The 57,671-nt window shown below is 61.6% G+C and carries 50 protein-coding genes (1 of these 50 running past the window's edge); 24 read left to right on the forward strand and 26 right to left on the reverse strand.

Features of this window, described 5'->3' with window-relative positions; all coding sequences use genetic code 11:
- Positions 1–175: 175 nt before the first annotated feature.
- Positions 176–889 (reverse strand): tellurite resistance TerB family protein, encoded by a 714-nt coding sequence (locus HX786_RS11120; RefSeq protein WP_003209547.1) that lies wholly within the window; start codon positions 887–889, stop codon positions 176–178.
- Between the two features lie 168 nt (positions 890–1,057).
- Between HX786_RS11120 and HX786_RS11125 the strand changes: the two genes are divergently transcribed.
- From HX786_RS11125 to HX786_RS11165, 9 genes are all read left to right on the forward strand, one after another.
- Entirely contained in the window at positions 1,058–1,969 is a 912-nt protein-coding gene (locus HX786_RS11125) for a LysR family transcriptional regulator (protein ID WP_003209548.1), read from the forward strand.
- A 133-nt stretch (positions 1,970–2,102) separates the two neighbouring features.
- Complete coding sequence (locus HX786_RS11130) at positions 2,103–3,560, forward strand: gamma-aminobutyraldehyde dehydrogenase (protein WP_178912058.1); 1,458 nt, start codon at positions 2,103–2,105, stop codon at positions 3,558–3,560.
- A 72-nt stretch (positions 3,561–3,632) separates the two neighbouring features.
- The gene (gene ydcS / locus HX786_RS11135) at positions 3,633–4,784 is read left to right on the forward strand and encodes a putative ABC transporter substrate-binding protein YdcS (RefSeq protein ID WP_178912059.1); all 1,152 of its coding nucleotides are present in this window, start codon (positions 3,633–3,635) and stop codon (positions 4,782–4,784) included.
- A gap of 180 nt (positions 4,785–4,964) precedes the next feature.
- Positions 4,965–5,999, forward strand: coding sequence for an ABC transporter ATP-binding protein (locus HX786_RS11140; RefSeq protein WP_003209551.1), 1,035 nt, complete (start codon positions 4,965–4,967; stop codon positions 5,997–5,999).
- Position 6,000: 1 nt separating this feature from the next.
- Positions 6,001–6,930 carry an ABC transporter permease gene (locus HX786_RS11145; RefSeq protein ID WP_003209552.1) on the forward strand — a complete coding sequence of 310 codons (930 nt, stop codon included), beginning with the start codon at positions 6,001–6,003 and terminating at the stop codon, positions 6,928–6,930.
- A complete protein-coding gene (locus tag HX786_RS11150) occupies positions 6,920–7,729 on the forward strand; it encodes an ABC transporter permease (RefSeq protein WP_003209553.1) in 810 nt (269 codons plus the stop codon). The genes HX786_RS11145 and HX786_RS11150 overlap by 11 nt, the downstream gene beginning before the upstream one ends.
- Positions 7,730–7,845: 116 nt before the next feature.
- The gene (locus HX786_RS11155; RefSeq protein WP_003209554.1) at positions 7,846–9,270 is read left to right on the forward strand and encodes a gamma-aminobutyraldehyde dehydrogenase; all 1,425 of its coding nucleotides are present in this window, start codon (positions 7,846–7,848) and stop codon (positions 9,268–9,270) included.
- A 174-nt stretch (positions 9,271–9,444) separates the two neighbouring features.
- On the forward strand, positions 9,445–11,307 hold the full coding sequence (locus tag HX786_RS11160) for an NAD(P)/FAD-dependent oxidoreductase (RefSeq protein WP_087695108.1): 1,863 nt from the start codon (positions 9,445–9,447) through the stop codon (positions 11,305–11,307).
- A gap of 361 nt (positions 11,308–11,668) precedes the next feature.
- Positions 11,669–13,294, forward strand: coding sequence for a glucan biosynthesis protein D (locus tag HX786_RS11165; RefSeq protein WP_178912060.1), 1,626 nt, complete (start codon positions 11,669–11,671; stop codon positions 13,292–13,294).
- A gap of 45 nt (positions 13,295–13,339) precedes the next feature.
- Here the strand turns inward: HX786_RS11165 and HX786_RS11170 are convergent, their stop codons facing one another.
- The 6 genes from HX786_RS11170 to HX786_RS11195 form a co-directional block, all read right to left on the reverse strand.
- Positions 13,340–13,525: a hypothetical protein gene (locus HX786_RS11170; RefSeq protein WP_003209560.1), complete on the reverse strand. Its 186-nt coding sequence runs from the start codon at positions 13,523–13,525 to the stop codon at positions 13,340–13,342.
- A 197-nt stretch (positions 13,526–13,722) separates the two neighbouring features.
- The gene (locus HX786_RS11175; protein WP_087695111.1) at positions 13,723–14,259 is read right to left on the reverse strand and encodes a GNAT family N-acetyltransferase; all 537 of its coding nucleotides are present in this window, start codon (positions 14,257–14,259) and stop codon (positions 13,723–13,725) included.
- A complete protein-coding gene (locus tag HX786_RS11180; RefSeq protein ID WP_177123194.1) occupies positions 14,243–14,743 on the reverse strand; it encodes an ATP-binding protein in 501 nt (166 codons plus the stop codon). The genes HX786_RS11175 and HX786_RS11180 overlap by 17 nt, the downstream gene beginning before the upstream one ends.
- Positions 14,744–14,935: 192 nt before the next feature.
- Entirely contained in the window at positions 14,936–16,042 is a 1,107-nt protein-coding gene (locus HX786_RS11185; protein ID WP_003209564.1) for an NADH:flavin oxidoreductase/NADH oxidase, read from the reverse strand.
- Between the two features lie 151 nt (positions 16,043–16,193).
- On the reverse strand, positions 16,194–17,903 hold the full coding sequence (gene recJ / locus HX786_RS11190) for a single-stranded-DNA-specific exonuclease RecJ (protein ID WP_008438230.1): 1,710 nt from the start codon (positions 17,901–17,903) through the stop codon (positions 16,194–16,196).
- Positions 17,904–18,088: 185 nt separating this feature from the next.
- Entirely contained in the window at positions 18,089–18,631 is a 543-nt protein-coding gene (locus HX786_RS11195; protein WP_003209567.1) for a YaeQ family protein, read from the reverse strand.
- 145 nt (positions 18,632–18,776) lie between these two features.
- Between HX786_RS11195 and HX786_RS11200 the strand changes: the two genes are divergently transcribed.
- The gene (locus HX786_RS11200) at positions 18,777–19,976 is read left to right on the forward strand and encodes a CaiB/BaiF CoA-transferase family protein (RefSeq protein WP_003209568.1); all 1,200 of its coding nucleotides are present in this window, start codon (positions 18,777–18,779) and stop codon (positions 19,974–19,976) included.
- Complete coding sequence (locus tag HX786_RS11205; protein ID WP_003209569.1) at positions 19,976–20,854, forward strand: TIGR02285 family protein; 879 nt, start codon at positions 19,976–19,978, stop codon at positions 20,852–20,854. The genes HX786_RS11200 and HX786_RS11205 overlap by 1 nt, the downstream gene beginning before the upstream one ends.
- A gap of 171 nt (positions 20,855–21,025) precedes the next feature.
- Here the strand turns inward: HX786_RS11205 and HX786_RS11210 are convergent, their stop codons facing one another.
- The gene (locus HX786_RS11210; RefSeq protein WP_003209570.1) at positions 21,026–21,310 is read right to left on the reverse strand and encodes a DUF3509 domain-containing protein; all 285 of its coding nucleotides are present in this window, start codon (positions 21,308–21,310) and stop codon (positions 21,026–21,028) included.
- 302 nt (positions 21,311–21,612) lie between these two features.
- Here HX786_RS11210 and HX786_RS11215 point away from each other — a divergent pair, with 302 nt between their 5' ends.
- Both HX786_RS11215 and HX786_RS11220 read left to right on the forward strand, forming a co-directional pair.
- A complete protein-coding gene (locus HX786_RS11215) occupies positions 21,613–21,813 on the forward strand; it encodes a hypothetical protein (RefSeq protein ID WP_003209572.1) in 201 nt (66 codons plus the stop codon).
- Positions 21,814–21,963: 150 nt separating this feature from the next.
- The gene (locus tag HX786_RS11220) at positions 21,964–22,617 is read left to right on the forward strand and encodes a response regulator transcription factor (protein ID WP_003209573.1); all 654 of its coding nucleotides are present in this window, start codon (positions 21,964–21,966) and stop codon (positions 22,615–22,617) included.
- On the opposite strand, the gene HX786_RS11225 is transcribed toward HX786_RS11220, so the two are convergent.
- The 11 genes from HX786_RS11225 to ffh form a co-directional block, all read right to left on the reverse strand.
- Positions 22,586–23,830 carry an EAL domain-containing protein gene (locus HX786_RS11225; RefSeq protein WP_102605533.1) on the reverse strand — a complete coding sequence of 415 codons (1,245 nt, stop codon included), beginning with the start codon at positions 23,828–23,830 and terminating at the stop codon, positions 22,586–22,588. The two genes, HX786_RS11220 and HX786_RS11225, sit on opposite strands and share 32 nt — an antisense overlap.
- A 73-nt stretch (positions 23,831–23,903) precedes the next feature.
- Positions 23,904–27,485: a transporter substrate-binding domain-containing protein gene (locus tag HX786_RS11230; RefSeq protein WP_178912061.1), complete on the reverse strand. Its 3,582-nt coding sequence runs from the start codon at positions 27,483–27,485 to the stop codon at positions 23,904–23,906.
- A 109-nt stretch (positions 27,486–27,594) separates the two neighbouring features.
- Positions 27,595–29,004: a threonine synthase gene (gene thrC, locus HX786_RS11235; RefSeq protein ID WP_003209579.1), complete on the reverse strand. Its 1,410-nt coding sequence runs from the start codon at positions 29,002–29,004 to the stop codon at positions 27,595–27,597.
- 67 nt (positions 29,005–29,071) lie between these two features.
- The gene (locus tag HX786_RS11240) at positions 29,072–30,376 is read right to left on the reverse strand and encodes a homoserine dehydrogenase (RefSeq protein WP_003209580.1); all 1,305 of its coding nucleotides are present in this window, start codon (positions 30,374–30,376) and stop codon (positions 29,072–29,074) included.
- A gap of 126 nt (positions 30,377–30,502) precedes the next feature.
- A complete protein-coding gene (gene dsbC / locus HX786_RS11245) occupies positions 30,503–31,234 on the reverse strand; it encodes a bifunctional protein-disulfide isomerase/oxidoreductase DsbC (RefSeq protein ID WP_087695116.1) in 732 nt (243 codons plus the stop codon).
- 154 nt (positions 31,235–31,388) lie between these two features.
- Positions 31,389–32,285, reverse strand: coding sequence for a site-specific tyrosine recombinase XerD (gene xerD, locus HX786_RS11250; protein WP_177020419.1), 897 nt, complete (start codon positions 32,283–32,285; stop codon positions 31,389–31,391).
- A gap of 362 nt (positions 32,286–32,647) precedes the next feature.
- Entirely contained in the window at positions 32,648–32,998 is a 351-nt protein-coding gene (rplS, locus tag HX786_RS11255; RefSeq protein WP_003175895.1) for a 50S ribosomal protein L19, read from the reverse strand.
- A 45-nt stretch (positions 32,999–33,043) separates the two neighbouring features.
- The gene (gene trmD / locus HX786_RS11260; protein WP_256735282.1) at positions 33,044–33,754 is read right to left on the reverse strand and encodes a tRNA (guanosine(37)-N1)-methyltransferase TrmD; all 711 of its coding nucleotides are present in this window, start codon (positions 33,752–33,754) and stop codon (positions 33,044–33,046) included.
- 43 nt (positions 33,755–33,797) lie between these two features.
- Positions 33,798–34,334 (reverse strand): ribosome maturation factor RimM, encoded by a 537-nt coding sequence (gene rimM, locus HX786_RS11265; protein ID WP_003175898.1) that lies wholly within the window; start codon positions 34,332–34,334, stop codon positions 33,798–33,800.
- A 5-nt stretch (positions 34,335–34,339) separates the two neighbouring features.
- Complete coding sequence (rpsP, locus tag HX786_RS11270; protein WP_003209587.1) at positions 34,340–34,591, reverse strand: 30S ribosomal protein S16; 252 nt, start codon at positions 34,589–34,591, stop codon at positions 34,340–34,342.
- 250 nt (positions 34,592–34,841) lie between these two features.
- Positions 34,842–36,218, reverse strand: a complete 1,377-nt coding sequence (ffh, locus tag HX786_RS11275; RefSeq protein ID WP_003209589.1) for a signal recognition particle protein — start codon at positions 36,216–36,218, stop codon at positions 34,842–34,844.
- Between the two features lie 234 nt (positions 36,219–36,452).
- Between ffh and HX786_RS11280 the strand changes: the two genes are divergently transcribed.
- The 3 genes from HX786_RS11280 (at position 36,453) to HX786_RS11290 (ending at position 40,048) form a co-directional block, all read left to right on the forward strand.
- Entirely contained in the window at positions 36,453–37,265 is an 813-nt protein-coding gene (locus HX786_RS11280) for an inner membrane protein YpjD (protein ID WP_010176828.1), read from the forward strand.
- Between the two features lie 12 nt (positions 37,266–37,277).
- Positions 37,278–38,516: a transporter associated domain-containing protein gene (locus HX786_RS11285; RefSeq protein ID WP_178912063.1), complete on the forward strand. Its 1,239-nt coding sequence runs from the start codon at positions 37,278–37,280 to the stop codon at positions 38,514–38,516.
- A gap of 221 nt (positions 38,517–38,737) precedes the next feature.
- Positions 38,738–40,048 (forward strand): MFS transporter, encoded by a 1,311-nt coding sequence (locus HX786_RS11290; RefSeq protein ID WP_003209595.1) that lies wholly within the window; start codon positions 38,738–38,740, stop codon positions 40,046–40,048.
- 126 nt (positions 40,049–40,174) lie between these two features.
- Here the strand turns inward: HX786_RS11290 and purT are convergent, their stop codons facing one another.
- From purT to HX786_RS11315, 5 genes are all read right to left on the reverse strand, one after another.
- The gene (purT, locus tag HX786_RS11295) at positions 40,175–41,356 is read right to left on the reverse strand and encodes a formate-dependent phosphoribosylglycinamide formyltransferase (RefSeq protein ID WP_023659130.1); all 1,182 of its coding nucleotides are present in this window, start codon (positions 41,354–41,356) and stop codon (positions 40,175–40,177) included.
- Positions 41,357–41,425: 69 nt separating this feature from the next.
- Positions 41,426–41,893: a hypothetical protein gene (locus tag HX786_RS11300; protein ID WP_003209599.1), complete on the reverse strand. Its 468-nt coding sequence runs from the start codon at positions 41,891–41,893 to the stop codon at positions 41,426–41,428.
- Between the two features lie 164 nt (positions 41,894–42,057).
- Positions 42,058–42,273, reverse strand: a complete 216-nt coding sequence (locus tag HX786_RS11305; RefSeq protein ID WP_003209601.1) for a DUF1289 domain-containing protein — start codon at positions 42,271–42,273, stop codon at positions 42,058–42,060.
- Entirely contained in the window at positions 42,270–42,794 is a 525-nt protein-coding gene (locus tag HX786_RS11310; RefSeq protein WP_008438249.1) for a gamma carbonic anhydrase family protein, read from the reverse strand. The genes HX786_RS11305 and HX786_RS11310 overlap by 4 nt, the downstream gene beginning before the upstream one ends.
- Positions 42,795–42,833: 39 nt before the next feature.
- The gene (locus HX786_RS11315) at positions 42,834–43,436 is read right to left on the reverse strand and encodes a CoA pyrophosphatase (RefSeq protein WP_076017515.1); all 603 of its coding nucleotides are present in this window, start codon (positions 43,434–43,436) and stop codon (positions 42,834–42,836) included.
- Between the two features lie 146 nt (positions 43,437–43,582).
- Between HX786_RS11315 and HX786_RS11320 the strand changes: the two genes are divergently transcribed.
- The 7 genes from HX786_RS11320 (at position 43,583) to nagE (ending at position 52,096) form a co-directional block, all read left to right on the forward strand.
- The gene (locus HX786_RS11320) at positions 43,583–44,131 is read left to right on the forward strand and encodes an NUDIX hydrolase (protein WP_003209606.1); all 549 of its coding nucleotides are present in this window, start codon (positions 43,583–43,585) and stop codon (positions 44,129–44,131) included.
- A 42-nt stretch (positions 44,132–44,173) separates the two neighbouring features.
- A complete protein-coding gene (locus HX786_RS11325; RefSeq protein WP_003209608.1) occupies positions 44,174–44,677 on the forward strand; it encodes a murein L,D-transpeptidase family protein in 504 nt (167 codons plus the stop codon).
- A 263-nt stretch (positions 44,678–44,940) separates the two neighbouring features.
- Complete coding sequence (locus HX786_RS11330) at positions 44,941–45,699, forward strand: GntR family transcriptional regulator (protein ID WP_003209609.1); 759 nt, start codon at positions 44,941–44,943, stop codon at positions 45,697–45,699.
- A 10-nt stretch (positions 45,700–45,709) separates the two neighbouring features.
- Positions 45,710–46,816 carry an N-acetylglucosamine-6-phosphate deacetylase gene (nagA, locus tag HX786_RS11335; protein ID WP_178912064.1) on the forward strand — a complete coding sequence of 369 codons (1,107 nt, stop codon included), beginning with the start codon at positions 45,710–45,712 and terminating at the stop codon, positions 46,814–46,816.
- Positions 46,797–47,819 (forward strand): SIS domain-containing protein, encoded by a 1,023-nt coding sequence (locus tag HX786_RS11340; RefSeq protein ID WP_023659131.1) that lies wholly within the window; start codon positions 46,797–46,799, stop codon positions 47,817–47,819. Before nagA ends, HX786_RS11340 begins: the two co-directional genes overlap by 20 nt.
- Positions 47,820–47,855: 36 nt before the next feature.
- Positions 47,856–50,363, forward strand: coding sequence for a phosphoenolpyruvate--protein phosphotransferase (gene ptsP / locus HX786_RS11345; protein ID WP_178912065.1), 2,508 nt, complete (start codon positions 47,856–47,858; stop codon positions 50,361–50,363).
- Between the two features lie 74 nt (positions 50,364–50,437).
- On the forward strand, positions 50,438–52,096 hold the full coding sequence (gene nagE / locus HX786_RS11350) for an N-acetylglucosamine-specific PTS transporter subunit IIBC (RefSeq protein WP_218168906.1): 1,659 nt from the start codon (positions 50,438–50,440) through the stop codon (positions 52,094–52,096).
- Positions 52,097–52,275: 179 nt separating this feature from the next.
- Here nagE and HX786_RS11355 read toward each other — a convergent pair whose 3' ends face one another.
- Positions 52,276–52,587, reverse strand: a complete 312-nt coding sequence (locus HX786_RS11355) for an NGG1p interacting factor NIF3 (RefSeq protein ID WP_177027904.1) — start codon at positions 52,585–52,587, stop codon at positions 52,276–52,278.
- A 4-nt stretch (positions 52,588–52,591) separates the two neighbouring features.
- Positions 52,592–56,488 carry a phosphoribosylformylglycinamidine synthase gene (gene purL / locus HX786_RS11360; RefSeq protein ID WP_008438262.1) on the reverse strand — a complete coding sequence of 1,299 codons (3,897 nt, stop codon included), beginning with the start codon at positions 56,486–56,488 and terminating at the stop codon, positions 52,592–52,594.
- Between the two features lie 287 nt (positions 56,489–56,775).
- Here purL and mltF point away from each other — a divergent pair, with 287 nt between their 5' ends.
- Positions 56,776–57,671: the 5' portion of a membrane-bound lytic murein transglycosylase MltF gene (mltF, locus tag HX786_RS11365; RefSeq protein ID WP_008438264.1), read on the forward strand. It continues 565 nt past the right edge of the window; only the first 896 of its 1,461 coding nucleotides appear in the window; its start codon is at positions 56,776–56,778; the stop codon falls past the right edge of the window.

Below are 57,671 nucleotides of genomic sequence, written 5' to 3' on the forward strand. Positions count from 1 at the left end.
CACGGTCCACTGTAGGAGCTGGCTTGCCGGCGATAGCATCACCTCGGTGTGTCTGGAAGACCGAGGTGCCTGCATCGCCGGCAAGCCAGCTCCTACAGAAAAGCGTCTCTGCTTTCGTTCTGGTCTTTGCTTTTACCATAAGTAGCCGTTACCGCAGAAACGGATATGTACACAATCAAACCACCTCAGCCTGCCGCACCTGCTTCTCCAGTTCAGCCTTCAACCCTGGCTCCAACTTAAGCTGCCGCGCCAACTCATCGAGGTAAGCCTTCTCCATGAAGTTCTCCTCATCCACCAACATCACACTGGCGATATACATCTCGGCAGCCAACTCCGGAGTACTGGCAGCCCGAGCCACATCTGCCGGATCCAGCGGCTTGTTCAGCTCGGCATGTAACCACTGCTGCAACTCACGATCGTTATCCAGCTTCACAAACTCCCCTTCGATCAACGCCCGCTCACGCTCATCCACATGCCCGTCAGCCTTGGCCGCAGCCACCAGCGCCTTCAAAATCCCCTGGCTGTGCTGCTCGACCTGGGCCGGCGGCAGCCGATCAATGGTCTGCGGCTCCCCTTGAGGCGCACTGGCCTGCTGCGCCTGCCAATTACCGTAGGCCTTGTAGGCGATCACCCCCAAAGCAGCCAACCCGCCATAGGTCAGCGCCTTGCCGCCAAACTTGCGGGCTTTCTTGTTGCCCAGCAACAGACCCATGGCGCCGGCCGCCAGGGCCCCACCACCGGCACCGCCAAGCAAGCTACCCAACCCGCCGCCTCCCAGCAGTCCGCCAAGGGCACCCTTGTCATCTGACTTGCGCTGCCCGCCAGCCTTGTTCTGCAACATGTCCTGGCCGGATTTGAGCAGTTGATCGAGCAATCCACGGGTATTCATTCACAACCTCCAGAAACTCAAGTTCACAGGACCAATAGGCCCCCAGCGTAAAACTAAGTGCCAAAAACCCCCGATCTAGAGTGCTTCCAGATGTAACGCGCTTACCCCTCAATTAAAACGATATACACTCGAACAAATCTATAAAAACACCCCACTGGTAATTCCAGCATGATGACCTTGCGTCAGATCCGTCACTTCATCGCCGTGGCCGAGACCGGTTCGATCTCCGCCGCTGCCCAGACCGCCTTCATCTCCCAGTCCACCCTGACCCTGGCGATCCAGCAACTGGAACAGGAAATCGGCGTCAACCTGTTCAACCGCCACGCCAAGGGCATGACCCTGACCCACCAGGGCCACCAGTTCCTGCGCCAGGCGCACCTCATCCTCGCCACCGTCGACAACGCCAAGCGCAGCCTGCAACAGAGCACCGACCAGGTGGCCGGGCAGTTGATCATCGGCGTGACCAGCCTGGTCGCCGGCTACTACCTGGCGGACTTGCTTACCCGCTTCCAGCGCGCCTACCCCAATGTCGAAATCCGCGTGATGGAGGACGAACGCCCCTACATCGAACACCTGCTGGTCAGCGGTGAAATCGACGTCGGCGTGCTGATCCTCTCCAACCTCGAAGACCGCCACGCCCTGCAAACCGAAGTGCTCACCCACTCGCCCCACCGTTTATGGCTGCCCGCCCAGCACCCGCTGCTGGAACACGACAGCATCAACCTCGCCGACGTTGCCCGCGAGCCGCTGATTCAACTGAACGTCGACGAAATGGGCCACAACGCCCAACGCATGTGGACCGGCGCCGGGCTGCAACCTCGCGTCACCTTGCGCACCGCCTCGACGGAAGCCGTGCGAAGCCTGGTCGCCGCCGGCCTGGGCGTGTCGATCCAGCCGGACATGACCTACCGCCCCTGGTCCCTGGAAGGCGACATCATCGAGGCCCGGCCGATTGCCGACCTCAGCCAGACCCTCGACGTGGGCCTGGCCTGGCGCCGGGGCACGGCGCGCCCAGCACTGGTGGACCCATTCCTGACGGTGGCCCGCGAACAGCCCCACCCACGCAAGCCATCTATTTAATCGAATGCTGCTTTCAGTATTTAGTATTTGTTGACCTCGCGCCTGACCTCTAGTCTCTGCTCATCCCATAAGAGAAGGTCAGGCGCCTCGCACGAGAACAGCCATGACCACACAAGAAAAGAGATCGCGAAAAATGTCTGGCGCGCCCACACCGCTGCTCACTGCGTTGCTGATCGACGGCGAACTGGTCCCGGGCCAGGGGTTTGTCGAGCCGATCATCAACCCGGCCACCGGTGAAATCCTCACCCATATCGCCGAAGCCAGTACCGAGCAGGTCGAAGCCGCAATCCTCGCCGCCCACCGAGCCTTTGCCGGTTGGTCGCGGACCACGCCCCAGCAGCGCTCGAACATCCTCCTGGGCATCGCCGAGACAATCGAAAAACAAGCCGACTACCTCGCCCGCCTGGAATCGCTGAATTGCGGCAAGCCGCTGCACCTGGCACGTCAGGACGATTTGAGCGCGACCGTCGATGTGTTCCGTTTCTTCGCCGGCTCCGTGCGCTGCCAGACCGGGCAACTGAGCGGTGAATACCTGCCGGGCTACACCAGCATGGTGCGTCGCGATCCTATTGGCGTGGTGGCCTCCATTGCGCCGTGGAATTACCCGCTGATGATGGCCGCCTGGAAAATCGCCCCGGCCCTGGCGGCCGGTAATACCCTGGTGTTCAAGCCGTCGGAACATACCCCGCTGTCGATCCTGGCCCTGGCGCCCGTACTGAGCCAGTTGTTGCCGCGCGGGGTGATCAACATCCTGTGTGGCGGCGGCGAAGGGGTCGGCAGCCATTTGGTCAGCCACCCGAAGGTGCGCATGGTCTCGTTGACCGGCGATATCGTCACCGGGCAGAAGATCCTCCAGGCCGCCTCCAAGACACTCAAGCGCACGCACCTGGAGCTGGGCGGCAAGGCCCCGGTGATCGTGTGCAACGACGCCGACCTGCAAGCCGTGGTCGAAGGCGTGCGCGCCTACGGTTACTACAACGCCGGCCAGGACTGCACCGCCGCGTGCCGCATCTACGCCCAGGCCGGCATCCACGACAAATTGGTGGCCGAGCTCGGCGCCGCCGTCAGCAGCCTGCGGTTTGCCGGCAAGCGCGATGCCGACAACGAACTCGGCCCGCTGATCAGCACCCGCCAGCGCGACCGCGTCGCCAGTTTTGTCGAACGCGCCCTCGGCCAGCCGCATATCGAACGCATCACCGGCGCCGCCGTGCATTCCGGTGCTGGCTTCTTCTACCAGCCAACCTTGCTGGCCGGTTGTAAACAGAATGATGAAATCGTGCAGCGCGAAGTGTTCGGCCCGGTGGTCACCGTGACCCGCTTCGACGAGCTGGAACAGGCGGTGGACTGGGCCAACGACTCGGAATACGGCCTGGCCTCCTCCGTGTGGACCCAGAATCTGGACAAGGCGATGCAAGTGGCGTCGCGCCTGCAATACGGCTGCACCTGGATCAACAGTCATTTCATGCTGGTCAGCGAAATGCCCCACGGCGGCTTGAAGCGCTCGGGGTATGGCAAAGATCTGTCCAGCGATTCGCTACAGGACTACAGCGTGGTGCGGCACATCATGGCGCGCCACGGCCAGCATCTTTAAAACAACAACTACGCTCACGCACCACCTGCTGCAAAAACTGCCCCGACCATAATTAAAGAAGAGGGAACCCCCATGTCTGCGCACAAGACCGCTCTGCTCAGTGCCCTGACCACCGCGCTGCTGGCCAGTGTCAGCATCCAGGCCGCCGAACCGCTGAAGGCGGTGGGTGCCGGTGAAGGCCAGTTGGATATCGTCGCCTGGCCCGGCTATATCGAACGTGGCGAAAGCGACAAGAACTACGACTGGGTCACCGGTTTCGAGAAAGAGACCGGCTGCAAGGTCAACGTCAAGACCGCCGCCACCTCCGACGAGATGGTGAGCTTGATGGCCAAGGGCGGCTACGACCTGGTCACCGCGTCGGGCGATGCCTCGCTGCGGTTGATCGTCGGCAAGCGCGTACAGCCGATCAACACCTCGCTGATTCCCAACTGGAAGAACATCGACCCACGCCTGAAAGATGCGCCGTGGTACGTGGTCGGCCAGCAAACGTACGGCACGCCGTACCAGTGGGGCCCGAACGTGTTGATGTACAACACCAACATGTTCAAGACCGCGCCCACCAGCTGGAACGTAGTGTTCGATGCGCAGAACCTGCCGGACGGCAAGCCGAACAAAGGCCGCGTGCAGGCCTATGACGGCCCGATCTACATCGCCGATGCGGCGCTGTACCTCAAGGCCACCAAGCCGGAACTGGGCATCCAGAGCCCGTACGAGCTGACCGAAACCCAGTACAAGGCCGTGCTCGACCTGTTGCGCGCCCAGCAGCCGTTGATCCACCGCTACTGGCATGACACCACCGTGCAAATGAGCGACTTCAAGAACGAAGGCGTGGTGGCCTCCAGCGCATGGCCGTATCAGGTCAACGGCCTGGTGAACGAGAAACAGCCGATTGCCTCGACCATTCCGAAGGAAGGCGCCACCGGCTGGGCGGATACCACCATGCTGCACACCGATGCCAAGCACCCGAACTGCGCCTACAAGTGGATGGACTGGTCGCTGCAGCCGAAGGTCCAGGGTGATGTGGCCTCGTGGTTCGGTTCGTTGCCGGCGGTTCCCGCGGCGTGCAAGGAAAGCGAACTGCTGGGCGCCGAGGGTTGCAAGACCAACGGTTTCGACCAGTTCGAGAAGATCGCCTTCTGGAAAACCCCGCAGGCTGAAGGCGGCAAGTTCGTGCCATACAGCCGCTGGACCCAGGATTACATCGCGATCATGGGCGGGCGCTAAGCACTCCCTAGTTGATCGTTCCCACGCTCCGCGTGGGAATGCCTCCTGTGACGCTCCGCGTCACGACTTTAAGGGCGGACGCAGAGCGTCCAGCGCTGCATTCCCACGCAGAGCGTGGGAACGATCACATCTACCTCCGATTTAATTTTTACAAGACGCGCCTTTTTGGAGCACCGCACCATGACGCTTGCAGTCCAATTCACCCACGTTTCCCGTCAGTTCGGCGAAGTGAAAGCCGTTGACCGGGTTTCCATCGATATCCAGGACGGCGAGTTCTTTTCCATGCTCGGCCCTTCCGGCTCGGGCAAAACCACGTGCCTGCGCCTGATCGCCGGGTTCGAGCAACCCAGTGCCGGCTCCATCCGCATCCACGGTGAGGAAGCCGCCGGCTTGCCGCCGTATCAGCGCGACGTGAACACTGTGTTCCAGGATTACGCGCTGTTCCCCCACATGAACGTGCGGGACAACGTGGCCTACGGCCTGAAAGTCAAAGGCGTGGGCAAGACCGAACGCCTCAACCGCGCCGAAGAAGCCCTGGGTATGGTCGCCCTCGGCGGTTACGGCGACCGCAAGCCGGTGCAACTCTCCGGCGGCCAGCGTCAACGTGTGGCCCTGGCCCGCGCACTGGTCAATCGTCCGCGCGTATTGCTGCTGGATGAGCCCCTCGGCGCTCTCGACCTGAAGCTGCGCGAACAGATGCAAAGCGAGCTGAAGAAACTGCAACGCCAACTTGGCATCACCTTCATCTTCGTCACCCACGACCAGACCGAAGCACTGTCGATGTCCGACCGTGTGGCCGTATTCAACAAGGGCCGCATCGAACAGGTCGACACCCCGCGCAACCTGTACATGAAGCCCGCCACCACCTTCGTCGCGGAATTCGTCGGCACCTCCAACGTGATTCGCGGCGAATTGGCGCAACGCTTGAGCGGTAACCCGCAGCCGTTCTCGATCCGCCCGGAACACGTGCGTTTCGCCGAAGGCCCGCTGGGCAGCGGCGAGGTGGAAGTCAGCGGCCTGCTGCATGACATCCAGTACCAGGGCAGCGCCACCCGCTACGAACTGAAACTGGAAAACGGCCAGGCCCTGAACATCAGCCAGGCCAACAACCAATGGCTGGACACCACCGCCGGGCATCAAGTCGGCCAGTCCATCACCGCGCGCTGGGCGCGGGAAGCCATGACGCCGTTGACCGACATCGCAGGCGAGGTGTGACATGAGCCTGGCCCTGTCCCAACCCCCGATGCGCAGGTTTTCCAACCTGCTGTACAAGAAGCCCAACCTGTACCTGTCGCTGCTGCTGGTGCCGCCGCTGATCTGGTTCGGCGCGATCTATTTGGGGTCGCTGCTGACCTTGCTGTGGCAAGGCTTCTATACGTTCGATGACTTCACCATGGCGGTCACCCCGGACCTGACCCTGGCCAACTTCGCCGCGCTGTTCCAGCCGTCGAACTTCGACATCATCGTGCGCACCTTGAGCATGGCGGTGGTGGTGTCCATCGCCAGTGCCATCGTCGCGTTCCCGATCGCCTACTACATGGCGCGCTACACCACCGGCAAGACCAAGGCGTTTTTCTACATCGCGGTGATGATGCCGATGTGGGCCAGCTACATCGTCAAGGCCTACGCCTGGACCCTGCTGCTGGCCAAGGGCGGCGTGGCGCAGTGGTTCGTGCAGCACCTGGGCCTGGAGCCGGCGCTGCAATTCATCATGGGCATTCCCGGCGTGGGCGGCAGCACCTTGAGCACCTCGCACCTGGGGCGGTTCATGGTGTTTGTGTACATCTGGCTGCCGTTCATGATTCTGCCGATCCAGGCCTCGCTGGAGCGTTTGCCGCCATCGTTGCTGCAGGCCTCGGCAGACCTCGGCGCCAAGCCGCGCCAGACCTTCATGCAGGTAATTCTGCCGCTGTCGGTGCCGGGGATTGCGGCGGGTTCGATCTTTACGTTCTCGCTGACCCTGGGCGACTTTATCGTGCCGCAACTGGTGGGCCCGCCGGGTTACTTCGTCGGCGGCATGGTGTACGCGCAACAAGGCGCTATCGGCAACATGCCCATGGCCGCGGCGTTCACCCTGGTGCCGATTGTGCTGATCGCGGTTTACCTGTCCATCGTCAAACGTCTGGGGGCCTTCGATGCACTCTGAAAAAGCCTCACTCAGTCTAAAAATCGCGGCCTGGGGGGGGTTGGTTTTCCTGCACTTCCCGATCCTGATCATCTTCCTCTACGCCTTCAACACCGAAGAGGCGGCGTTCAGCTTTCCACCCCAGGGCTTCACCCTGAAGTGGTTCAGCGTGGCCTTCTCGCGGCCGGACGTATTGGAAGCAATCAAGCTGTCGCTGCAAATCGCGGCCATCGCCACGCTGATTGCGATGGTGCTCGGCACCCTGGCCTCGGCGGCGTTGTATCGCCGGGAGTTCTTCGGCAAGCAAGGCATCTCGCTGATGCTGATCCTGCCGATTGCACTGCCGGGGATCATCACCGGTATCGCGTTGCTGGCGACCTTCAAGACCCTGGGGATTGAGCCGGGGATGTTCACCATCATCGTCGGCCACGCGACCTTCTGCGTGGTGATCGTCTACAACAACGTGATCGCCCGTTTGCGCCGCACTTCCCACAGCCTGATCGAAGCCTCGATGGACCTCGGCGCCGACGGCTGGCAGACCTTCCGCTACATCATCATGCCCAACCTCGGCTCGGCGTTGCTGGCCGGCGGCATGCTGGCGTTCGCGCTGTCGTTCGACGAAATCATCGTCACCACCTTCACCGCCGGCCACGAGCGCACCTTGCCGCTGTGGCTGCTCAACCAGTTGAGCCGGCCACGGGATGTGCCGGTGACCAACGTGGTGGCGATGCTGGTGATGATCGTGACGATGTTCCCGATCCTGGGTGCCTATTACCTGACCCGCGGCGGCGAAAGCGTGGCCGGTAGTGGCGGTAAATAACTGACAACACATTGCCACTGAAGGAATGAGATTCAAATGTGGGAGCGGGCTTGCTCGCTCCCATACTTGAACCGGTTTCGGCAGGGGAAACGATGCAGCTTTAAGAGGACTGAACCATGCAAACCAAACTGCTGATAAACGGCCATCTGGTCGAAGGCGAAGGCCCGGCGCAGCCGGTGTTCAACCCGGCGTTGGGTCGGGTACTGGTGGAAATCAAGGAAGCCAGCGAAGCCCAGGTCGACGCCGCCGTGCGTGCTGCCGACAGCGCTTTTGAAGGCTGGTCGCAAACGCCACCGAAGGATCGCTCGCTGCTGCTGCTCAAACTCGCCGACGCCATCGAAGCCCACGGCGCAGAGCTGGCCAAGCTTGAGTCGGACAACTGCGGCAAACCCTACAGCGCCGCGCTGAATGATGAGATCCCGGCGGTGGCCGATGTGTTCCGCTTCTTCGCCGGCGCCAGCCGCTGCATGAGCGGTTCGGCCGGCGGCGAGTACCTGCCGGGCCACACCTCGATGATCCGCCGTGACCCGGTGGGCGTAATTGCCTCCATCGCGCCGTGGAACTACCCGCTGATGATGGTCGCCTGGAAAATCGCCCCGGCCCTGGCCGCCGGTAATACCGTGGTGCTCAAGCCTTCGGAACAAACTCCGCTGACCGCGCTGCGCCTGGTGGAACTGGCCGCTGAAATTTTCCCGGCCGGTGTACTCAACCTGGTGTTTGGCCGTGGGCCAACCGTGGGCAGCCCGCTGGTGAATCACCCGAAAGTGCGCATGGTGTCGCTGACGGGTTCGATTGCCACCGGGGCCAATATCATTTCCAGCACTGCCGACAGCGTCAAACGCATGCACATGGAATTGGGCGGCAAGGCGCCGGTGATCATCTTCAACGACGCCGATATCGACGCGGCGGTGGAAGGCATTCGCACCTTCGGCTTCTACAACGCCGGGCAGGATTGCACCGCTGCGTGCCGGATTTATGCACAGGCCGATATCTACGACGCGTTCGTCGAGAAGCTCGGCGCGGCGGTTGCCAGCATCAAATACGGTTTGCAGGATGACCCGGCCACCGAGCTGGGCCCGCTGATCACCGCACAGCACCGTGACCGTGTGGCCGGGTTTGTGGAGCGTGCCGTGGCGCAATCCCATATCCGCCTGATCACGGGTGGCAAGGCGGTGGAAGGCAACGGGTTCTTCTTTGAGCCGACCGTATTGGCCGACGCGCAGCAGGACGATGAAATCGTGCGCCGCGAAGTGTTCGGGCCAGTAGTGTCGGTAACCAAATTCAACGACGAGGCCCAGGTATTGGCCTGGGCCAACGATTCGGACTACGGCCTGGCCTCTTCCGTGTGGACCGCCGACGTCGGCCGCGCCCATCGCCTGGCTGCACGGTTGCAGTACGGCTGCACCTGGGTGAATACCCACTTCATGCTGGTCAGCGAAATGCCCCATGGCGGTCAGAAACTGTCCGGCTACGGCAAGGACATGTCCATGTACGGCCTGGAGGACTACACCACCGTTCGCCATGTGATGTTCAAGCACTGACCCTTTACCCCTGTCGAAGCGAGCTCACTGTGGCGAGGGAGCTTGCTCCCGCTGTAGTGCGAGGTGCTCCCAGGTTTTTTGGGGCCGCTACGCAGCCCAGCGGGAGCAAGCTCCCTCGCCACAACAGCCGGCTCCTGCAGGGATCTCATAACAATAAATAATTCGCAGGTTCCCATGGACATCACCCGCCGCGACTTCCTCAACGGCGTCGCTATCACGATTGCCGCCGGTATGACCCCGCTGCAAATCCTCCAGGCCGCTCCCGATGGCCGCTACTACCCGCCCGCCCTCACAGGCTTGCGCGGCAGCCATGTCGGCTCATTCGAAGTTGCCCACCAGATGGGCTGGGAAAAGAAGGCCTTCGACACCGATAAACTGCCGATCACCGAAGACTACGACCTGGTGGTGGTCGGCGGTGGCTTGAGCGGTTTGTCGGCGGCGTGGTTCTACCGTGAGAAGCACCCGAAGGCGAAGATCCTGATCCTGGAGAACCACGACGACTTCGGCGGCCATGCCAAGCGCAATGAGTTCCAGGCCGGTGGCCGGCTGATCATCGGCTACGGCGGCAGCGAAGCGTTCCAGTCACCGAATCATCTTTACAGCAAGGAAGTAAACGGGCTGTTGAAAAAACTCGGGGTGAACATCAAGCGCTTCGAGACCGCCTTCGACCGCCAGTTCTACCCGGGCCTGGGTTTGTCCCGTGGGGTGTTCTTCGACAAGGAAAACTTTGGCGAAGACAAACTGGTGACCGGCGACCCGACGCCGATGGTCGCCGACGACATCGCCCCGGACCAGTTGCATGCGCGCTCCATCAGCGACTTCATCAATGATTTCCCGCTGCCGGAAACCGACCGTCAGGCGCTGATTGCCTTGCACGTCGCGCCCAAGGATTACCTGCCGGGCAAGACTGCCGAGGAAAAGGCCGAGTACCTCGCGGCCACCAGCTACCGCGATTTCCTGCTCAAGAACGTAGGACTCTCGGAAGGCGCGGTGAAGTACTTCCAAAGCCGCACCAACGACTTCATGGCCTTGAGTATCGACGCGGTGGCGTCGGCTGATGCCTACAGTGTGGGTTTCCCTGGCTTCGGCGGAATGAACCTGGCACCGATCAGCGAAGAAGCCGCCGCAGAAATGGAAGAACCCTACATCTACCACTTCCCCGACGGCAACGCCTCGCTGGCACGCTTGCTGGTGCGCAGCCTGATTCCGGCAGTGGCACCGGGGCACACCATGGATGACATCGTGCTGGCGCCGTTTGACTACGCCAGGCTTGATCAGCCCAGGACACCGGTGCGGGTGCGTTTGAACAGTACTGCGGTCAGTGTGCGTAACGTCGGTGACGGTGTGCACATCGGCTACAGCCGTGGCGGCCAACTCGCACAGGTCCGCGGCAAACGCTGCATCCTGGCCTGCTACAACATGATGATCCCGTACCTGCTGCGCGATCTGCCGGCAGAACAAGCCCAGGCCCTGAGCCAGAACGTGAAGTACCCGCTGGTCTACACCAAAGTGGTGGTGCGCAACTGGACGTCGTTCCAGAAGCTGGGGGTGCACGAGATTTATGCAGCGACCCAGCCTTACAGCCGGATCAAGCTGGATTACCCGGTGAGCATGGGCGGCTACGAGCACCCGCGCGACCCGACGCAGCCGATTGGTTTGCACATGGTGTACGTGCCCACCAGCCCCAACAGCGGCATGAACGGCCGCGACCAGGCCCGCGCCGGGCGGGGCAAGTTGTACGGGCAGACGTTTGAACAACTGGAAGCGCAACTGCGCGACCAACTGCAGCGCATGCTCGGCCCGGGTGGCTTCAACCACCAGACCGACATTCTGGCGATCACTGTCAACCGTTGGTCACACGGCTATGCGACCTTCTCCAACAGCTTGTTTGACGATGCCGATGAAAGCGAAAAACTGAAGGACCTAGCGCGCCAGCCGGTGGGACATGTGAGCATCGCCAACTCGGATGCGGCGTGGAGTGCGTATGCCCATGCGGCGATTGATGAGGCATATCGAGCGGTAGGCGAAGTGGGCTGATCCCGGCATTCCTGAAGGAAGAGATTATTGTGGCGAGAGAGCTTGCTCCCGCTGGGCTGCGCAGCAGCCCCAAACCAGGCGATCGAGATATCCCTGAAGGATCTCCATCGCCTGAGCTGGGGTCGCTTCGCGACCCAACGGGAGCAAGCTCCCTCGCCACACGGTTTCCACAGAAACGTCTTGTTTCATATGCAGCGCCATCAACCCGCCATCAATCATTTTTCCTTGCGCACCGAACCGCTTAAGCTATTTGGTATCTGTTTAATGTCCGTTGCGTTTGGCCGAAGGCATGTCCGAACCGTTTTCCTTGATCCAGCACGTGCCAGGAACGGCGCGGGATTGTTCACGACAGGTTGTATTTATGCACCGCAGGAATTTGCTCAAAGCGTCCATGGCCATCGCGGCTTACACCGGTCTGTCGGCCAGTGGCCTGCTGGCCGCCCAGGCCTGGGCGGGCAACCGCGCCGCTGATGGCGAGGCCCAGGCCTTCGATTTCGAGGCCCTGAAGATCCAGGCCAAGCAGTTGGCAAGCAATCGCTACCAGGACACCAAGCAGGTATTGCCGCCGACCCTGGCGACCATGACCCCGCAGAATTTCAACGCCATCGGCTACGACAGCAAGCATTCGCTGTGGAAAGAATTGAACGGCCAGCTGGACGTGCAGTTCTTCCACGTCGGCATGGGCTTCAAGACGCCGGTGCGCATGTACAGCGTCGACCCGAAAACCCGCCAGGCCCGCGAGGTGCACTTCCGCCCTTCGCTGTTCAACTATGAAAAAACCACGGTAGACACCAAGCAGTTGACCGGCGACCTGGGTTTCTCCGGCTTCAAGCTGTTCAAGGCCCCGGAACTGGACCGCCACGACGTGCTGTCCTTCCTCGGCGCCAGCTACTTCCGTGCGGTGGATTCCACCGGCCAGTACGGCCTTTCCGCACGCGGCCTGGCCATCGACACCTACGCGAAAAAGCGCGAGGAATTCCCGGACTTCACCAAGTTCTGGTTCGAAACCCCGGACAAGGACAGCACCCGCTTCGTGGTCTACGCCCTGCTGGATTCGCCGAGCGCCACTGGTGCCTATCGCTTCGATATCGACTGCCAGGCCAACCAGGTGGTAATGGCCATCGACGCCCATATCAATGCGCGTACCGCCATCGAGCAACTGGGCATCGCACCGATGACCAGCATGTTCAGTTGCGGCACCGTTGAGCGGCGGATGTGCGACACCATTCACCCGCAAATCCACGACTCGGATCGCCTGGCCATGTGGCGCGGCAATGGCGAGTGGATCTGCCGCCCGCTGAACAACCCGGCTACCCTGCAATTCAACGCGTTTGCCGACACCGACCCGAAAGGCTTCGGCCTGGTGCAGACCGATCATGAGTTCGCCAGCTATCAGGACACGGTGGACTGGTACAGCAAACGCCCAAGCCTGTGGGTAGAACCTACTACTGCGTGGGGTGAAGGCTCTATCGATCTGCTGGAAATTCCTACAACCGGCGAGACCCTGGACAACATCGTGGCCTTCTGGACCCCGAAGAAGCCCGTCGCTGCCGGCGAATCCCTGAACTACGGCTACAAGCTCTACTGGAGCGCCCTGCCGCCGGTCAGCACGCCACTGGCGCAGGTCAATGCCACCCGTTCGGGCATGGGCGGTTTCACCGAAGGTTGGGCGCCGGGCGAGCACTACCCCGAAGTCTGGGCGCGGCGCTTTGCCGTGGACTTCAACGGCGGCGGGCTGGATCGTTTGCCTGAAGGCACCGGGATCGAGCCGGTGGTGACCTGCTCCCATGGTGAGGTCAAAGACTTCAGCGTGTTGGTACTGGATGCCATCAAGGGCTATCGAATTCTGTTTGACTGGTACCCGACCAGCGACAGCGTCGAGCCGGTTGAACTGCGGCTGTTCATCCGCACCCAGGACCGCACCTTGAGCGAAACCTGGCTGTACCAATACTTCCCACCTGCACCAGACAAGCGCAAGTACACCTGATACCGAACGTTCCCACGCTCGCGTGGGAACGCCCCTTCGGGATCTTCAGAACCGCGAAATACTCTTCATCGCCCCAATCAAGTACCGCATCGCCACCTGATCACTCTCGGTCAGGGCGCGGTACTGTTCCAGCAATTGCTCTTCGTCCGAACTCAGGCGTCGGCTGCGCAGCGACATCCTGCGGGCCAGAAAAGACGACAACACCCCCGCTACACCATAAGACTTGGCCATGGACTGTCTCCTCGTATCAATCAACTGCTCCTGGTTGCCCATAACCCCATCCCGCGATGCGACCTGCGAGGATCAACAAGCTGATTTCCTGGGCCAGAAATCATGCTTACCTTAAGCGTAGAAACTATCTTGCCGGGCGTGGGACTTTTTTAGAGTAATCACTTAAAAAAACGCTTGCAGGGCAATGACCTACAGCGTTATCCCACAAGCGGCCGGTACAGGTGGATGTCGTGCGGCTCCTGTTGAAACAGCTCGGGATCCGGCTGCTTGAGCAACCGGCAGCCGAGCCGCAGATAGAACTCCACCGTATTGCGCGATTCCGTGGCCGATACGTACAACGCCTCGGCCCCGGCTGCGCGGGCGTGTTCACAGGCCAGGGCAAACAGCTGGCCACCCAGGCCCAGGCCACGGGCCCCATGGCTCACATGCAGGAATTTGAGCTGGCGCATACGCAGGCCCTGGTTGAGGATAACCCGGTTGTCCACTACCACGGCCGCCAGCAGCTTTGCATCGTCAAACACACCGTGCAGCCACCCGCCGCGCTTCAGGCACGCCTGCAAGGCCACGGCATCCTGCTCCGCTTCGCCTTCGGGCCAGCCGCGCATGTCGTGGTGCTCGGGGTACAGCAGCAACTCCCCGTGCTCCACGCGATAGCACGCCTCGATCCGTTCGGTACGGTCAATCAGCGCCAGCAACGGCAGGTCCTTTTCGGTCAGGTCACACTTGATCAACATGCTGTGCTTCCAAGGGTTGATGGTGAACAAGGTTGAAGCCTTCCGCAGGTGTCGGTGCTTCGAAATAGCCGGTGATCAAGTCGAACTGGGCGTCACTGGTTTCGAACGCGTGGGTACCCTCCGCGTTGCGCGCACGCAGGCGTGCCTTGCAGACCTCGTCCGGCACATCCAGGTAGTGCAATTGATGGTCAGCGCCTGCGCCTTCGAACAATGAGCGCATCCAGCGGCGGCTGGCCAGGGTGTTGGCGGGAAAATCCAGCACCACCGAGACGCCGGCCTTGAGCAACGAGATGATATGGGCCGTCAACGCATCGCGCAGGTGGCCGGTGCAGCGCACGTAGTCGCCCAGAGCCTGGATCTGTCCGGGATAAAGGCGTGACAGCCACTCATCCTCGCTGATCAATACCGTCTGTGGGGCTTGCGACAACTGCTGGGTCAGGGTCGATTTACCGGATGCGATTTTGCCGCAGATCAGGTGCAACATGAGCTTCTCCTTGTGTCGCAGGGCTTGGCCGGTGATCGGCGGGCAATAAAAAACCCGCCGGATCAAGGGCGGGTTTTTCATGCTTTTCCAGCACGCGTCAGCCCACCCTCTCCTGGAGGGTGGGAATAATCGAGGCGTTCAGTAATAGAGTCATAGTTTCGACATTAGCTTCAGGCGTTTTCCTACGCAAGGTTAATCCCGCAAGTCCGACTCATGAATCGGCTGGTCGCGATGCGTAGCCCGCTGATACTGCGCCGGCCAGGTGGCTTTGCGCCCGCCCAGGTCATCGTCGGCATGCAGTGGCCAGTACGGGTCACGCAACAGTTCACGGGCGAGGAAAATGATATCGGCCTGACAGGTACGCAAGATGTGCTCGGCCTGGGCGGGCTCGGTAATCATGCCCACGGTGCCAGTGGCGATTCCCGACTCTTTGCGCACACGCTCGGCAAAGCGGGTCTGGTAGCCGGGCCCGGTAGGAATTTCCGCATTGGCCGCGGTGCCACCCGAGGAGACGTCGATCAGGTCGACGCCCAGGTCTTTCAGGCGGCGCGCCAGTTCGACGGTTTCATCCGGGTTCCAGCCGTCCTCGACCCAATCGGTGGCCGAGACCCGCACAAACAGCGGCAGCTCCTGCGGCCAGGCCTCACGCACCGCCGTGGTCACTTGCAGCACCAGGCGGATGCGGTTTTCGAACGAGCCGCCGTACTGGTCCTGACGCTGGTTGCTCAGGGGCGAAAGAAATTGATGCAACAGGTAGCCATGGGCGGCATGGATTTCCGCCACTTTGAAACCGGCGGTCAACGCGCGCTTGGCGGCAGCGACGAAGTCAGCGATCACTTGCTGGATCTGCCCTTCATCGAGTTGCTTGGGTGAAGTGTGCTGCGGATCGAAGGCAATCGGCGAGGGGCCCACCGGCACCCAGCCACCGTCTTCCGGCTTGACGCTGCCGTGCTTGCCGATCCATGGCCGGTGCGTGCTGGCTTTGCGCCCGGCGTGGGCCAGTTGAATGCCCGCCACCGCGCCCTGGGCATTGATAAAGCGCGTGATGCGTTGCAGCGGTTCGATCTGTTCGTCGTTCCACAGGCCCAGGTCCTGGGCGGTGATGCGGCCATCGGCAGTCACGGCGGTGGCTTCGGTAAAGATCAGCCCGGCGCCACCGACGGCACGGCTGCCGAGGTGCACCAGGTGCCAGTCATTGGCCAGGCCATCGACGCTGGAATACTGGCACATTGGTGACACGGCGATGCGGTTGAGCAGGGTCAGTTGGCGCAGGGTATAGGGTTCAAGCAGCAGACTCATGGGGCACCTCTTTTATGCAGTGGGCAGGCTCCAGGGTTCTGTTTGAAAGGTCGACGAAAAACCCGTCCCCGGCGGGCTGAAATAAGACAAGGTCACAAGACCGATCACACAGTGCTTAGAGACTAGTCGACAACAGAGGATTGCACAGGGTTCAGCGCGGCTCGATATGCGCGATCATCAGTTGCACGGTTTCCTGGCCACGGAACTCGTTCACGTCGAGCTTGTAGGCCAGTTCCACCCAGCGAATGGTGGGGTTGGGCCAGATCTCGCGGTCGATGCCGAAAGCAATGCCATCGAGCTTCACCGATCCACACTCGCTCTTGAGCACCACCTTCAGATGGCGCTCGCCGACGACGCGCTGCTCCACCAGTTGGAACACCCCGTGAAACAACGGCTCTGGGAAATGCTGGCCCCACGGCCCGGCGTTGCGCAGGGCGCGGGCCAGTTCCAGGTGAAACTCTTCAACCGCGAGGGTGCCGTCGGACAGCAGCCGGCCCGTCAGGTCTTCTTCGCGCAGTTGCCGACGCACTTCGGCGTCAAAGGCCTCGGCGAACAGTGGGAAGTTGGCCTCGGGCAAGGTAAGACCTGCCGCCATGGCGTGGCCGCCGTACTTGGCGATCAGCGTTGGGTGCTGGCTGGCCACCACGGCCAGCGCGTCACGAATATGAAAACCCGGCACGGAGCGCCCGGAGCCCTTGAGCAGGCCGTCACCGGCGTCGGCAAAGGCGATGGTCGGGCGGAAGTAACGCTCTTTCATGCGCGAGGCAAGGATGCCGATCACGCCCTGGTGCCATTCCGGGTCGAACAGGCACAAGCCATACGGCATCGACTCCACCGGCAAGTCCTTGAGCTGGGCCAGGGCCTCGCGCTGCATGCCTTGTTCGATGGACTTGCGGTCCTGGTTCATGCCGTCCAGTTGCGCGGCCATTTCCCGGGCGGCGGCGAAATCCGAGGTGAGCAGGCACTCGATGCCCAGGCTCATGTCATCCAGGCGCCCGGCGGCGTTCAGGCGCGGGCCCAGGATAAAACCAAGGTCGGTGGAGGTAATGCGGGCGTGATCGCGCTTGGCTACTTCGAGGATCGCCTTGATCCCCGGCCGGGCACGACCGGCACGAATGCGTTCCAGGCCCTGGTAGACCAGGATGCGATTGTTGGCGTCCAGCGGGACCACGTCGGCCACGCTGCCCAAGGCCACCAGGTCCAGCAGTTCGCCGATATTCGGCTGCGGCTTGTTCTCGTACCAACCCAAACTGCGCAAGCGCGCACGCAGGGCCATCAGCACGTAGAAGATCACGCCCACACCGGCCAGGGCCTTGCTGGGGAATTCACAGCCCGGCTGGTTCGGGTTGACGATGGCGTCGGCTGCGGGCAGTTCGTCGCCCGGCAAGTGGTGGTCGGTAACCAGCACCTTGAGCCCCGCCGCTTTCGCGGCCGCCACGCCTTCGACGCTGGAGATACCATTGTCCACGGTGATCAGCAGCTGTGGCTGGCGCTGCAGGGCCACGGCGACGATTTCCGGGGTCAGGCCGTAGCCGTATTCGAAACGGTTGGGCACCAGGTAGTCGACATGGGCGGCGCCCAACAAGCGCAGGCCCAGGGTGCCCACGGTGCTGGCGGTGGCGCCGTCGGCGTCGAAGTCACCCACGATCAGGATCCGCTGGCGCTGCTCCAGGGCCGTCACCAGCAAGTCCACCGCAGCATCGATGCCCTTGAGCTGCTGATACGGGATCAGCCGCGCCAGGCTTTTATCCAGCTCGGCTTCCGATTGCACCCCGCGTGCGGCGTAGAGACGGGTCAACAACGGTGGCAATTCACCGAGGAATGGCAGGACGGCGGGCAACGGGCGAGGATCGATACGCATGGGGTGACGGAAACTTCTCTTTAATGTTGAAATTAGCGGTGATCCCTTGTAGGAGCTGTCGAGCCCCAGCGAGGCTGCGATGGGATCACCTCGGTGTAGCTGTCAGACCGCAGCGCCTGCATCGCAGCCTCGCTGAAGCTCGACAGCTCCCACACTCGACCAGCGTCCAATCAGTTATCGACGTTTCAGCCGCGCTCGCCAGCCAGCCATTCCAGCTGGACTTCGTGCTGCCCACGGTCATCGGTCACGAAGATCGTGCCTTCGCTGATCATCACGTCCCACTTGATCACCCGGGGCATGTCCTTGGCCAGGACTTCCAGGATTTCCTGGGGGACGGCGGCGATGCTCACGTTTTTCAGGTTCTTCGCCACCGGCACCACTTTGCCTTCCCAGACGCGCAAGCTGCCGTAGGCCAGCAAGGTCGTGCGTTCGGTACGGCGGGAACACCAGGTCAGGCGGTCCGCGTCCGGCTGGCCGACTTCGATCCAGTGCAGGACGCGATCATCCAGGCTTTTTTCCCACAGCGCCGGCTCGTCTACATCTGACAGGCCACGACCGAAAGACAGCTGCTCGTTGTAGAAAAGCGCGTAGGCCAGCAAACGCACGGTCATGCGCTCTTCGGTTTCCGAAGGGTGGCGGGCGATGGTCTGCTTGACACTCTCGTACACCGAACGGTCAAGGTCGGTGAGGTTGAGTTCAAACTTGTAGGTCGTGGACGGCTGGGCCATGAACGGACTTCTAGAGACAGGGAAAGGCGGCAAGTCTAACCGATGGCGAGGTGATTCAACGAATACTGCGCTGCATCATCCTTATCACTGCGCCACTCGCCTATGTTAAAAGGCTCACATCCCTGCCCTGCCCGAAAGGTTCCTCATGTCGTTTACCGCCAAACCACTTGCCGGCCTGAAAGTCATCGAACTCGGCACCTTGATCGCCGGCCCGTTTGCGTCGCGCATCTGCGCCGAGTTCGGCGCCGAGGTGATCAAGGTCGAATCCCCGGATGGCGGCGACCCGCTGCGCAAGTGGCGCAAGCTGTATGAAGGCACCTCGCTGTGGTGGTTTGTGCAGGCGCGCAACAAGAAATCCCTGACCCTGAACCTGAAACACCCGGACGGCCTGGCGATCCTCAAGCAACTGTTGGCGGATGCCGACATTTTGATTGAGAACTTTCGCCCTGGCGTGCTGGAAAAGCTCGGCCTGAGCTGGGAAACCTTGCACGCCCTGAACCCGAAACTGGTGATGGTGCGCCTCTCGGGCTTTGGCCAGACCGGGCCGATGAAGGACCAGCCTGGGTTTGGCGCGGTGGGCGAATCCATGGGGGGCCTGCGTTACATCACCGGTTTCGAGGACCGCCCGCCGGTGCGCACCGGGATTTCCATCGGGGACTCGATCGCGGCGTTGTGGGCCGTGATCGGGGCGCTGATGGCCCTGCGTCATCGTGAAGTGAATGGCGGGCTCGGCCAGGTGGTGGATGTGGCGCTGTATGAGGCGATCTTCGCGATGATGGAGAGCATGATCCCGGAGTTCGACGTGTTCGGCTTTATCCGCGAGCGCACCGGCAACATCATGCCCGGCATCACGCCCTCCTCGATCCACACCAGCAAAGATGGCAAGCATGTGCAGATCGGCGCCAATGGCGACGCGATCTTCAAGCGCTTCATGTCGGCCATTGGTCGCGACGACCTGGCCAACGACCCGGCGCTGGCCAGCAACGATGGCCGCGACAGCCGGCGCGATGAGTTGTACGGGGTGATTGATCGCTGGGTCAACTCGCTGCCGCTTGAGCAAGTGGTGGAACAGCTGAACAAGGCCGAAGTGCCCGCCAGCCGCATCTACAGCGCGCAAGACATGCTGGGAGACCCGCAGTTTCTCGCCCGCGAGATGTTCCTCAAGGCGCAGCTCCCGGGCGGCAAGGACTTCAAAATGCCCGGCATCGTGCCCAAACTGTCGGACACACCGGGCAGTTGTGAATGGGTCGGACCGCAGTTGGGCGAGCACAACAGCGTGGTGCTCGCTGAATTGGGCTACGACGCGGCCGCCGTTGCCCGCCTGCGTGAGAACGGCGCGATCTGATGGGCCGGCGCTTCATCATTCGACTCTGCCTCCTGGGTTCACTGCTCGGGACTTGGCCACTGTCGAGCCAGGCCCAGGAAACCTTGATCTGGCTGTTGCGTGACCTGCCGCCAGTGACGATTTTCGAAGGCCCGCAAAAAGGCCAGGGCGCCCTCGACCAACTGCTGCCGATACTCGCCGAACACATGCCGGAGTATCGACATCAGATCCTCCACGTGAACCGCGCGCGCGGCATGCAGATGCTCCGCGACCCCGGCACGCTTACCTGCGACCCGTCCCTGCTGTGGACGGCGGAGCGCGCTAAAACCATCGTGTTTTCCGCCCAGGCCTTCGCGGCCGTGAGCAACGGGGTGACGATCCGCCAGGGTCAGCGGGCGCTGCTGGCGCCGTTTGTGGTGGATGGACGGTTCGACCTGGAGGCATTTTTGAATGCACGGGATGCGCGCCTTGGCATCATCGCCGAACGCAGCTACGGCGCCATCATCGATGAAGCGCTGAAGCACACCAGTGCTCACAAACTGGCGCCACATTACGGCAATGACGCCCTCGGCAGCCTGCTGCAGATGCAACGAAAGGGTCGGCTGGAAGCGGTGCTGGGTTACTGGACAGAAGTGCGCTACCAGGCGCTGCAACAAGGCATTGATCCACAGGAGCTGATCTTCTACCCCATCAAAGGCACCCCGCCCTATCAACTGACCCGGATCGCCTGCACGGATAACGCCTCAGGCCGCACGGCTATCGAGCGGATCAATCAGGTGCTGCGCGAGATCCCGCAGGAGCAACTGCGACAGTCCTACGCCTCATGGCTCGACCCGGTCATGCGTGAGCAATACCTGCAAGACCACCCGACGTTTTTCCAGGATGCCCCGAGCCCATGACAAATCGCAGGCAAAAAGAAACCCCGAGCAGTGGGGAGACAACTCGGGGTTAATAAGGGCCTAAAAAGACCAGTAACAACGAGCCACAAGCACCGGAGCACAATGCTTGATCTCGCTGTTACAAAATCTGACTCACCTTGCCGTAGGAAGGTTCCCAACAAAAATAAATCTTCATGCGCAGGCAATCGGCCGAGTCAGGGCCGCATTGCGCAGGGCCGCCATGACCGAGGGTTCCAGGCGTCCTTCGGCAATCATCAAGTCGCGGTGCAAACAGTCCACCACATCCACCAATGCACGCTTGTCGGTCAATTGTGCCTGGTCGACTTCTCGTTCGACCACGATGGCACCGGCCGGATTCTTTACGGTCACCAGGCATTCGCCCTGCACACCCGAGGTGGTCAGCGTGACCTGATAAGGGCTCAGTGCTTCACCGAGCAATAGGCTGATACTTTCCATCTCGATCACCACTCAATAGTTCGGAAACAATCGTGTAAACGGGAGCTGCATCTATCCTAAGTGACTATTTGCGTCGTAGGAAAGTTCGCTTTTTCGTCTTTCAAGGGTTGCCGGGGGATGACGTGTCCAGCATGCGCTTGCAACATGACAAGCAAAAAACGGCAGCACATAACTGCTTACTCAATGAGTTGCCGTTTTGGCGCTGATGCCGAGGGTGAATCCTATACTCGGTGAGTGCTGATCATGCCGGCACATCGATAAACAGCGCATACCAAAAGGCCCCGTTGCGAAGGACGAAGACCATGCTGGAACACGAAAAAGAGCAAGCAATACTAGAGAAGATTCACGCCGACATATCCAGAATTTATGCCGAGCAACGCAAGCTAAACGCAGAATCCCACAAGATAACCCGAGAGAATTTCTGGTATCCCGTTGGTATCGCCATCGGCTTCTTCACGGCTGTCGGAACCGTAATGGCAGTGGCTCAGAAACTACTCGCCTAAACGATCACTCCGGCCGGGCCTGCCAGAAACGAAAAACGCCGCTGCCCCACGGACGGGGACGCGGCGTTTTTTACACCTTTGTAAACCGCACCATCAGCCCCTCTCCTGCGTTAACAGGCTAGAATCCCCGAATTACCCCGGGAGCCTGTATTGAACGAAACGTCTGACAAGCCATTGCGCATCGTCCTCGCCGACGACCACCCGATTTTCCTCATCGGTCTGCGGGCGGTCCTGGAACGTGACGAGAGGCTAACCATCGTCGGTGAAGCCAACTCACCCCAGGCCCTTGGCGAACTGCTGCAACGTTGTGCCTGCGACATTCTGGTGACCGACTTCATGATGCCCGCCGAGCCCCAGGCCGACGGCTTGCGCCTGATCGAACAACTGCGCCGGCATCACCCGGGCCTGCCCATCGTGGTGGTGACCATGCTGAACAACGCCGGCCTGTTCCACGCCATCCTGGAGTTGGGTGTCATGGGCCTGCTGAGCAAGGCCAGTCTCGCAGACGAATTGCCTGAAGCAATCCGTCAGGTGCGCCAGCAGCGACGTTATGTGGCCCAGACCATCAGTCAGTCACTGAACCTGGCCGGCGTCGAGCGTGTGCACTCCCAGGATCAACTCTCACCCCGTGAACTGGAAGTCATCCGCCTGCTGGCCGGCGGCCTGACGGTAGGCGAGATCGCCGCAAATCTTCATCGCAGCAAGCAAACCGTCAGTGCACAAAAGGTCAGCGCCATGCGCAAGCTGGGCCTGAGCAACGACGCCGCGCTGTTTATCTATGTGCAGGAACACGGGCTGGCCTAGCCTGAAACGCGATCCACTGCTTCAGCGCCTCGGCGTCCATGGGGCCGGCGATAAAGCAGCCTTGCAACCACGCAGCCCCCAGTTCACTTACCGCGTGATAGTCGGCGGCACTTTCAACCCCGGTCACCACCACACCCACACCCAGTCGCCTCGCCATGCTCATGGCGCCAGCAACCACTGCCGCCTTGCGATCGTCCCTGGCCATGCCGCTGGCAAACGCCGGCGGGATCTTCAATTCGCTGAAGGGCAATTCCAGCAAGCGTTGCAGGCTGGTGCCGCCCACGCCGAAATCACCGATGGACAGTTTGCACCCCATCATCCGCAAACGCAGCAAGCCGGTGACGTGGGCGCTGTCGGTGTTCAGGCGCGAGGTTTCTACCAGTTCCAGGGTCAGGCCACGGGCGGGCACGCCGTGAAGTTGCAGCAAGCCTTGCAGCACTTGGGGAAAGTGCGGACGCTCCAGCATCCGCCCCGGGATATTCACCGCCACCGGCAGCACCTGCCCGGTTTCGCGCATGACGTGTGCCGCCTGGCCCAGCGCTTGTTCCAGCACGTGCCAGGTAAACGCCTCTTCCATTCCGGCAAACTCCAGCACCGGCAGAAACGCGTCAGGCAACAGCAACTCGCCGTCAGGAAGCTGCCAGCGGGCCAGCGCTTCAACACCTTGCAACGCGCCCGCCTGGCTGACAATGGGCTGATACCAGACCGCGCCGCAGCGGGCGATAGCGGCCTGGCTCAGATCCGCCGAAGGCGGCAACTGCTCGGACTCACTCAAGTCCAGCAGCTGGCGCACCCGCTCCCAGGACACCACCGGCGGCCCGGGCCGCAAGCGCTCCCGGCACGCCTCGAGGACTTTCCCGATCAGCGTTGCCGACGCCGGCTTGGGCAGGCAGCCGAGCACGTTGAGCCCCAACTGTCGGGCCATGTGCGCCACGCCTTCCAGCACATCCGGCTCGGCGTTGCTCAGCAGGATCAACACCTGAGCCTGGCGGCGCTCCGCCATTTCCCGAATCAGCTCAAGGCCATCACCCTGCTCCAGGTACAGATCGCAAATCGCGATGTCCACCGCGCCCTTGCTCTCCAGTGACTGGCGAGCGGCGTCGACCGTTTCGGCCGTGCGTACATTGAATACGCCGTTGGCGTTGAGCATCTGATGCAGGGCCATCAGTTGGAACGGGTTATCTTCGAGGATCAGGACGTTGAGGGAGCGCATGAAAAACGTTACCGGGGAGAAGCGAGGGTGCACAGACTAATAAAAACCCCGTGCCTTCCCCATAGGACATGTCTTATTCGGACGGGTCCAGATAAGCCTCAAGCTCGACCTGGAATTCGATCAATGCTTCGCGCAGCGCTAACCAGTGCAGTTCAACCTCAGCGTTGCGCTGCTCCCGAATACACCCTTCCAGCGCCACACAGGCCTTGGCCAGCGGCAACGCATCCACCAGGCAGCATATGCCCTTCAGGCGGTGCAGCGAGGCGGCCAGCCGGACCTGGTCGTGGTCCGCCATGGCGGAGGCCATCAGGTTATGCTCCTGCTCAAGGCTCCTCGCCAGCTCCTGCAGCATCCGCTGCAAAACCGGTCCGTCGGCCTGGGTCATGGTGCGCAGGGTCTGGATGCTGAAAGAGCGTGCAGGCACGACGCGGGCGAGCACACGCGTCCAGTGCTCAAGGGTCACGGGCTTGACCAGCAGTTCATCCATTCCCGCCTCCCGGCAGCGCTGCTGTTCATCATCCAGGGCATTCGCCGTGCAACCCACCAGCGCCAGGCGTGGCCGTTGCTCCTGGGCTTCCAGCCGGCGGATGGCCTCACTCAAGGCGTAGCCGGACATGCCCGGCATATTGCAATCGGTGACCATGACGTCAAACACCTCATGATGCCAACGCTGCAAGGCCGCTTCGGCCGAGTCGACGGCCACTACTTGATGACCCAGGAACTGCAACTGCTGAACCAGCACCAGCCGATTGGCCGGCAGGTCATCCACCACCAACACCGACAGGTTGCGGCCGGCGACCAGCAGCGGTACACCCGCAGATGCTGGCACGTCGTCACTGCTGACCCGATCCAGGTACAGGTCGATGCACACCACCGTGCCCTCTCCCACCACGCTGCTCAGGGTGATGCTGCCTCCCATCAATTCCACCAGTTGCTGGCAGATGCTCAAGCCCAGTCCCGTGCCGCCGTGCTCGGCAGCCGTCCGCGCGCTGACCTGGATAAACGGCTTGAACACTCGCGCCTGCTGCTCGACGCCAATGCCCGGCCCGCTGTCCTCCACACACAGGTGCAAATATTCGGCCCCCGCCGGGTCAAGCTTGCGCGCAACACTGACCCGAACCTCGCCGCGCGAGGTGAACTTGAGGGCGTTGCCCAACAGGTTATGGATAACCTGACGCAGGCGCAGCGGGTCAAACCAGTAATACCCTTGCGCGCTCGGGTCGAATGCCAGGGTCAGGTGAAGGCCCTTTTTCTGCGCCATGGGTTCGAACAAGCGCTGTATGCCCTCGAAGAAACCTTTCAAGTCAGTGGCCTGCGGCGCCAGTTGCAGATGACCGGCTTCAATCTTGGCCAGGTCCAGGCTGTCACCCATCAGGGCAATCAACTCCCGCGCCGAGCGATGGGCCACTCGCAGGGCTTCAGACACTGGCTTGCCTTCAGCCAGGGCACGCTCCTGCTCCAGCTCGAGCAGACCGATGATGGCGGTCATCGGCGTGCGAATCTCGTGGCTCAGGGTCGAGAGAAACGCGCTTTTTGCGTAGTTCGCTTCGTCAGCGGCCTGCCGCGCATCCATCAGCTGGAGCTCCAGGACCTTGCGCTCGTTGATATCGACCCAGCCACCGAGCAAACCCTGGAGCTGGCCCTTGGCGTCAAAGAACGGCACCGTCCACTGATACACATGAAACGCCCCGCCATTGAACTCCAGCTGCCGGTCGACGAACAGCGACTGCTGGCTCGCCAATTGCTCCATGTGGCCGGCATGCAGGCGCGCGGCCGTAGCGTCAGGCATCAGCCCGCTTTCCATCAGCGTCAGGCCCTGGATCTGCTCGCGCCGGGTGTTCAACTGTTGTTCATAGCTGGTGTTGCAGGTCACCAGGCGTCCTTCCAGATCACGCACGAATACCGGGTTGGGCATGCCGTCCAGCAGCGCGCGCTTGAACGCCAACTGGTCGTTGAGCCGCTGCTCGGCCTGGAGGCGCTGGCGAATCTGGCGCTTGAGCCGGCTGTTCCAGGCCAGGGACACCAGCACAAACAGCAGCGCCATGGCGACCGTCCAGTAGGCCCATGGCGGCACACGCTGCCAGGCCGGCACCGGGACGGGTACGCTCCCCAGCCAACGCAAACGCAGGGCACTCAATTCCGCGACCGGCAGCGCTTCCAGCGCCTTGTTCAAAATGCTCAGCAGTTCCGGTTGATCCTTGCGCACCGACAGGCTGTTGGCCGACCACTTGCCCTCGACACTGCGGCCGATGCGCAACTCATCGGCCGGGTAACTCTGCACTTCCACTTCACTCTGGATAGTCGCCGCCGCGCGACCCTGCGTTACCAGCTCACGGGCCTGGACGTAGTTATCCACCGATTGCAGCTTGATCCCGGGGTGCTCGCGACGAATATATCCCTCCAGGACATGGCGTGCCGGCAGCGCCAGCACCTTGCCTGAAAGCTCGCTCAAACTGGCCACTGGCGGTGCGTCAGCGCGCTGGATAAACACCCAGCCTGAGCCCCCGAACCCATGGCTGAAATCGAGAAAGGCCTTGCGCTCCTGATTCTCGGCCAGGGTGGTGTTCATGTCCGCCCTGCCCGTTTCCAGCAACCCCAGGGTCTGTGCAGTGGAGGACACTTCCTCCATCACGAACTGCAGGCCGGTCATGCGTGAAATGCGGTTGAGCAAGTCCACATTCAGCCCCACCCACTGGCCGTCCTTGTCCTTGAATACATAGGGAGACAGTTGCTGGGACGCCACCACCACATGCGGATGCTGAAGTACCCAGGTCCGCTCCGGGGCCGACAAGGCGATGCGCTCGGCGGCAATGCCCACCCCCAGTCCGGTGGTCCAGCGCGCAAGGATCTCCCGCCGCACAGACTCATCAATACTCGCCAGCGCCCGGTCCATCAGCGTCCCCAACAGCGGGTCGGCCTCCCGCGTGGCAAAGGCAAAGCCGATGGGCGCCAGCCGGCTTTCCACCTTGATCTGCAAGCCCAGGTAGGGCCGTAGCGATTTATAGGCGCGCACGATCACTTCGTTGCCGATAAACGCATCGGCATCACCTTGCTTCAGCGCTTCGAGGCCACTGTAGAGATTCGGTGCCAGCATGATGTGGCTCCCGGGATACGCCTGATGGACGTTCTTGACGTTGGCGTAACCGTCCAGCAACACCAGCTTCTTGTCCTTGAGGTCCTCGTTCTGGGTGCTGTCATCCCGGCGCACGACCACCACCGAGCGGTCCGGCATGTAGTCTTCGGTAAAGCGCAACCCCGACACATCACGCTCGTAACCGTTGGCACTGGTGAGAATATCGATGGCGCCGCTCCGCAGGGCCTCCACCGCCTGCGCCCGCTCGGCAAAACCCAGGACTTGCATCGGTGCATGCAGACGCGCGCCGATCAGGCTCAGGTAATCGGCGCTGATGCCCTGGTAGCGATTGCGGTCGCGGGTGATATCGATCGGCTGATAGTCATCAATCGAAATGCCCACTCTCAGTGGCCGATGGGCCGCCAGCCATTGCTGCTCGCTGGCCGTCAGGGGCATGGGCTCCAGGGCAATGAACGCCGGCACCAGCTTGAACGGCAGGCTGACAGCCGCGAGGCTTGCCGAACCATGGCCAAGCAGCAGCACACATGCCAGCCACGCGTGTGCTCGGGTCGATAAATACACCGGTTGGGTTTCCTTGATTATTCTTGTTGGTCGCCGCGCAAGTATGGCTCGCCAGAATGAAAAAGCCCGTCACGAAGACGGGCTTGATCCACCACGCAAAGCCGTTGGCTCAGAGTGGCTTGCCGCGATTGCCATGCTGGCTGACAAACGCCTGTACCGCTTTCAGGTCATTGGCCAATACCGTGCAACGCTCTTCACGCTCAAACAGGTCGGTGAGGTGCGGCGGCAATTCCAGCGCCTTGCCAACCCCGGCCTTCTCTACCGCTTCCGGGAATTTGACCGGGTGCGCGGTGCCGAGAATCACCATCGGGATGTCCAGGCTGCGGCGGCATTCGCGCGCGGCCTTGACGCCAATGGCGGTGTGCGGGTCCAGCAGCTCGCCGGTCTGGGCGTAGACTTCAGCGATGGTCTCGCAGGTTTCTGCGTCGTCCACCGCCAGGGAGTCGAACAGCTTGCGGGTTTCGGTCCAGCGCTCCTGCTCGACGCTGAAACCGCCACCTTGCTTGAAGCTGTCCATCAGGCCGGCCAGGGCAGCACCGTTGCGACCGTGCATGTCGAACAGCAGGCGTTCGAAGTTCGACGAGACCATGATGTCCATCGACGGCGACAGTGTGGCGTGCAGGGTTTCCTTGACGTACTGGTTGCCGCTCATGAAGCGGTGCAGAATGTCGTTGCGGTTGGTGGCGACGATCAGCTGGTTGATCGGCAGGCCCATGTTGCGTGCCAGGTAACCGGCGAAGATATCGCCGAAGTTGCCGGTTGGCACCGAGAACGACACCGAACGCGCCGGGCCGCCCAACTGCAGGGAAGCATGGAAGTAGTAGACGATCTGGGCCATGATCCGCGCCCAGTTGATCGAGTTCACCGCTACCAGGCGCGTGCCCTTGAGGAAGCTCTGGTCGGCGAAGCTGGCCTTGACCATTTCCTGGCAGTCATCGAAGTTGCCTTCGATGGCGATGTTGTGGATGTTCTCGCCGAAGATCGTGGTCATCTGCCGACGCTGCACTTCCGACACGCGGTTGTGCGGGTGCAGGATGAAGATGTCGACGTTTTCGCAGTGCTTGCAGCCTTCGATCGCCGCCGAGCCGGTATCACCGGAAGTAGCGCCGATGATCACCACGCGCTCACCGCGTTTTTCCAGCACGTAGTCCAGCAGGCGACCCAGCAGTTGCAGGGCGAAATCCTTGAACGCCAGGGTTGGGCCGTGGAACAGCTCCAGGACCCATTCGTTGCCGTTCAGTTGACGCAACGGGGCGATGGCGCTGTGGGAAAACACGCCGTAGGTTTCTTCCAGGATCTTCTTGAAATCCGCATCCGGGATGCTGCCGGTGACGAACGGGCGCATGACCCGGAACGCCAGCTCGTGGTACGGCAGGCCGGCCCACGAAGCGATTTCTTCCTGGGTGAAGCGTGGCAGGTTTTCCGGCACGTACAGGCCGCCGTCAGTGGCCAGACCGGCCAGCAGAACGTCTTCGAAATTCAGGGCCGGTGCCTGGCCGCGGGTGCTGATATAACGCATGACTGGCTCCTCTAGAGCATGCTTGAACAAGGGCCGCCGAACGCGTGGGGCCCTTGCCGCAAAACGATTAGTTCAGGTGTTCGACGCGAATCCGCACCACCGGCCCAACCACGCCCTGCAACGCTTCAAGCGCGGCAATGGCGTCGTTGATGTGCTGCTCCAGCACACGGTGGGTCAGCAGGATCATGGGCACCAGGCCGTCTTGTTCTTCGACTTCCTTCTGCATGATCGATTCAATGTTGATGCCGCGCTCCGACAGGATGCTGGCCACCTGAGCGAGCACGCCCGGATGATCCTTGGCCTGGATGCGCAGGTAGTAGGCACTTTCGCAGGCTTCGATCGGCAGGATCGGGTGGGCCGACAGCGAGTCCGGCTGGAAGGCCAGGTGCGGTACGCGGTTTTCCGGGTCGCTGGTCATGGCACGCACCACGTCCACCAGGTCGGCGATCACAGACGAAGCGGTCGGCTCCATGCCGGCGCCGGCGCCGTAGAACAGGGTGGAACCGGCAGCGTCACCGTTGACCATCACGGCGTTCATCACGCCATTGACGTTGGCGATCAGGCGGTCGGCCGGGATCAGTGTCGGGTGCACACGCAGCTCGATACCGGCCGGGGTGCTGCGCGCCACACCGAGGTGCTTGATGCGGTAGCCCAGGGCTTCGGCGTAGTTCACGTCGGCGGTGGTCAGCTTGGTGATGCCTTCGGTGTAGGCCTTGTCGAACTGCAGCGGGATACCAAAGGCGATGGACGCCAGGATGGTCAGCTTGTGGGCAGCGTCGATGCCTTCCACGTCGAAGGTCGGATCGGCTTCGGCGTAACCCAGGGCCTGGGCTTCGGCCAGCACGTCTTCGAAGGTACGGCCCTTCTCGCGCATTTCGGTGAGGATGAAGTTACCGGTGCCGTTGATGATGCCGGCCACCCAGTTGATACGGTTGGCGGACAGGCCTTCACGGATCGCCTTGATCACCGGGATACCACCGGCCACGGCGGCTTCGAATGCCACGATCACGCCCTTCTCGCGGGCCTTGGCGAAGATTTCGTTACCGTGCACGGCAATCAGCGCCTTGTTGGCAGTGACCACATGCTTGCCGTTTTCGATAGCCTTGAGCACCAGCTCGCGGGCCACGGTGTAGCCGCCTACCAGCTCGATGACGATATCGATTTCAGGGTTGGTGGCGACTTCGAAGACATCGTTGGTAATCGCAATACCGGTCGTTTGGAACTGAGGCTTTGGCGTACGCGTGGCAATTTGTGCCACTTCAATCCCACGCCCTGCACGGCGGGAAATTTCTTCAGCGTTACGCTGAAGTACGTTGAAGGTGCCGCCACCGACGGTCCCTAACCCACAGATGCCTACTTTGACCGGTTTCACTGAAGAACTCCCCATGAAACGGCCGACTCAAGGTCGGCCGTGAAAACAGCCGCACAACTGCGGCTCTCTATTAATGACCCGCCGAACTGTCGGCGGATCATGATCGTCAAGGCTCGACGATAGTGCTTACTTTGCGTTCAGTGCCAGTTTGGCAACTTGCGGCGCAGGCTGGTAGCCCGGAATCACCTGGCCGTCAGCCAAAACGATGGCCGGCGTACCGTTCACACCAATCGACTGGCCGAGGGCGAACTGCTTGGAAACCGGGTTGGCGCACTTGGCGGCCTTGATTTCCTTGCCATCGACCATCTTGTCCATGGCCGCTTTCTTGTCGGCCGAACACCAGACGGCTTGCAACTGCTCGTCACCCGGCGAACCCAGGCCCTGGCGCGGGAACGCCACGTAGCGCACTTCAACGCCGAGCTTGTTCAGCTCAGGCACTTCGGCATGCAGCTTGTGGCAGTACGGGCAGGTGGTGTCGGTGAACACGGTGATGTGGGTCTTGGTTTCGCCGATGGCCGGGTAAACCACGGTTTCAGCCACCGGAATATCGTTGATCAGCTTGGACACGCCCAGGCGCTCGGCTTTCTCGGTGAGGTTCACCGGCTTGCCGTCTTTGAGCTGGAACAGGTAGCCCTGGACGATGTACTGGCCATCGGCACTGGCGTACAGCACGCGGCTGCCCTTGAGCTTGACTTCGTACAGGCCGGCCATCGGGCTGGCGTTGATGCTTTCAATCGGGGTGTCGAGCTGGAGGGCTTCCAGGCTCTTGCGGATTGTCTTCTCTGCGGCGTCGTCGGCGACGGCAAAGGTTGAGACCAACGCAATGGCTGCGATGGCAAAAATCTGGGTCAAGCGCATGGGAACTCCTGAAGGCAGATGCAGGGACGGGAGCAGGAACACCGATCTTCAAACACGGGTTTGGGCCGTCCCCTTTGCGAACCGGCAAAGCCTACCACAGTTGGGCCGCAGGGCAGCCAGTCGCGGGGAAATTGGGCTTTTTCCGAAGTGTTTTTCATCCACGGGGATGGTGCTTGGCGTGCATCTCCTGCAAACGTGCCCGCGCCACGTGGGTGTAGATCTGGGTGGTGGATAAGTCGCTGTGGCCCAGGAGCATTTGAACCACGCGCAAATCCGCGCCGTGGTTGAGCAAATGCGTGGCGAACGCGTGACGCAGGGTGTGGGGCGACAGCGACTTGCCGATGCCGGCAACCTTGGCCTGGTGCTTGATGCGATGCCAGAAGGTCTGGCGGGTCATCTGTTCGCCGCGCTGGCTGGGAAACAGCACATCGCTGGGCCGACCGTTGAGCAATTCGGCTCGGGCGTCGCGCATGTAGCGTTCGATCCACACGATCGCCTCTTCACCCATGGGCACCAGGCGCTCCTTGCTGCCCTTGCCCATTACGCGCAATACGCCCTGGCGCAGGTTGACCTGTTCCAGGGTCAGGCTGATCAACTCGGTGACGCGCAGGCCGCAGGCATACAGCACTTCCAGCATGGCACGGTCGCGCTGGCCGATGGCTTCGCTCAGGTCGGGAGCTGCGAGCAGGGCTTCGACGTCGGCTTCCGACAGGGATTTGGGCAGTGGCCGGCCCAACTGTGGCATGTCGATTTGCAGGGTTGGGTCGACAGCGATCAGCTTTTCCCGCAGCAGGTAGCGATAGAAGCCACGCACGCCTGAGAGAAAACGCGCAGTAGAGCGAGGCTTGTAGTTTTGCTCCAGGCGCCAGGCCAGGTGGTCGAGAATCAGCTCGCGACCGGCGTCGAGCAGCTCGAGGTTTTTCTCCTGCAGCCAGCCATTGAACAACGCGAGGTCGCTGCGGTAAGCCTGGCGGGTGTTGTCCGACAGGCCTTTTTCCAGCCAGAGGGCGTCGAGGAAGCGATCTATCTGCGGGTGGTCGATGGCGGGCATGAGGGCTCAAGCAGGGAAAATGGCGATGTCGGGTAGATCCTATCGCAGCACGGGCCGCTACACATCAATGAAAGCGGGCAAATAATCTGTGGCAAGGGAGCTTGCTCCCGCTGGGGCGCGAAGCGGCCCTGATTGACCATTGAGGTCCAACAGAGAGACTTCTATTGCCGGTTTCAGGGCCGCTGCGCAGCCCAACGGGAGCAAGCTCCCTCGCCACAAAAGCGGAAAACGGCTTTAAGGTCAGTGAGACGCTGAATTTCTTCGAGGCGGGGAGTCATGAATAGATACCGGGGAAATGGACAAATTTCAGGCAACAAAAAAGCAGCCCGTAGGCTGCTTTTTTCTGCATCGGGAAGCTGGACTTAAGCCAGTTTTTCCTTGATGCGAGCTGCTTTACCGGACAGGTCACGCAGGTAGTACAGCTTGGCTTTACGTACGTCACCGCGACGTTTAACGGCCATGCTGTCGATTTGCGGGCTGTAGGTCTGGAAAGTACGCTCTACGCCAACACCGTTGGAGATTTTACGAACAGTGAAAGCACTGTTCACACCACGGTTACGCTTGGCAATTACCACGCCTTCGAACGCTTGCAGACGCGAACGGTCGCCTTCCTTCACTTTCACCTGAACGACAATGGTGTCGCCCGGGGCAAAGGTAGGGATCTCTTTGGTCATCTGCTCTGCTTCGAGTGCAAGGATGATTTTGTTAGTCATGCTGTGCTCCTAAGGTAAGTCGTCGGACCTACCATCGATACGTTGTTAACTATCGTCCCGCCCGAGGATGTATTCCTCGAGCAGCTTCTTCTCTTCTCCAGAAAGCGAGCGGCTTTCCAGAAGATCGGCGCGTCGTTCATAGGTCCGCCCGAGGGACTGCTGTAAACGCCAACGCCGGATGTGTGCGTGATTGCCACTTAGCAATACGTCGGGAACACGCTGATCCGCATACACCTCCGGTCGGGTGTAGTGCGGGCAATCCAGCAAACCATCCGTGAAGGAATCTTCCTCCGCGGAGTCCGCATGCCCTAAAGCTCCAGGCAGCAGTCGTGTAACCGCATCTATCAGGACCATCGCCGGCAGCTCGCCGCCAGACAGGACATAGTCCCCAATCGACCACTCTTCATCGACATGAGCATCAATAAAACGCTCGTCAATGCCTTCATAGCGACCGGCAATCAGGATTAATGCTTCCAGATTCGCCAACTCGCGTACCGCCGACTGATTCAGCTGACGGCCTTGAGGGGACAGGTAAATTACCTTCGCCCTCTCCCCGGCGGCTGCCTTGGCCTGAACCAACGCATCTTCCAGGGGCTTGATCTTCATCACCATGCCCGGGCCACCGCCAAATGGGCGATCGTCCACAGTGTGATGTCGATCCGTCGTGTAGTCTCGCGGGTTCCAACAGGTGAGCTGCAAGAGCCCCTGTTTCACCGCCCGACTGGTGATGCCGTACTCGCTGATGGCGGAAAACATCTCGGGAAACAAACTGATCACTTCAACGCGCAGGTTAGCCACGTTAGAAGTCCGCGTCCCATTCCACCTTCATCTCGCCCGCTGCCAGGTCGACGGCCAACACGCATTGCTCGGTATAGGGCAACAGGCGTTCGCGATCATCCAGGCTGCCAGCGCAAGGCTTGACCACCATTACATCATTGGCGCCGGTTTCCAGAAGATGATCGATTTTCCCGAGCAATTGCCCGAGTTGATCAATAACCTTCAGACCTTCCAGCTGGTACCAGTAGTACTCGCCGTCGGTCAATTCAGGGAACAGGTTGCGCGGCACGCAGATCTCATAACCGGCCAGAAGACGAGCTTCTTCACGATCATCAAGACCCTTGAGCTTTGCGACCAGGAACTTGTCGCTCCCGCGTCCACTGACCAGCTCTACCTGTTTCACACTACCTTCGCGCTTGAGCGTCCAGGTCTTGTACTGCAACAGGTTTTCAGTCGGATCAGTAAAGGAATACACCTTCACTTCGCCGCGAACGCCATGAACAGAATAAATCTTGCCGATAACGATCAAATCATCAGCTACCGCTGGCGTCGCGTTCATATTGCTCAGGCCGCAGCCTTAGATGCATCCTTCAACAACTGAGCAACGCGCTCAGAAGGTTGTGCACCAACGCTCAGCCAGTAGGCTACGCGCTCTTGGTTCACGGACAGACGGACTTCTTGACCACGAGCGATCGGGTTGAAGAAGCCAACTTGTTCCTTGTGAGAGCCGTCACGTGGGTTGCGGCTGTCAGTTACGGTCAAGTGGTAAAACGGGCGCTTTTTGGAGCCGCCAAGGGCAAGACGGATTGTTAGCATGTGAACATCGTTCCTGTAGTCGGTGCTGCAAATCTAAATGCACAGCGGGCATAGGTGCCCGAAAGGCCGCATATTCTAAGGAATATCCGGACTTTTGCAAATGTCTTTTTCTGGCGCCTATCAGCGTGCCATTCAGATCTGCTATAGAGCCGTCGGTTAAAACGGCAAGTCAGCTCCCGCCAATGGCGGGTTTGCTGGAGATCCCGCATCCCTGCGGGTCGGAGCAGAAGCGAACTTCTGCTCGAATTCTTTACATTTTCGGCATGCCGCCGCCGGGCAACATACCGCCCATGCCGCGCATCATCTTGGCCATCCCGCCTTTTGCGGAGAATTTCTTCATCATCTTCTGCATCTGCTTGTGCTGCTTGATCAAGCGACCGATGTCCTGCACCTGGGTGCCGGAACCCATGGCGATCCGACGTTTGCGCGAACCGCTGATCAGCTCAGGGTCGCGGCGCTCGGCCGGGGTCATGGAATTGATGATGGCTTCCATCTGCTTGAATTGCTTCTCTGCCGCGCCCTGGGCATTGCCCATTTGCGCCAGGTTCACGCCGCCGATGTTCGGCAGCTTGTCCATCAGGCCGCCGAGGCCGCCCATGTTCTTCATCTGTTGCAGCTGGTCGCGGAAGTCTTCGAGGTCGAAGCCCTTGCCCTTCTTCAGCTTTTTAGCCAGCTTGTCGGCCTTGTCCTTGTCGAGGGTCGCTTCCGCTTGCTCGATCAGGCTGAGCACGTCGCCCATGCCGAGGATACGCGAGGCGATCCGCTCAGGGTGGAACGGCTCGAGCGCTTCGCTCTTCTCGCCCATACCGATGAACTTGATCGGCTTGCCGGTAATGGCGCGTACCGACAAGGCGGCACCGCCACGGGCATCGCCGTCGACCTTGGTCAGGATCACACCGGTCAGCGGCAGCGCATCACCAAAGGCCTTGGCGGTATTGGCCGCATCCTGGCCGGTCATGGCATCGACCACGAACAGGGTTTCTACCGGGTTGATCGCGGCATGCAGCGCCTTGATCTCGCCCATCATCTCTTCGTCGATGTGCAGGCGACCGGCGGTATCGACGATGACCACGTCGATGAATTTCAGCTTGGCTTCTTTAATAGCCGCCTGGGCAATATCGACCGGCTTCTGGCTCAGGTCGGACGGGAAGAAGGTCACGCCCACTTCGCCCGCGAGCATTTCCAGCTGTTTAATAGCCGCCGGACGGTAAACGTCGGCAGACACCACCATCACCGACTTCTTCTTGCGCTCTTTAAGGAAGCGCGCCAGTTTGCCGGCGGTGGTGGTCTTGCCCGCACCTTGCAGACCGGCCATCAGCACAACGGCTGGCGGCACGGCGCTGAGGTTCAAATCTTCGTTGGCCGCGCCCATCAGGCTTTCGAGTTCGGCCTGGACGATCTTCACAAAGGCCTGGCCCGGCGTCAGGCTGCGGGACACTTCGGTGCCGACCGCGCGCTCTTTGACCGAGTTGACGAAGTCCTTCACCACCGGCAAGGCGACGTCGGCTTCCAGCAACGCCATGCGCACTTCACGCAGGGTGTCTTTAATATTGTCCTCGGTCAGCTTGGCCTTGCCGGTGACATGGCGCAGCGTCTGCGAGAGACGGTCAGTCAGATTTTCAAACATGCGCGATCCTTTCAGGCCCTATTCATCGAAATGCATTGTTAGACCGAGGTAATGGCGGCCCAGGCTGTGGTAAATCGCTATTAAAAACAGCGCTCGGCGAGCCTGCGGCGTGGGCAGGTCGCGGATTATAGCGAAGACTGTCGCCATGCACACCCGCTGTCTGGCCTGAGAGTCTTTCGTGTTACGCAGGTGTATGCCAAACTCAGCGCCTTTCGGGCCTGCTTAACAGGATTTATGCTCCCTTTGTCACCCAGTTTGCTACCCAGCCTCGCCGCCGCCATCTTGTATGCCGCTGCGACCCTCTATCAGGGCACTCGTCTGGCCCAAGGCGCCAAGGCCGACAAACGCCTGCTGGTAGGCCTTGGCGTCCTCGCCCTGCTGGCTCACGCCGCCAGCCTGTTCACGCACTTGATGACGCCGGTCGGCCTGGGCCTGGATTTCTTCAGCGCTGCCAGCCTGATTGCCGCCGCGGTGATCGCGCTGACCCTGATGGCCTGCTACCGGATCCCGGTGGAGAACCTGCTGGTGCTGTTGTTCCCGCTCGGGATGCTGACGGTGCTGCTGGCGCAATTCACACCGACCGGCACCGTGCAGGTCATTGATGAAGAGCCGGGCATCCTCGCCCACATCCTGCTGTCGATCCTCGCCTACGGCATGTTCACCATCGCGGTGTTCCAGGCCTTGCTGCTGCTGTTGCAAGACCACCAGCTCAAGCACAAGCACCCGTCCGGGCTGATCAAGAACTTCCCGCCGCTGCAAACCATGGAAAGCCTGCTGTTCGGCTTCCTCTGGGCCGGCTGGACGCTGCTGTCGCTGTCGCTGATCTCCGGCTGGCTGTTCGTCGAGAACCTGTTTGCCCAGCACCTTGTGCATAAAACCCTGCTGGCCTGCCTGGCCTGGGTGGTGTTCAGCGTGCTGCTGTGGGGCCGCAACCGTCTCGGCTGGCGCGGGCACAAGGCGATCCGCTGGACCCTGGCCGGTTTCTGCCTGCTGATGCTGGCCTATTTCGGCAGCAAGCTGGTTCGCGAATACATCCTGCATATCTGACGGGCAGCCGACATGGACAACTTGCCCTTGGGGCCGATGCTTGCGGTAGTAGCCTTGCTGGTTTTATGGTCGGCGCTGTTTACCGCCATCGAAGCCGCCCAGCAACATTTGCTGGCCCTGCGCCCCGGCACCCGCCAGGGTGACAAAGCCGCCGCCCGCCTGAACTTCCCGCGCAACAGCCTGATCCTCTGCAACACCCTGTGCCGCGCCGTGGTGGTGATTCTCTGCACCCTGCTGGCGATCTACGCCTGGGCGCAAAACGGCCCGTGGCTCGGCTGGGTGATCTCCAGCGCGGTGCTGCTGGTGCTGGCCGACTATCTTCCGCGTGCCCTGGCCACTCGCCACCCGCAAACCATCCTTGGCTTCGGCAATACCTTGCTGAGCGTGCCGCTGAAAATCCTTTATCCGCTGGCCTGGCTGCTCAACGGTGTCAGCCTGTTGCTGCTGCGCCCGTTCACCCGCAAGCCCGGGCTGGTCAAGAAGAGCGACGAGCCGCAGCCGGACCAGGACGACGAGCCGGAAGCCGAAATCCCCAACACCCGCGCGCCGGGCATGCCGGGCATCCACGCCCTGGACAACATCACCGTCAACGACATCCTGGTGCCCCGCAGCGAAGTGGACGGCATCAACCTGGATGACCCGGTAGAGGAAATCATCGAGCAACTGCGGGTTTCCACCCGAACCCGGCTGCCGGTGTTCCACAGCGATATCAACCAGGTCGAGGCGGTGCTCAACACGCGGCAGATCCGCCACCTGCTGCCGGACGCCAGCCTGACCAAGGAAGCCCTGCTGGAGGCCTGTCACGAGCCCTACTTCGTCCCGGAAAGCACGCCGCTGCAACTGCAATTGCTGAACTTCCACAAGCAACAGCGCCGCCTGGGCATGGTGGTGGATGAATACGGCGAAGTGCTGGGCATCGTGACCCTGGAAGATATTCTTGAAGAAATCGTCGGTGAGTTCGAAAGCGAGCAGCACCTCGACAACCCGCACATCCAGCCGCAACTGGATGGCCGCTACGTGATCGACGGCGCCGCCTCGATCCGTGACTTGAACAAAACCCTCGGCTGGCACCTGCCCAGCGACGGCCCCAAGACCCTCAACGGCCTGGTGACCGAAGCGCTGGAGACCATCCCGGACTGCGCCGTGTGCCTGAAAATCGGCCGTTATCGCCTGGAAATCCTCGAGACCGAGGACAACCGCGTCGCCAAGGTACTGATCTGGCACACCAGCACGGTGCCGGTCGCCGCTTAAGCCCCTTGTTGGATCCGCAAACCCCTTCCTATAATCGGGCGGCTTACCCAAGCCCCGCCCGACCGCGTGCTACCCGCACTGAGCGCGTCCAGGCACCGCTTTACCGTGTCTGACCGGTGTTTGCTCCCATCCCGAGCCGCCCCGCGCACAACCCTGATCCATGGGTGTTCGACCAATAATAATCCGCGTCCAAACGCGCAATGACCGTCAGGGATACCTCAATGAGCACCACCTATAACGAGACGGCGACCGCCGCCCCGACCAACTCGACGGCCCGGGTCGCCACCGCGAGCATCATCGGCACCGCCATCGAGTTCTACGACTTCTATATCTACGCAACTGCCGCCGCGCTGGTGATCGGCCCGGTGTTCTTCCCGCAAACCTCCGGCACGGCGCAGATGCTCGCCTCGTTCCTGACCTTCGGTATCGCGTTTATCGCGCGGCCACTGGGCTCGGCGCTGTTCGGCCACTTTGGTGACCGGATTGGCCGCAAGTCGACACTGGTGGCTTCCCTGCTGCTGATGGGCGTGTGCACCACGCTGATCGGCTTGCTGCCCGGATATGACAGCATCGGCGCCTGGGCACCGATCCTGCTCTGCGTACTGCGCTTCGGCCAGGGCCTCGGGCTTGGCGGCGAATGGGGCGGCGCGGCGTTGCTGGCCACCGAGAACGCCCCGAAGGGCAAACGCGCCTGGTTCGGCATGTTCCCGCAACTGGGCCCGTCGATTGGCTTTCTGGCGGCCAACGGGCTGTTCCTGATCCTGGCCATGAGCCTGAGCGACGAACAGTTCCGCAGCTGGGGCTGGCGCATTCCGTTCATTCTCAGCGCGGCGCTGGTAATGGTGGGGCTGTATGCGCGGCTCAAACTGCATGAAACGCCGGTGTTCGCGAACGCCGTGGCCAAGGAAGCGCCGGTGAAGGTGCCGCTGGTGGAACTGTTCAGCCAGCATTGGCTGCCGGTCCTGCTGGGTGCGGCCTCGATGGTGGTGTGTTATGCGCTGTTCTATATCACCACCGCGTTTTCCCTGAGCTACGGCGTGTCTACGCTGGGTTACAGCCGTGAAACCTTCCTCGGGCTGTTGTGCTTCGCGGTGCTGTTCATGGGCGCGGCGACGCCGCTGGCGGCGTGGGCCAGCGACCGTTACGGGCGTAAGCCGGTGCTGATTGTGGGGGCGATTCTGACCATCCTCTCCGGCTTCACCATGGAGCCGTTGCTGACCCACGGTTCAACCTGGGCCGTGGCACTGTTCCTGGCGCTGGAGCTGTTCCTGATGGGCGTGACGTTTGCCCCGATGGGCGCGATGTTGCCGGAACTGTTCCCGACCCGCGTGCGTTATACCGGTGCTTCGGCGGCGTATAACCTGGGTGGGATCGTGGGTGCGTCGGCGGCACCGTTCTTCGCGACCAAGCTGGTGGCGATGGGCGGTTTGAGTTATGTCGGCGGGTATGTGTCGGCGGCAGCGGTGATCAGCTTGATTGCTGTGTTGTGCCTGAAAGAGACGCGCAATAACGATTTGAACAAGGTCGCCTGATGATGATCATTCCCACGCTCTGCGTGGGAATGCATCCGGTGACGCTCTGCGTCACGCCCTTAAGAGCGGACGCGGAGCGTCCAGCGCGGCATTCCCACGCGGAGCGTGGGAACGATCGGCGGGGGGTTACAGCTCTACAACAACAGCCTTCGAAGCACGAGTGGCTTTAGCCCGCGCTGCCTCAATCGACTCATCCCGCGCCAACGCCACGCCCATACGGCGCTGGCCATTCACTTCCGGCTTGCCGAACAAACGCAACGCCGTATCCGGCTCGCTCAAGGCTGCACCCAGGTTGGAAAACGCCGTCTGGGTCGACTTGCCTTCCACCAGGATCACCGCCGAAGCCGAAGGCCCGAACTGACGGATCAACGGGATCGGCAGGCCGAGAATTGCCCGCGCATGCAGGGCGAACTGCGACAAGTCCTGGGAAATCAGGGTCACCAGGCCAGTGTCATGGGGGCGCGGCGACACTTCGCTGAACCACACCTGATCGCCCTTGATAAACAGCTCGACGCCAAACAGACCACGACCACCCAACGCTTCGGTTACCGCCTTGGCAACGCGCTCGGATTCCGCCAGTGCAATCGGGCTCATGGCCTGTGGCTGCCAGGATTCCTGATAGTCGCCCTTCTCCTGACGGTGACCGACAGGCGCACAGAAGGTAGTGCCGCCAATGTGGCGCACGGTCAGCAGGGTGATTTCGTAGTCGAAGTCGATAAAGCCTTCGATGATCACGCGGCCCTTGCCGGCACGCCCGCCTTCCTGGGCGTAATCCCAGGCTTTCTGCACGTCATCGGCGCTGCGCAGCAGGCTCTGGCCCTTGCCCGACGAACTCATCACCGGCTTGACCACACACGGGAAGCCCAGGTCGGTGACGGCCTTGCTGTAGTCCTCGAAGGTGTCGGCGAAGTGGTACGGCGAGGTCGGCAGGTCCAGCTCTTCGGCGGCCAGGCGACGGATGCCTTCGCGGTTCATGGTCAGCAACGTCGCGCGGGCGGTCGGGATCACGGTGAAGCCTTCGGCTTCCAGCTCCACGAGGGTGGCGGTGGCGATCGCTTCGATTTCCGGCACGATGAAGTGCGGCTTTTCGGCTTCGATCACGGCACGCAGGGCGGCGCCATCGAGCATGTTGATCACGTGGCTGCGGTGGGCAACCTGCATGGCCGGTGCGTTGGCGTAGCGATCCACGGCAATCACTTCAACGCCCAGGCGTTGCAGTTCGATTACCACTTCCTTGCCCAGCTCACCGCAGCCACACAGCATTACGCGGGTCGCGGTTGGCGACAATGGAGTTCCGATTCGGGTCATCTCAGGTCCTCAGGGGAGCGGATCGTGGGGAGAAAGGCCGGCATTTTACATGAACTGTAAGGATTGGCTTCAGTTGGCGACGCGCTGCCGGCGCAAACGCCAGGCCATGGCCAGCCACACCACGGTAACGCCGGCGAATTTCGACACCAGGGCAGTGCCGGCGACCGCGGGCGTCAAGGCGCCGATCAGGCCGAAAAAGATGAAGGTATCGAGGGGGATACTCAGCGCCGAACTTATCCACAGGCGGTCGTGGAGTGGGCGCTTGGTGATGCTGAACACCAGCCAGTCAATGCATTCGGACACCGCGAACGCCGTGGCGCTGGCCAGGGCGATGGACGGATCGGAGGTGATATAGGACAGCACCAGCGCCGCCAGCATGGCGATGATCGCGCCATGGCCGAAACGGGTTTGCACCATGTCCCGCAGGACAAATACCAGACCGCCCCAGGCAGACCAGATCACATCCAGGTGCGGAGCGGTAGAAAAGGCGAAGTTGATCAGCACGACGCTGCTGATGTAGGCAATCAGGAAGAACATGGGGCGAGGGACCTGTGAACAAGGGGCACAGGGTACTTCACATTTGGAAATATGTCGTCTGGGCGGGCCCTTTCGCGAGCAAGCCCGCTCCCACATTTTGAACGCATTCCTCCAAGATAAACGCAATCAAATGTGGGAGCGGGCTTGCTCGCGAAAGCGGTCTATCAGGCGCCGGACTTCCCCGGAATCATCCACACCAGCCCACTCGCCTTCGCCCGCTCATGGCACAACCCCAGCACTACCCGGCGCTCGGTATTGTCCATGCGACTCCAGCGGGTAATCTCTTCCACCGTGCGCTGGCATCCCGTGCAGATATCATCGTCATCCAGCGCACAAATGCTCACGCACGGCGAGGCGACGGGTCGTTCTACCGGGTTCATTCTTCCTGCTCAACCAGATCACGGGCATACCGCTGGGCGTTATGCACATAGTGCGCAGCGCTGGCCTCGAGCATTTTCTTCTGCACGTCGGTCAGTTCCCGCACCACCTTGCCCGGCGAGCCCATCACCAACGAACCATCGGGAATTTCCTTGCCCTCGCCGATCAGCGAATTGGCGCCGATGATGCAGTGCTTGCCGATCTTCGCCCCGTTAAGAATCACCGCATTGATGCCAATCAGGCTGTAATCGTCGACGGTGCAGCCATGCAACATGGCGTTATGGCCGATGGTCACGCCGGTGCCGAGGGTCAGCGGGTAACCCATGTCGGTGTGCATCACGCTGCCGTCCTGCACGTTGCTGTTCTTGCCGATCAGGATCAGTTCGTTGTCGCCGCGCAACACCGCGTTGAACCAGACGTTGGCGCCCTCCTCCAGTTTGACCTTGCCCACCAGCGTGGCATTGGGGGCCACCCAGCTGTTGGGATGGGTTTCGACTCGGGCGTCGCCCAGGCGGTATTTCATAGGTGGATCCTCACGGCAGGAACGATGGCCATCTGGCTCTTAGGTATTGATGAAGCTTTTCGGCGGTCGATGCAGGCTAATGTCGGCATCGTCATAGAGCAGATTGATCAGCTCGACGATCATGATCGCCGTCAGGCCCCAGATCTTGTATTCGCCAAACCGGTAACTGGGCACGTACCAACTGCGGCCCTGGTAATCGATACGGTGGGTATGTTCGCGCGGGTCCTGGCGAAAAAACTCCAGGGGCACGCTGAACACAGCGGCGATCTCGGCGTCATTGGCCAAGTATTCGACGTAATCGGGGATAACGCCTACATAAGGCGTGACACGGATACCGTGCAGGGAAATCAGCGGGCTCAACGGGCCGATGACTTCCACCAGGCCCGGCGGCAGGCCGATTTCTTCTTCGGCTTCGCGCAGCGCGGTGAATATCAGGTCGGGGTCTTCCGGGTCGCGGCGCCCGCCAGGGAATGCCACTTCGCCGCCATGGGTGGATAACCCGCTGGCGCGCAAGGTCAGGATCAGCTCGGGTTCGTCACTGCGGGTGATCGGCACCAGTACCGCCGCTTCCGGGAAACGACCGTCGGTCTCCAGCGTGCGTGGCGTATGATTGCTTACCCGGCGAAGTAGCTCGTCCAGCATGAGTCATCTCGGTCTGTTGGCTACCTTGCATCATGCACCAAACCTTGCGCACGCCCAACCCCAAAACCCTGGCCATGTCGCTAAACGACAACTTGCAGCCCATACCCGGTCACGCCAAGATAGGCGCACTCTCCAGGAACCCCAGCATGAACTTCTGCAGCCAGTGCGGTAAACCGGTCACCCAGCGCATTCCCGAAGGCGACGCACGCCTGCGTTATGTCTGCGATCACTGTCAGACCATTCACTACCAGAACCCCAATATCGTCGCGGGCACCGTACCGGTGTGGGGCGACCAGGTGCTGCTGTGCCGGCGCGCCATCGAGCCGCGCCTGGGTTTCTGGACCTTGCCCGCCGGCTTCATGGAGAACGGCGAGACCGTCGAGCAGGCCGCGATGCGCGAAACCCTGGAAGAAGCCTGCGCCCGGGTGCGCAACCTGAGCATCTACACCCTGATCGACGTGCCGCACATCAGCCAGGTGCACATCTTCTACCGGGCCGAACTGATCGACCTGGATTTTGCCGCCGGTCCCGAAAGCCTTGAAGTGCGCTTATTCGATGAAGCCGACATCCCTTGGTCCGAGCTGGCTTTCCGCACGGTCGGGCGTACCTTAGAATGCTTTTTTGCTGACCGCCGGCAACAGTCGTATCCGGTGCGCAGCGAATCGGTGCCGCCGCTGACCCAGTTGGCCAAATAACAATCCAGGCGGCACGTAGTCTTTTCAGGGGATACCGTTTCAATGCGTTGGTTGCTTGCTCTGATCTGCCTGTCGTTTGCCACGCTGTCGCCAGCCTCCACCCAAGTGATCCTGGGGGGCAAACCCGTCGAGAAAATCCTGGTGCTCAAGTCGGCCCATCAGTTGCAACTGATCAATGACGGCAAGCCCCTCAGGACCTACCGCATTTCCCTGGGCAAGAACCCCAAGGGCACCAAGCTGATGGAAGGCGACCGCCGCACCCCGGAAGGTTTCTACTGGATCGACTGGCGCAAGACCAGCGACCGCTTCAACCTGGCCATGCACATCTCCTACCCCAATATCAGCGATTCCGCGCGCGCCCGCCGCGAAGGGGTCAAGCCCGGCAGCATGATCATGATCCACGGCACCCCCGACGCCGAGGACTACCCCGAAGAGCTGTTCCACACCCTGGACTGGACCGACGGCTGCATCGGCATGCGCAATGTCGACATGCGCGAAGTCTGGAACCTGGTGAAAGACGGCACGATGATCGAGATTCGTCCGTAATTTCCTGCCCCTCGTAAAATAATTCAAAAAAAATTCCCGCCCCATGGGTGGCCTGCCGGTGAATACCAGTTCACCTCGGCAAGCTGCGCGCTTCTGCCTGAAATAAAGACCTCTCTAATACCACTTGAACTGGCGCACTATTAAGGCGCCCGCAAACGCTCGCCTGCACTGTTTTCGCTGCATTGACATGGTATTTAAGTGGTATTAGCTTGCGATCACTACCGGGCGACAACACTCCAATAACCGCATCGGAAACCGACACGATGAACCCCATCCTGGCCCTGCGCCCCGACGATAAACAATCGACGCCGCTGTATCTGCAACTGGCCCGCAACCTCGAAGCCGCGATTCATGCCGGCCAGTGGAAATCCGAGCAGGCTTTGCCGTCGGAACGTGCCCTCAGCGAGCAACTGAGCATTTCCCGGGTGACCGCCCGCAAGGCGCTGGAAGTGCTGTTCGAACAAGGTCTGATCCGTCGCAGCCAAGGCTCCGGAACCTTCATCACGCCACGCCTGGAACAACCGCTGTCGCGCCTCTCGGGCTTCAGCGAAATGCTCCGGCTCAAGGGCTTTGTGCCGACTTCCCAGTGGCTCGAGCGCGACATCACCCCGCCGACCCATGAAGAATTGATTCGCCTGGGCCTGTCACCCAGCGACAAAGTCGCGCGGCTCAAGCGTTTGCGTAAGGCCGACGACACGGTGATGGCGATTGAAATGACCGCCATGCCCGCCTCCGTCCTCCCCCACCCGCAGGCCATCGGCAACTCGCTCTACGAATACCTGGAAAGCATCGGCAAGCCCATCGTGCGCGCCCTGCAACACATCCAGGCGATCAACGCCTCGGACGAGTTCGCAGCCCTGGTGGGCATCGCCCCTGGCACCGCCATGCTGCTGATGACCCGGGTGGGCTACACCGCCGACAACACCCCGATTGAAATCACCGACACCTACTGCCGCAACGACTACTACGACTTCGTCGCAGAACTGCGCCGCCACGACTATTCCGCTGAACTGCGAATTTAGAGAACTGCCCATGTCCGAAGACAATATCCTCACGCCACACGGCTGGATTCGCGGCCGCCTGGTGCACCAGCACGGCAAGGTCACTGCCGTAGAAGGCAGCCCGTGCAACCCGGCTGACAACAACCTGCCGTACCTGCTGCCAGGCTTTATCGACCTGCACGTGCACGGCGGTGGCGGCAAAGACATCATGGAAGGCACCGACGCCTTCCACACCATCACCCGCACCCACGTGCGGTTTGGCACCACCTCGCTGCTGGCCACCACCATGACCGCGCCGGTGGATGAGATTTCCCGCGTGCTCGGCGAAATCGGCACCTATTGCGAAAGCCGCCCGACCGGCACCGCTCGTGTCCTGGGCGTGCACCTGGAAGGCCCCTACATCAATCCGGGAAAACTCGGCGCACAACCGAACTTCGCCCACACCGCCTTGATGGCCGAAGTCGAAGAATACCTGCGCCTGGCGCCGATCCGGGTGATCACCATTGCTCCGGAAATCGCCGGCCATGACGGCCTGATCCGCGCCCTCAGCGAACGTGGCGTGCGCATGCAGATCGGCCACACCCTGGGCAGCTATGAAGAAGGTGTCGCCGCCCTCGCCGCCGGGGCCACCAGCTTTACCCACTTGTACAACGCCATGAGCCCGCTGCATCACCGCGAGCCCGGCATCGTCGGCGCGGCCCTGGCCCACGCCAAATACGCCGAGTTGATTCCCGACCTGCTGCACGTGCACCCCGGTGCCATGCGCGTGGCGCTGCGCTCGATCCCGTGCCTGTACTGCGTCACCGATTCCACCGCCGCTGCCGGCATGCCCGACGGCGAATACAAGCTGGGCAGCCACACCGTGACCAAGTGCCTGGGCGGCGTCCGCCTTGCCGATGGAACGCTGGCCGGCAGCACCCTGACCATGGACCAGGCGCTGCGCAACCTGGTGAAGATCGGCCTGCCGATCAGCGAAGCCTCACAACGCCTGTCGCAATTTCCTGCGGACTACCTGGGCCTCGAAGAACGCGGTCGCCTGCAACCCGGCAGCTTTGCCGACTGCGTGCGCCTGGACCGCTCCCTGCACCTCACCGACGTAATGGTCGAAGGAGAAACCATTGACTTCAAAAATGCTTGAAGAGGCCCTGGCCTCCTGTGAGGCCGTCGAGGCTCAACTGCAACGCCTGGACCCGCTGCTGGTGGAAGTCGCCGGCCGCCTGCGTCGCCAGCCACCGCAAGTGGCGATGACCATCGCCCGTGGCAGCTCGGACCACGCCGCCAGTTACTTCGCCTACCTGACCATGCAACACCTGGGGATTCCGGTGGCGTCGCTGCCGATGTCGGTGGTGACCATGCTGCAATCGCCGCTCAAGGTCAGCGGGCAAGTGGCGTTCGGTTTCTCACAGTCGGGACAGAGCCCGGACCTGGTCAACAGCCTGCGCCTGTTGCGCAAGCGCGGCGCCTTGAGCATCTCGATGGTCAACGCCGAAGACTCGCCACTGGAAGCCGCCTGCGAATTCCATGTGCCGCTGTGCGCCGGGCCGGAACGCAGCGTCGCCGCCACCAAAAGCTTTATCGCGACCCTGAGCGCCAGCGCCCAGCTGATCGGCCACTGGAATCAGGAAGACGAGTTGCTGCAAGCCTGTAAGGCACTGCCCGAAGGTTTGCGTGAAGCCGCCAGGCAAGACTGGAGCCTGGCCATCGACGCCCTGCGCGACTGCCAGCAACTGATGGTGATCGGCCGTGGCGCCGGTTTTGCCATTGCCCAGGAAGCCGCGCTCAAGCTCAAGGAAACCTCGGCGATCCAGGCCGAAGCCTTCAGCAGCGCCGAAGTGCGCCATGGCCCGATGGCTCTGATCGATGACAACTACCCGCTGCTGGTCTTCGCCCCACGCGGCGCCGAACAAGCCGGCCTGCTGAGCCTGGCCGCAGATATGCGCCAGCGCGGTGCCCGCGTGCTGCTGGCCGCTCCCGATGACATCGCCGAGCGCGACCTGACTCTGAGCCGCGCCGAACACCCGGCCCTGGACCCGATCCTGGCGATCCAGAGTTTCTACGTGATGGCCGCCGGTTTGGCAGAGGCCCGGGGCATGGACCCGGACCAACCGCGTCACTTGAGCAAAGTGACCCGCACCCACTGAGTTGATTGCAGCGTTTTCCTGATGAGTACCGTGCCCATGTCCCACAATAATAAAGACCTCACCCTCAGCGCTCCCCTCAGTGGGCCGGTGCTGACCCTGGGCGACGTTCCCGACGAAGTGTTCGCCAGTGGCGCCATGGGCGACGGCATTGCCATCGACCCGCTCAACGATTGCCTGCACGCGCCGTGTGATGGCGTGATCATCCACGTCGCCCGCACCGGGCATGCGCTGACCATTCGCGCCGATAACGGCGCTGAATTGCTGATGCACGTGGGCATCGACACGGTGGAATTGAATGGCGAAGGCTTTGCGCTGCTGGTCAAGCAAGGTGCGCGCGTCAGCAAGGGCCAGGCACTGGTGCAGTTTGATCTGGACCTGATTGCGCGGCAGTGCAAAAGCCTGGTCAGCTTGATCATCCTGACCAACAGCGAGCTGTTTGAGCTACGGCCGATCACCTTGAAAACAGTGAAGGTCGGCGAGCCGCTGCTGCATGTGGTTGCACGGTTGGCCGGTGCAGCGAAAGTGATTGATGAGTCGGTCACCGAAGCCAGCGCGACTATTCGCATCACCCATCGTGGCGGCCTGCATGCGCGCCCCGCTGCCTTGATCCGCAAGACTGCACAGGCATTCAGCAGCCAGTCGCAGCTGCATTTCGCTGGCAAGTCGGCTTCGTGCGACAGCCTGATCGGCTTGATGGGCCTGGGGATTGGTGAGCAGGACGAGGTGCAGGTCACCTGTCGTGGCAAGGATTGTGAAGCGGCGCTGCAAGCACTGATCGCTGCGCTGTCGGTGGAAGTTGGCGAAGCGCATCACGCTCCAGTGGCCGTCGCCCCACGCCGCGCGAATACCGAAGCCGGAGTACTGCAAGGCGTGTGTGCCGCGCCGGGGTTGGTCTGCGGCCCGTTGTTCCGCCTGAACGGAATCGAGCTGCCGGTGGACCCGGGCAACAACGTGCCGGATGAACAATTGCAGCACCTGGACAGTGCCCTGGAACAGGTGCGTAGCGAAATCCGCCACACCCTGGACCAGGCCCGTCTGCGCAAGGATGTGGAGGAAGAAGAGATCTTCGCCGCCCACCTGGCCCTGCTGGAAGACCCTACGTTGCTGGAGGCCGCCACCGCCGCCATCGAACAGGGCAGCGCCGCCACTCACGCCTGGCGCGATGCGATCCAGGCCCAATGCGCGGTGCTGCTGGCACTGGGTAAACCGTTGTTCGCCGAACGCGCCAACGACCTGCGCGACTTGCAGCAACGCGTGCTGCGGGCGTTGCTGGGCGAGGCCTGGAATTTTGATTTGCCGGCCGGCGCTATCGTCTCGGCCCATGAGCTGACCCCATCGGATCTGCTGCAACTGAGCAATCAACACGCCGCCGGTATCTGCATGGCCGAAGGCGGCGCGACGTCTCATGTGGCGATTCTGGCGCGGGGTAAAGGCTTGCCGTGCGTGGTTGCACTGGGCACTGAATTGCTTGATGTGCCCCAAGGCCAACGCGTGGTGCTGGATGCCGCCAACGGCCGCCTGGAGCTGACGCCGGATGATGCGCGCCACGCCCAGGTTCACCAGTTGCGCGATGCACAGAAACTGCGGCGCCAACAGCAGCACGCGGAGGCTCAAGGCACCGCCAGCACTCAGGATGGCGTGCGTATTGAAGTGGCCGCGAATGTCGCCTCCAGCGCCGAAGCCCAACTGGCCTTCGAGAATAGCGCCGATGGCGTCGGCCTGCTGCGCACAGAATTTCTCTTCGTCGACCGCCGCACCGCGCCCGACGAGCAAGAGCAGCGCCAGGCCTACCAAGCCGTACTGGATGCCATGGGCGACAAATCAGTGATCATCCGCACCATCGACGTCGGCGGCGACAAGCAACTCGACTACCTGCCGCTGCCGTTCGAGACCAACCCGGTGCTGGGCCTGCGGGGCATTCGCATGGCCCAGGTACGCCCGGAACTGCTGGACCAGCAACTGCGTGCCCTTCTCCAGGTCAGCCCGCTGGAACGTTGCCGCATCCTGCTGCCAATGGTCAGCGAAGTCGACGAACTGCTGCACATTCGCCAGCGCCTCGATGAACTGTGCGCCGAGCTGGAACTGACCCAACGCCCGGAACTGGGGGTGATGATCGAAGTGCCCGCGGCGGCGCTGATGGCCGAACAACTGGCCGAGCACGCGGACTTTCTGTCCATCGGCACCAATGACCTATCGCAGTACACCCTCGCCATGGACCGCGACCACGCCGGCCTCGCCGCCCGGGTCGATGCCATGCACCCGGCGCTGTTGCGGCTGATCGCCCAGACGTGCATCGGCGCAGCCAAGCATGGGCGCTGGGTCGGTGTGTGCGGGGCGCTGGCGTCCGACCCGCTGGCCACGCCGGTGCTGATCGGTCTGGGCATCAGCGAGCTGTCCGTCAGCCCGCCGCAAATCGGAGAAATCAAGGACCGTGTCCGTCACCTGGACGCAGCCCAATGCCGGCAACTGAGCCAAAGCCTGCTTAACCTGAGCAGCGCCAAAGCCGTTCGCCAAGCCTGTCAACACCACTGGCCGCTGAGCTGAAAACAACAAGAATAGGGAGACACGCCGTGTACCAATATTTTATCGAAGGGCTGCAACGCCTGGGCCGTGCGCTGATGCTGCCGATCGCGATTCTGCCGATCGCCGGCCTCCTGCTGCGGCTGGGCGACACTGACCTGCTGAACATCGCGGTGATGCACGACGCCGGGCAGGCGATCTTCGCCAACCTGGCGCTGATCTTCGCCATCGGCATTGCCGTGGGTTTTGCCCGCGACAACAACGGCACGGCGGGCCTGGCAGGCGCCATCGGTTACCTGGTGATGGTCTCCACCCTCAAGGTGATGGACGCCAGCATCAACATGGGCATGCTCGCGGGCATCGCCAGCGGCTTGATGGCCGGTGCGCTGTATAACCGCTTCAAGGACATCAAGCTGCCGGAGTACCTCGCATTCTTTGGTGGGCGACGGTTTGTGCCGATCGTCACCGGGTTCTCCGCAGTGGCGCTGGGGGTGATCTTTGGTTTGATCTGGCCACCCGTGCAGCAAGGCATCAACAGCTTCGGCGTGCTGCTGATGGAAAGCGGCAGTTTTGGTGCGTTCGTGTTTGGCGTGTTCAACCGCCTGCTGATCGTCACCGGCTTGCACCATATCCTCAACAACATGGCGTGGTTTGTGTTCGGCACCTTCACCGACCCGACGACCGGCGCGGTAGTGACCGGCGACCTGACTCGCTATTTTGCCGGCGACCCGAAAGGTGGGCAGTTCATGACCGGCATGTTCCCGGTAATGCTGTTCGGCCTGCCGGCGGCGTGCCTGGCGATGTACCGCAATGCACTGCCGGAGCGGCGCAAGATCATGGGCGGGATTTTCCTGTCGATGGCGCTGACCTCGTTCCTGACCGGGGTCACCGAGCCGATCGAATTCGCCTTCATGTTCCTCGCGCCGTTCCTGTACCTGGTGCATGCGCTGCTGACCGGGTTGTCGATGGCGATCACCAACATGCTCAACATTCACCTGGGCTTTACCTTCTCCGGTGGGTTTATCGACATGGTGCTGGGTTGGGGTAAATCCACCAACGGCTGGTTGGTATTCCCGGTTGGGCTGGCGTATGCGGTGATCTACTACAGCGTGTTCAACTACTGCATCCGTCGCTTCAATTTGAAGACGCCCGGGCGTGAGGATATTCAGGTGGTGCAGGCTGAGGCCATGACTGATAACCAGCGGGCCGGCGCTTACATTCGCGCGCTGGGTGGTGCGGAGAATCTACTGAGTGTGGGTGCTTGCACGACGCGTCTGCGGCTGGACATGGTGGATCGCAACAAGGCGGTGGATGCCGAGTTGAAGGCGCTGGGTGCGATGGCGGTGGTTCGACCGGGTAATGGCGGGAGTTTGCAGGTGGTGGTCGGGCCGATGGCGGACAGCATTGCCGATGAGATTCGGTTGGCGATGCCTTCGTATGTTGGCGTCACTCCGGTCGCTGCTGCACCGGTTGAGAAGAGCACGCCAGTGAACGTGCATGAGGCCGAGAAATGGCTGAGTGCGCTGGGCGGTCGGGCCAATGTTTTGCAATTGGATGCGGTGGCGATGACGCGGCTGCGGGTGGAGTTGGGGGATGGTTCGGTGTTGTCGGAATCTCAACTGACGGCGCTGGGTTGCCAGGGTGTGAGCCAGCTTGAGAGTGGGGTTTGGCACTTGCTGATTGGTGACAAGGCTTCGGGGTTGGGTGAGGCGTTGGAGCGGTTGGTCAGTGGCCGTGAGGTTGGGGTAAAAGCCTGAATCTTTGCTGAGCATCAGGGCCTCTTCGCGAGCAAGCCCGCTCCCACATTTTGATCGGTGCCCGTCATGGCAACGCGGTCAAATGTGGGAGCGGGCTTGCTCGCGAATGGCCGTGACAGGCAACAAAAAACCCGCTGACCAAACTGGCCCAGCGGGTTTCTTGTTTTGCAGCCAGCGAATCAAAAATCCGCCAACTGCCACACCTCATACGCCGGTGCCTCATACGGATGGCTCAGTTTCAACGCAGCCACCACAGCCACGATCAACTCATCTGCCACCACCAGCTCAACCTTCCATTCTTCAACCACTTCAACCTGCCCCACCTGCCCGATAAACGGCTGGCTGCCGTCCATCGCGCGGAATTGGCCCTGGCCCAGTACCTGCCAGGCGCAGCTGTCGTAGTTGCCGATGCGCCCGCCGCCGGCTGCGAAGACGGCGGCTTTCACCGTCTCCACGTGGCTGTCGGGCACAAAGAAGCTGAGCTTGTACACCGACTTAGTTCACCCAGACGCGAGCGTTACGGAACATGCGCATCCACGCGCCGTCTTCGTTCCACTCTTCCGGGCGCCACGAGTTCTGCACGGCGCGGAACACACGCTCCGGGTGCGGCATCATGATGGTGACGCGACCGTCGCGGCTGGTCAGCCCGGTGATCCCGCGCGGCGAGCCGTTCGGGTTGGCCGGGTAGCCTTCGGTGACCTTGCCGTGGTTGTCGACGAAACGCAGGGCCACGGTACCGGACAGGTCGGCTTCCAGCAGTGCTTCTTCGCTGGCGAACTCGGCATGGCCTTCACCGTGGGCGATGGCGATTGGCATGCGCGAACCGGCCATGCCCTGCAGGAAGATCGAGTTGGATTCCTGTACCTGGACCATCGCAACCCGCGCTTCGAACTGCTCGGATCGGTTACGCACAAAGTGCGGCCAGAACTCGCTGCCCGGGATCAGTTCGCTGAGGTTGGACATCATCTGGCAACCGTTGCACACACCCAGGGTGAAGCTGTCGTTACGCTCGAAGAAACCCTGGAACGCGTCACGGGCACGGCTGTTGAACAGGGCCGACTTGGCCCAGCCTTCACCGGCACCCAGTACGTCGCCGTAGGAGAAACCACCGCAGGCAACCAGGCCTTTGAACTCATTGAGGTCGACGCGACCGGCGAGGATGTCGCTCATGTGCACGTCGATCGCATTGAAGCCGGCACGGTCGAACGCCGCCGCCATTTCCACCTGGCCGTTGACGCCCTGCTCACGCAGTACGGCCACTTGTGGGCGGATGCCTTTCTTGATGTAAGGCGCGGCGATGTCCTGGTTGACGTCGAAGCTGAGCTTGGTGCTCAGGCCCGGATTGTCTTCTTCCAGGATCACGTCGAATTCCTGCTCGGCGCAGTCGGCGTTGTCGCGCAGGCGCTGGATCTGGTAGCTGGTCTCGGCCCACTGGCGTTGCAGCAAGCGGCGCTGGCCTTCAAACACGGTTTCGCCGTTGAAGACGATGTTGATTTCACCGTTGTTGATCGGCTGGCCAATCACGGCCACGCAGTCGCCCAGGCCAGCGGCGCTGAACTGTGCGAGTACGTCCGGGGTTGCGTCCTGGCGAACCTGGATCACGGCGCCCAGCTCTTCGTTGAACAGGATTGCTGCGATGTCGGCGGAAGTTTCTGCCAGGCCATCGAGGTTCAGGCTCAGGCCGCAGTGACCGGCGAAGGCCATTTCCACGGCGCTGGTCAGCAAACCACCGTCGGAACGGTCGTGGTAAGCCAGCAGGTGGCCGTCGGCGTTCAGGCCCTGGATCACGGCGAAGAAAGCTTTCAGGTCTTCGGCGTCGTCGACGTCCGGGGCCTGCTTGCCGAGCTTGCCGTGCACCTGGGCGAGGATCGAGGCGCCCATGCGGTTCTGACCGCGACCGAGGTCGATCAGGATCAGGTCGGTGGTGCCCTTGTCCATGCGCAGTTGCGGGGTCAGGGTCTGGCGAATGTCGGTGACTGGCGCAAAGCCGGTAACGATCAGCGACAGCGGCGAGGTGACGCTCTTGTCCACGCCTTCATCGTTCCAGCGGGTGGCCATGGACATGGAGTCCTTGCCCACCGGAATGGTGATGCCCAGCTCAGGGCACAGCTCCATGCCGACCGCTTTCACGGTGTCGTACAGGCGCGCATCTTCACCCGGGTGACCGGCAGCGGACATCCAGTTGGCCGACAGCTTGATGTCGGAGATCTTGGCAATACGCGACGCTGCGATGTTGGTCAGGGTTTCGCCGATGGCCATGCGGCCCGATGCCGGGGCGTCCAGCAGCGCCAGCGGAGTGCGTTCGCCCATGGCCATGGCTTCACCGGTGTACACGTCGAAGCTGGTGGCGGTGACGGCAACGTCAGCCACCGGGACCTGCCACGGGCCGACCATTTGATCACGGGCAACCAGACCGGTGATGGTGCGGTCGCCGATGGTGATCAGGAAGCTTTTGCTGGCAACGGCCGGGTGGTGCAGGACGCGCTCCACGCAGTCGGCGATGGCCAGGGTCGACGGGTCGAAATCGTCGCCCAGTTCGTTTTCACGCACGGCCGAACGGTGCATGCGCGGGGCTTTGCCCAGCAGCACTTCCAGCGGCATGTCCACCGGGCTGTTGCCGAAGTGGCTGTCGGTGACCGTCAGTTGCGGCTCGGCAGTGGCTTCGCCGACTACCGCAAACGGGCAGCGCTCGCGCTCGCAAATCGCCTGGAAGCGTTCGAAGTCTGCAGGACCTACCGCCAACACGTAGCGTTCCTGGGATTCGTTGCTCCAGATTTCGTGCGGGGCCATGCCCGGCTCGTCGTTTGGAATGTTGCGCAGTTCAAAACGGCCGCCACGGTCGCCATCGTTGACCAGTTCCGGGAAGGCGTTGGACAAGCCACCTGCGCCGACGTCGTGGATGAAGCTGATGGGGTTCTTGTCACCCAGTTGCCAGCAACGGTCGATGACTTCCTGGCAACGGCGTTCCATCTCAGGGTTTTCACGCTGTACGGAAGCGAAGTCCAGGTCGGCCGAGCTGGTGCCGGTGGCCATGGAGGAAGCGGCGCCGCCACCCAGGCCGATCAGCATCGCCGGGCCACCGAGGACGATCAGCTTGGAGCCGACCAGAATCTCGCCTTTCTGTACGTGTTCGGCGCGGATGTTGCCCATGCCGCCGGCCAACATGATTGGCTTGTGGTAACCGCGCACTTCATCGCCACGCGGGGTGGTGATGGATTGCTCGAAAGTACGGAAGTAACCGGTCAGGGCCGGACGCCCGAATTCGTTGTTGAACGCGGCGCCGCCCAGCGGGCCTTCGATCATGATGTCCAGCGCGGTGACGATGCGCTCAGGCTTGCCGTACGGCACTTCCCACGGCTGTTCGAAGCCCGGGATCTGCAGGTTGGACACGGTGAAGCCGGTGAGGCCGGCCTTTGGCTTGGCGCCACGACCGGTTGCACCTTCGTCGCGAATCTCGCCGCCGGAACCGGTGGCAGCGCCCGGGAACGGGGCAATCGCGGTCGGGTGGTTGTGAGTCTCGACTTTCATCAGGATATGCACCGGCTCTTGCACCGCACCGTACTGGCGGGTTTCAGGGTCCGGGAAGAAACGGCCGGCGACAGAGCCGACGATGACCGAGGCATTGTCCTTATAAGCCGACAGAACGCCTTCGCTGTGCATCACGTAGGTGTTCTTGATCATGCCGAACAGGCTTTTTTCCTGGCTCTGGCCGTCGATGTCCCAACTGGCGTTGAAGATCTTGTGGCGGCAGTGCTCGGAGTTCGCCTGGGCGAACATCATCAGTTCGATGTCGTGCGGGTTGCGCTTCAGACCGATGAAGGCGTTGACCAGGTAGTCAATTTCGTCTTCGGCCAGGGCCAGGCCCAGCTCGGTGTTGGCGGTTTCCAAGGCGGCACGGCCACCACCGAGCACGTCAATCGCGGTCAGCGGCTTGGGTTCGGCGTGGCTGAACAGACCGGCGGCCTGTTCCAGCTGGCTGACGATGATCTGGGTCATGCGGTCGTGCAGGCTGCTGGCGATCAGCTCGGCCTCGGCCTCGCTGAACTGGCCTGCTACATAGAAGGCAATCCCGCGTTCCAGGCGCTGGATTTTGTCCAGGCCGCAGTTGCGGGCGATGTCGCTGGCCTTGCTCGACCAGGGCGAGATGGTGCCGAACCGTGGCAGGACCAGGAACAAGCGGCCGTTAGGCTCTTGAACAGGAACGCTGGGACCGTACTTCAGAAGGCGCGCCAGCACTTGCTGTTCGTCGGCGGTCAAAACGCCAGTAACGTCGGCGAAGTGAGCAAATTCAGCATACAAGCCACTGACAGAAGGTACCTTCTGGCTCAGTTGCTCAAGGAGTTTGCTGTGGCGAAAGGCAGAAAGGGCAGGAGCGCCGCGCAGGATCAACATCTTCGGGACAGCCTCGGGAAGGGGGTGTGCTTTGAGGCCGTGCATTCTAGCGTAAACCGTCGCCAACGGCACCCGAAACGGCACCAGTGGCCGCAGCCGGACGTCAGTTGGCATAAATCGCACGATATCATATGGCCACACAGGCTATTCCGGGCAGTTATTTTAACCGTCACAATCGGCTGCCAAGCCCCGTTTCTGCGGGCTGCAGCCAAGGTTTACGGGCGCTAGCAGACAAGTGCCCCGCTGTCGAGATATGGCGCCGAGGGTCCTTTGCGTATACTGCGCAGATGTTCTCCCCTACTGCTTTACGCCCGCGATGCGCCAAATGGCTCTTCGTTACCGGACTCTTCCTGCTGCTCAGTGCGTGTGTGGATAAACCCAACACGCTCGAGCGAATCAAGGAGGATGGCGTATTGCGGGTGGTCACCCGAAACAGTCCGGCCACTTATTTCCAGGACCGTAACGGCGAAACCGGCTTCGAATACGAACTGGTGAAACGTTTTGCCGACGAGTTAGGGGTAAAGCTCGAGATCGAGGCGGCCGACAACCTGGATGACCTGTTCTCGCAGATCGGCAAACCCAACGGCCCGGTACTGGCCGCCGCCGGCCTGGTCAGCAGTGAGCAGCGTCGCCAGCAAGTGCGTTTCTCCCACCCTTATCTGGAAGTCACCCCGCAGATCATCTACCGCAACGGCCAGTCCCGGCCGACCACCGCGGCAGACCTGGTGGGCAAGAAGATCATGGTGCTCAAGGGCAGCACCCACGCCGAGCAACTGGCGCAGCTGAAAAAACAGTTTCCCGGGATTGAATACGAAGAGTCCGACGCCGTTGAGGTGGTCGACCTGCTGCGCATGGTGGATGAGGGCCAGATCGACCTGACCCTGGTGGACTCCAACGAAGTGGCGATGAACCAGGTGTACTTCCCCAACGTGCGGGTGGCCTTTGACCTCGGTGACGCCAGCCATCAGGCCTGGGCGGTCGCCGCCGGTGAAGACAACAGCCTGCTCAACGAGGTCAACAACTACCTCGACAAGGTGGAAAAGAACGGCACGCTGCAACGCCTGAAAGATCGCTATTACGGGCACGTCGATGTACTCGGCTACATGGGCGCCTACACCTTCGCCCAGCATCTGCAACAGCGCCTGCCCAAATACGAGAAACACTTCCGGGCCTATGCCAAGGA

This window comes from Pseudomonas sp. 21615526 (assembly GCF_013386245.1).
Taxonomy (GTDB): domain Bacteria; phylum Pseudomonadota; class Gammaproteobacteria; order Pseudomonadales; family Pseudomonadaceae; genus Aquipseudomonas.

Excerpts from the sequence above, each read along its gene's own strand:
- HX786_RS11120 (WP_003209547.1), bottom strand. The coding sequence starts at position 889 with ATGAATACCCGTGGATTGCTCGATCAACTGCTCAAATCCGGCCAGGAC.
- HX786_RS11125 (WP_003209548.1), top strand. The coding sequence starts at position 1,058 with ATGATGACCTTGCGTCAGATCCGTCACTTCATCGCCGTGGCCGAGACC.
- HX786_RS11130 (WP_178912058.1), top strand. The coding sequence starts at position 2,103 with ATGTCTGGCGCGCCCACACCGCTGCTCACTGCGTTGCTGATCGACGGC.
- ydcS (WP_178912059.1), top strand. The coding sequence starts at position 3,633 with ATGTCTGCGCACAAGACCGCTCTGCTCAGTGCCCTGACCACCGCGCTG.
- HX786_RS11140 (WP_003209551.1), top strand. The coding sequence starts at position 4,965 with ATGACGCTTGCAGTCCAATTCACCCACGTTTCCCGTCAGTTCGGCGAA.
- HX786_RS11145 (WP_003209552.1), top strand. The coding sequence starts at position 6,001 with ATGAGCCTGGCCCTGTCCCAACCCCCGATGCGCAGGTTTTCCAACCTG.
- HX786_RS11150 (WP_003209553.1), top strand. The coding sequence starts at position 6,920 with ATGCACTCTGAAAAAGCCTCACTCAGTCTAAAAATCGCGGCCTGGGGG.
- HX786_RS11155 (WP_003209554.1), top strand. The coding sequence starts at position 7,846 with ATGCAAACCAAACTGCTGATAAACGGCCATCTGGTCGAAGGCGAAGGC.
- HX786_RS11160 (WP_087695108.1), top strand. The coding sequence starts at position 9,445 with ATGGACATCACCCGCCGCGACTTCCTCAACGGCGTCGCTATCACGATT.
- HX786_RS11165 (WP_178912060.1), top strand. The coding sequence starts at position 11,669 with ATGCACCGCAGGAATTTGCTCAAAGCGTCCATGGCCATCGCGGCTTAC.
- HX786_RS11170 (WP_003209560.1), bottom strand. The coding sequence starts at position 13,525 with ATGGCCAAGTCTTATGGTGTAGCGGGGGTGTTGTCGTCTTTTCTGGCC.
- HX786_RS11175 (WP_087695111.1), bottom strand. The coding sequence starts at position 14,259 with ATGTTGATCAAGTGTGACCTGACCGAAAAGGACCTGCCGTTGCTGGCG.
- HX786_RS11180 (WP_177123194.1), bottom strand. The coding sequence starts at position 14,743 with ATGTTGCACCTGATCTGCGGCAAAATCGCATCCGGTAAATCGACCCTG.
- HX786_RS11185 (WP_003209564.1), bottom strand. The coding sequence starts at position 16,042 with ATGAGTCTGCTGCTTGAACCCTATACCCTGCGCCAACTGACCCTGCTC.
- recJ (WP_008438230.1), bottom strand. The coding sequence starts at position 17,903 with ATGCGTATCGATCCTCGCCCGTTGCCCGCCGTCCTGCCATTCCTCGGT.
- HX786_RS11195 (WP_003209567.1), bottom strand. The coding sequence starts at position 18,631 with ATGGCCCAGCCGTCCACGACCTACAAGTTTGAACTCAACCTCACCGAC.
- HX786_RS11200 (WP_003209568.1), top strand. The coding sequence starts at position 18,777 with ATGTCGTTTACCGCCAAACCACTTGCCGGCCTGAAAGTCATCGAACTC.
- HX786_RS11205 (WP_003209569.1), top strand. The coding sequence starts at position 19,976 with ATGGGCCGGCGCTTCATCATTCGACTCTGCCTCCTGGGTTCACTGCTC.
- HX786_RS11210 (WP_003209570.1), bottom strand. The coding sequence starts at position 21,310 with ATGGAAAGTATCAGCCTATTGCTCGGTGAAGCACTGAGCCCTTATCAG.
- HX786_RS11215 (WP_003209572.1), top strand. The coding sequence starts at position 21,613 with ATGCTGGAACACGAAAAAGAGCAAGCAATACTAGAGAAGATTCACGCC.
- HX786_RS11225 (WP_102605533.1), bottom strand. The coding sequence starts at position 23,830 with ATGCGCTCCCTCAACGTCCTGATCCTCGAAGATAACCCGTTCCAACTG.
- thrC (WP_003209579.1), bottom strand. The coding sequence starts at position 29,004 with ATGCGTTATATCAGCACCCGCGGCCAGGCACCGGCCCTGAATTTCGAA.
- dsbC (WP_087695116.1), bottom strand. The coding sequence starts at position 31,234 with ATGCGCTTGACCCAGATTTTTGCCATCGCAGCCATTGCGTTGGTCTCA.
- xerD (WP_177020419.1), bottom strand. The coding sequence starts at position 32,285 with ATGCCCGCCATCGACCACCCGCAGATAGATCGCTTCCTCGACGCCCTC.
- rplS (WP_003175895.1), bottom strand. The coding sequence starts at position 32,998 with ATGACTAACAAAATCATCCTTGCACTCGAAGCAGAGCAGATGACCAAA.
- trmD (WP_256735282.1), bottom strand. The coding sequence starts at position 33,754 with ATGTTTTCCGCCATCAGCGAGTACGGCATCACCAGTCGGGCGGTGAAA.
- rimM (WP_003175898.1), bottom strand. The coding sequence starts at position 34,334 with ATGAACGCGACGCCAGCGGTAGCTGATGATTTGATCGTTATCGGCAAG.
- rpsP (WP_003209587.1), bottom strand. The coding sequence starts at position 34,591 with ATGCTAACAATCCGTCTTGCCCTTGGCGGCTCCAAAAAGCGCCCGTTT.
- ffh (WP_003209589.1), bottom strand. The coding sequence starts at position 36,218 with ATGTTTGAAAATCTGACTGACCGTCTCTCGCAGACGCTGCGCCATGTC.
- HX786_RS11280 (WP_010176828.1), top strand. The coding sequence starts at position 36,453 with ATGCTCCCTTTGTCACCCAGTTTGCTACCCAGCCTCGCCGCCGCCATC.
- HX786_RS11285 (WP_178912063.1), top strand. The coding sequence starts at position 37,278 with ATGGACAACTTGCCCTTGGGGCCGATGCTTGCGGTAGTAGCCTTGCTG.
- HX786_RS11290 (WP_003209595.1), top strand. The coding sequence starts at position 38,738 with ATGAGCACCACCTATAACGAGACGGCGACCGCCGCCCCGACCAACTCG.
- purT (WP_023659130.1), bottom strand. The coding sequence starts at position 41,356 with ATGACCCGAATCGGAACTCCATTGTCGCCAACCGCGACCCGCGTAATG.
- HX786_RS11300 (WP_003209599.1), bottom strand. The coding sequence starts at position 41,893 with ATGTTCTTCCTGATTGCCTACATCAGCAGCGTCGTGCTGATCAACTTC.
- HX786_RS11305 (WP_003209601.1), bottom strand. The coding sequence starts at position 42,273 with ATGAACCCGGTAGAACGACCCGTCGCCTCGCCGTGCGTGAGCATTTGT.
- HX786_RS11310 (WP_008438249.1), bottom strand. The coding sequence starts at position 42,794 with ATGAAATACCGCCTGGGCGACGCCCGAGTCGAAACCCATCCCAACAGC.
- HX786_RS11315 (WP_076017515.1), bottom strand. The coding sequence starts at position 43,436 with ATGCTGGACGAGCTACTTCGCCGGGTAAGCAATCATACGCCACGCACG.
- HX786_RS11320 (WP_003209606.1), top strand. The coding sequence starts at position 43,583 with ATGAACTTCTGCAGCCAGTGCGGTAAACCGGTCACCCAGCGCATTCCC.
- HX786_RS11325 (WP_003209608.1), top strand. The coding sequence starts at position 44,174 with ATGCGTTGGTTGCTTGCTCTGATCTGCCTGTCGTTTGCCACGCTGTCG.
- HX786_RS11330 (WP_003209609.1), top strand. The coding sequence starts at position 44,941 with ATGAACCCCATCCTGGCCCTGCGCCCCGACGATAAACAATCGACGCCG.
- nagA (WP_178912064.1), top strand. The coding sequence starts at position 45,710 with ATGTCCGAAGACAATATCCTCACGCCACACGGCTGGATTCGCGGCCGC.
- ptsP (WP_178912065.1), top strand. The coding sequence starts at position 47,856 with ATGTCCCACAATAATAAAGACCTCACCCTCAGCGCTCCCCTCAGTGGG.
- nagE (WP_218168906.1), top strand. The coding sequence starts at position 50,438 with ATGCTGCCGATCGCGATTCTGCCGATCGCCGGCCTCCTGCTGCGGCTG.
- purL (WP_008438262.1), bottom strand. The coding sequence starts at position 56,488 with ATGTTGATCCTGCGCGGCGCTCCTGCCCTTTCTGCCTTTCGCCACAGC.